General features: G+C 42.0%; 60 protein-coding genes and 2 pseudogenes (2 of these 62 only partly in view). 36 read left to right on the forward strand and 26 right to left on the reverse strand.

Annotated elements, in window-relative coordinates; all coding sequences use genetic code 11:
* A protein-coding gene (locus C7B70_RS07115) for a response regulator transcription factor (protein WP_106368368.1) crosses the window boundary here: on the forward strand, positions 1–279 show its 3' end. It extends 426 nt beyond the left edge of the window; 279 of the gene's 705 nt are visible here — the last part of the coding sequence; its start codon lies beyond the left edge, outside the window; the stop codon is at positions 277–279.
* Positions 280–333: 54 nt separating this feature from the next.
* Here C7B70_RS07115 and C7B70_RS07120 read toward each other — a convergent pair whose 3' ends face one another.
* From C7B70_RS07120 to C7B70_RS07150, 8 genes and pseudogenes are all read right to left on the reverse strand, one after another.
* Positions 334–534 (reverse strand): DUF2811 domain-containing protein, encoded by a 201-nt coding sequence (locus tag C7B70_RS07120; protein ID WP_106368369.1) that lies wholly within the window; start codon positions 532–534, stop codon positions 334–336.
* A 387-nt stretch (positions 535–921) separates the two neighbouring features.
* A complete protein-coding gene (locus C7B70_RS07125; protein WP_106368370.1) occupies positions 922–1,245 on the reverse strand; it encodes a DUF3082 domain-containing protein in 324 nt (107 codons plus the stop codon).
* 11 nt (positions 1,246–1,256) lie between these two features.
* On the reverse strand, positions 1,257–2,213 hold the full coding sequence (gene ispE / locus C7B70_RS07130) for a 4-(cytidine 5'-diphospho)-2-C-methyl-D-erythritol kinase (RefSeq protein ID WP_106368371.1): 957 nt from the start codon (positions 2,211–2,213) through the stop codon (positions 1,257–1,259).
* A gap of 115 nt (positions 2,214–2,328) precedes the next feature.
* Positions 2,329–2,766: a peroxiredoxin gene (locus tag C7B70_RS07135; RefSeq protein WP_106368372.1), complete on the reverse strand. Its 438-nt coding sequence runs from the start codon at positions 2,764–2,766 to the stop codon at positions 2,329–2,331.
* Between the two features lie 90 nt (positions 2,767–2,856).
* Positions 2,857–3,609, reverse strand: a pseudogene (locus tag C7B70_RS07140) (ABC transporter ATP-binding protein).
* 40 nt (positions 3,610–3,649) lie between these two features.
* On the reverse strand, positions 3,650–3,829 hold the full coding sequence (locus C7B70_RS27600) for a hypothetical protein (RefSeq protein WP_233220846.1): 180 nt from the start codon (positions 3,827–3,829) through the stop codon (positions 3,650–3,652).
* A 17-nt stretch (positions 3,830–3,846) separates the two neighbouring features.
* Positions 3,847–4,206, reverse strand: coding sequence for an ABC transporter permease (locus C7B70_RS27605; RefSeq protein ID WP_233220847.1), 360 nt, complete (start codon positions 4,204–4,206; stop codon positions 3,847–3,849).
* Between the two features lie 271 nt (positions 4,207–4,477).
* A pseudogene (locus tag C7B70_RS07150) lies at positions 4,478–5,017 on the reverse strand (arginase family protein); the annotation flags it as partial.
* A gap of 305 nt (positions 5,018–5,322) precedes the next feature.
* Here C7B70_RS07150 and C7B70_RS07155 point away from each other — a divergent pair.
* From C7B70_RS07155 to C7B70_RS07165, 3 genes are all read left to right on the forward strand, one after another.
* Positions 5,323–5,724 (forward strand): Npun_F0494 family protein, encoded by a 402-nt coding sequence (locus C7B70_RS07155; RefSeq protein WP_106368373.1) that lies wholly within the window; start codon positions 5,323–5,325, stop codon positions 5,722–5,724.
* A gap of 95 nt (positions 5,725–5,819) precedes the next feature.
* Positions 5,820–7,298, forward strand: coding sequence for a cobyric acid synthase CobQ (gene cobQ, locus C7B70_RS07160; RefSeq protein ID WP_106368374.1), 1,479 nt, complete (start codon positions 5,820–5,822; stop codon positions 7,296–7,298).
* Positions 7,299–7,300: 2 nt separating this feature from the next.
* Entirely contained in the window at positions 7,301–7,537 is a 237-nt protein-coding gene (locus C7B70_RS07165; RefSeq protein ID WP_199192114.1) for a 2Fe-2S iron-sulfur cluster-binding protein, read from the forward strand.
* A 51-nt stretch (positions 7,538–7,588) separates the two neighbouring features.
* Here C7B70_RS07165 and C7B70_RS07170 read toward each other — a convergent pair whose 3' ends face one another.
* The 4 genes from C7B70_RS07170 to folD form a co-directional block, all read right to left on the reverse strand.
* The gene (locus C7B70_RS07170; protein ID WP_106368376.1) at positions 7,589–8,227 is read right to left on the reverse strand and encodes a peroxiredoxin; all 639 of its coding nucleotides are present in this window, start codon (positions 8,225–8,227) and stop codon (positions 7,589–7,591) included.
* Between the two features lie 96 nt (positions 8,228–8,323).
* Positions 8,324–8,779 carry a divergent PAP2 family protein gene (locus C7B70_RS07175; RefSeq protein WP_106368377.1) on the reverse strand — a complete coding sequence of 152 codons (456 nt, stop codon included), beginning with the start codon at positions 8,777–8,779 and terminating at the stop codon, positions 8,324–8,326.
* Positions 8,780–8,808: 29 nt separating this feature from the next.
* A complete protein-coding gene (gene crtE, locus C7B70_RS07180) occupies positions 8,809–9,735 on the reverse strand; it encodes a geranylgeranyl diphosphate synthase CrtE (protein WP_106368378.1) in 927 nt (308 codons plus the stop codon).
* 63 nt (positions 9,736–9,798) lie between these two features.
* Positions 9,799–10,680: a bifunctional methylenetetrahydrofolate dehydrogenase/methenyltetrahydrofolate cyclohydrolase FolD gene (gene folD / locus C7B70_RS07185; protein ID WP_106368379.1), complete on the reverse strand. Its 882-nt coding sequence runs from the start codon at positions 10,678–10,680 to the stop codon at positions 9,799–9,801.
* A 164-nt stretch (positions 10,681–10,844) separates the two neighbouring features.
* Between folD and C7B70_RS07190 the strand changes: the two genes are divergently transcribed.
* The 15 genes from C7B70_RS07190 to C7B70_RS07260 all read left to right on the forward strand — a co-directional run bounded on the left by C7B70_RS07190 (position 10,845) and on the right by C7B70_RS07260 (position 24,862).
* Positions 10,845–11,255, forward strand: a complete 411-nt coding sequence (locus C7B70_RS07190) for a hypothetical protein (protein ID WP_146134016.1) — start codon at positions 10,845–10,847, stop codon at positions 11,253–11,255.
* On the forward strand, positions 11,252–11,689 hold the full coding sequence (locus C7B70_RS07195; RefSeq protein ID WP_106368381.1) for an NUDIX hydrolase: 438 nt from the start codon (positions 11,252–11,254) through the stop codon (positions 11,687–11,689). Before C7B70_RS07190 ends, C7B70_RS07195 begins: the two co-directional genes overlap by 4 nt.
* Positions 11,682–12,929, forward strand: a complete 1,248-nt coding sequence (locus C7B70_RS07200) for an AAA family ATPase (RefSeq protein WP_106368382.1) — start codon at positions 11,682–11,684, stop codon at positions 12,927–12,929. The genes C7B70_RS07195 and C7B70_RS07200 overlap by 8 nt, the downstream gene beginning before the upstream one ends.
* An 8-nt stretch (positions 12,930–12,937) precedes the next feature.
* A complete protein-coding gene (locus tag C7B70_RS07205) occupies positions 12,938–13,450 on the forward strand; it encodes a hypothetical protein (RefSeq protein ID WP_106368383.1) in 513 nt (170 codons plus the stop codon).
* A 31-nt stretch (positions 13,451–13,481) separates the two neighbouring features.
* Positions 13,482–14,363: an aminotransferase class IV gene (locus C7B70_RS07210; RefSeq protein ID WP_106368384.1), complete on the forward strand. Its 882-nt coding sequence runs from the start codon at positions 13,482–13,484 to the stop codon at positions 14,361–14,363.
* Between the two features lie 95 nt (positions 14,364–14,458).
* Entirely contained in the window at positions 14,459–17,062 is a 2,604-nt protein-coding gene (gene mutS / locus C7B70_RS07215) for a DNA mismatch repair protein MutS (protein WP_106368385.1), read from the forward strand.
* Positions 17,063–17,225: 163 nt separating this feature from the next.
* Positions 17,226–17,426, forward strand: a complete 201-nt coding sequence (locus C7B70_RS07220; RefSeq protein ID WP_106368439.1) for a hypothetical protein — start codon at positions 17,226–17,228, stop codon at positions 17,424–17,426.
* A 154-nt stretch (positions 17,427–17,580) separates the two neighbouring features.
* The gene (locus C7B70_RS07225) at positions 17,581–18,804 is read left to right on the forward strand and encodes a GNAT family N-acetyltransferase (RefSeq protein ID WP_106368386.1); all 1,224 of its coding nucleotides are present in this window, start codon (positions 17,581–17,583) and stop codon (positions 18,802–18,804) included.
* Positions 18,805–18,817: 13 nt separating this feature from the next.
* Complete coding sequence (gene ruvX / locus C7B70_RS07230) at positions 18,818–19,279, forward strand: Holliday junction resolvase RuvX (protein WP_106368387.1); 462 nt, start codon at positions 18,818–18,820, stop codon at positions 19,277–19,279.
* 116 nt (positions 19,280–19,395) lie between these two features.
* Positions 19,396–19,962, forward strand: coding sequence for a DUF3727 domain-containing protein (locus C7B70_RS07235; RefSeq protein WP_106368388.1), 567 nt, complete (start codon positions 19,396–19,398; stop codon positions 19,960–19,962).
* Positions 19,963–20,002: 40 nt separating this feature from the next.
* Positions 20,003–21,049 (forward strand): endolytic transglycosylase MltG, encoded by a 1,047-nt coding sequence (mltG, locus tag C7B70_RS07240; protein ID WP_106368389.1) that lies wholly within the window; start codon positions 20,003–20,005, stop codon positions 21,047–21,049.
* A 19-nt stretch (positions 21,050–21,068) separates the two neighbouring features.
* Positions 21,069–21,602: a YqeG family HAD IIIA-type phosphatase gene (locus tag C7B70_RS07245; protein ID WP_106368390.1), complete on the forward strand. Its 534-nt coding sequence runs from the start codon at positions 21,069–21,071 to the stop codon at positions 21,600–21,602.
* A 187-nt stretch (positions 21,603–21,789) separates the two neighbouring features.
* Entirely contained in the window at positions 21,790–22,893 is a 1,104-nt protein-coding gene (proB, locus tag C7B70_RS07250; protein ID WP_106368391.1) for a glutamate 5-kinase, read from the forward strand.
* A 39-nt stretch (positions 22,894–22,932) separates the two neighbouring features.
* Positions 22,933–23,838: a homoserine kinase gene (gene thrB, locus C7B70_RS07255; protein ID WP_199192109.1), complete on the forward strand. Its 906-nt coding sequence runs from the start codon at positions 22,933–22,935 to the stop codon at positions 23,836–23,838.
* Positions 23,839–24,058: 220 nt separating this feature from the next.
* Positions 24,059–24,862 (forward strand): dienelactone hydrolase family protein, encoded by an 804-nt coding sequence (locus C7B70_RS07260; RefSeq protein WP_106368393.1) that lies wholly within the window; start codon positions 24,059–24,061, stop codon positions 24,860–24,862.
* A 50-nt stretch (positions 24,863–24,912) separates the two neighbouring features.
* Here the strand turns inward: C7B70_RS07260 and C7B70_RS07265 are convergent, their stop codons facing one another.
* Together C7B70_RS07265 and C7B70_RS07270 are read right to left on the reverse strand one after the other, a co-directional pair.
* On the reverse strand, positions 24,913–25,074 hold the full coding sequence (locus C7B70_RS07265) for a YqaE/Pmp3 family membrane protein (protein ID WP_106368394.1): 162 nt from the start codon (positions 25,072–25,074) through the stop codon (positions 24,913–24,915).
* 117 nt (positions 25,075–25,191) lie between these two features.
* Entirely contained in the window at positions 25,192–25,551 is a 360-nt protein-coding gene (locus C7B70_RS07270; RefSeq protein ID WP_106368440.1) for a translation initiation factor, read from the reverse strand.
* A gap of 155 nt (positions 25,552–25,706) precedes the next feature.
* Between C7B70_RS07270 and C7B70_RS07275 the strand changes: the two genes are divergently transcribed.
* The 6 genes from C7B70_RS07275 (at position 25,707) to C7B70_RS07300 (ending at position 33,007) form a co-directional block, all read left to right on the forward strand.
* On the forward strand, positions 25,707–26,219 hold the full coding sequence (locus C7B70_RS07275) for a CAP domain-containing protein (RefSeq protein ID WP_106368395.1): 513 nt from the start codon (positions 25,707–25,709) through the stop codon (positions 26,217–26,219).
* Between the two features lie 4 nt (positions 26,220–26,223).
* A complete protein-coding gene (locus C7B70_RS07280) occupies positions 26,224–26,853 on the forward strand; it encodes a ribonuclease H-like domain-containing protein (RefSeq protein WP_106368441.1) in 630 nt (209 codons plus the stop codon).
* A gap of 159 nt (positions 26,854–27,012) precedes the next feature.
* The gene (locus C7B70_RS07285; RefSeq protein WP_106368396.1) at positions 27,013–27,444 is read left to right on the forward strand and encodes a hypothetical protein; all 432 of its coding nucleotides are present in this window, start codon (positions 27,013–27,015) and stop codon (positions 27,442–27,444) included.
* A gap of 547 nt (positions 27,445–27,991) precedes the next feature.
* The gene (locus tag C7B70_RS07290) at positions 27,992–31,081 is read left to right on the forward strand and encodes a hypothetical protein (protein ID WP_106368397.1); all 3,090 of its coding nucleotides are present in this window, start codon (positions 27,992–27,994) and stop codon (positions 31,079–31,081) included.
* A gap of 145 nt (positions 31,082–31,226) precedes the next feature.
* Positions 31,227–32,567: a 16S rRNA (cytosine(967)-C(5))-methyltransferase gene (locus C7B70_RS07295; RefSeq protein ID WP_106368398.1), complete on the forward strand. Its 1,341-nt coding sequence runs from the start codon at positions 31,227–31,229 to the stop codon at positions 32,565–32,567.
* 26 nt (positions 32,568–32,593) lie between these two features.
* Positions 32,594–33,007 (forward strand): TerB family tellurite resistance protein, encoded by a 414-nt coding sequence (locus C7B70_RS07300; RefSeq protein WP_106368399.1) that lies wholly within the window; start codon positions 32,594–32,596, stop codon positions 33,005–33,007.
* Between the two features lie 16 nt (positions 33,008–33,023).
* Here the strand turns inward: C7B70_RS07300 and psb35 are convergent, their stop codons facing one another.
* Both psb35 and C7B70_RS07310 read right to left on the reverse strand, forming a co-directional pair.
* Positions 33,024–33,254 carry a photosystem II assembly protein Psb35 gene (gene psb35, locus C7B70_RS07305; protein WP_233220848.1) on the reverse strand — a complete coding sequence of 77 codons (231 nt, stop codon included), beginning with the start codon at positions 33,252–33,254 and terminating at the stop codon, positions 33,024–33,026.
* A 103-nt stretch (positions 33,255–33,357) separates the two neighbouring features.
* Positions 33,358–35,775 carry a transglycosylase domain-containing protein gene (locus tag C7B70_RS07310; RefSeq protein ID WP_106368400.1) on the reverse strand — a complete coding sequence of 806 codons (2,418 nt, stop codon included), beginning with the start codon at positions 35,773–35,775 and terminating at the stop codon, positions 33,358–33,360.
* A 164-nt stretch (positions 35,776–35,939) separates the two neighbouring features.
* Here C7B70_RS07310 and folK point away from each other — a divergent pair, with 164 nt between their 5' ends.
* The 7 genes from folK to nblS all read left to right on the forward strand — a co-directional run bounded on the left by folK (position 35,940) and on the right by nblS (position 42,889).
* Positions 35,940–36,428, forward strand: coding sequence for a 2-amino-4-hydroxy-6-hydroxymethyldihydropteridine diphosphokinase (gene folK, locus C7B70_RS07315; RefSeq protein WP_106368401.1), 489 nt, complete (start codon positions 35,940–35,942; stop codon positions 36,426–36,428).
* A 4-nt stretch (positions 36,429–36,432) separates the two neighbouring features.
* Positions 36,433–36,981, forward strand: coding sequence for an NUDIX hydrolase (locus C7B70_RS07320; protein WP_106368402.1), 549 nt, complete (start codon positions 36,433–36,435; stop codon positions 36,979–36,981).
* Positions 36,982–36,983: 2 nt separating this feature from the next.
* On the forward strand, positions 36,984–37,676 hold the full coding sequence (locus C7B70_RS07325) for a Uma2 family endonuclease (protein ID WP_106368403.1): 693 nt from the start codon (positions 36,984–36,986) through the stop codon (positions 37,674–37,676).
* A 33-nt stretch (positions 37,677–37,709) separates the two neighbouring features.
* A complete protein-coding gene (locus C7B70_RS07330) occupies positions 37,710–39,140 on the forward strand; it encodes a deoxyribodipyrimidine photo-lyase (protein WP_106368404.1) in 1,431 nt (476 codons plus the stop codon).
* A gap of 16 nt (positions 39,141–39,156) precedes the next feature.
* The gene (locus tag C7B70_RS07335; protein ID WP_199192110.1) at positions 39,157–39,495 is read left to right on the forward strand and encodes a multidrug efflux SMR transporter; all 339 of its coding nucleotides are present in this window, start codon (positions 39,157–39,159) and stop codon (positions 39,493–39,495) included.
* A gap of 46 nt (positions 39,496–39,541) precedes the next feature.
* Positions 39,542–40,819 carry a phosphoribosylamine--glycine ligase gene (gene purD, locus C7B70_RS07340; protein ID WP_106368406.1) on the forward strand — a complete coding sequence of 426 codons (1,278 nt, stop codon included), beginning with the start codon at positions 39,542–39,544 and terminating at the stop codon, positions 40,817–40,819.
* A gap of 90 nt (positions 40,820–40,909) precedes the next feature.
* Positions 40,910–42,889, forward strand: coding sequence for a two-component system sensor histidine kinase NblS (nblS, locus tag C7B70_RS07345; RefSeq protein ID WP_106368407.1), 1,980 nt, complete (start codon positions 40,910–40,912; stop codon positions 42,887–42,889).
* 38 nt (positions 42,890–42,927) lie between these two features.
* Here nblS and C7B70_RS07350 read toward each other — a convergent pair whose 3' ends face one another.
* Together C7B70_RS07350 and cpdA are read right to left on the reverse strand one after the other, a co-directional pair.
* Positions 42,928–43,248 carry a TIGR03792 family protein gene (locus C7B70_RS07350; RefSeq protein WP_106368408.1) on the reverse strand — a complete coding sequence of 107 codons (321 nt, stop codon included), beginning with the start codon at positions 43,246–43,248 and terminating at the stop codon, positions 42,928–42,930.
* A 14-nt stretch (positions 43,249–43,262) separates the two neighbouring features.
* Positions 43,263–44,018 (reverse strand): 3',5'-cyclic-AMP phosphodiesterase, encoded by a 756-nt coding sequence (gene cpdA / locus C7B70_RS07355; RefSeq protein ID WP_106368409.1) that lies wholly within the window; start codon positions 44,016–44,018, stop codon positions 43,263–43,265.
* A 168-nt stretch (positions 44,019–44,186) separates the two neighbouring features.
* On the opposite strand from cpdA, the gene C7B70_RS07360 reads away from it, so the two are divergent.
* Positions 44,187–44,510, forward strand: a complete 324-nt coding sequence (locus C7B70_RS07360; protein ID WP_106368410.1) for a phasin family protein — start codon at positions 44,187–44,189, stop codon at positions 44,508–44,510.
* An 84-nt stretch (positions 44,511–44,594) separates the two neighbouring features.
* Positions 44,595–45,110 (forward strand): FKBP-type peptidyl-prolyl cis-trans isomerase, encoded by a 516-nt coding sequence (locus C7B70_RS07365; protein ID WP_106368411.1) that lies wholly within the window; start codon positions 44,595–44,597, stop codon positions 45,108–45,110.
* Positions 45,111–45,152: 42 nt separating this feature from the next.
* On the opposite strand, the gene C7B70_RS07370 is transcribed toward C7B70_RS07365, so the two are convergent.
* Positions 45,153–45,554: a biopolymer transporter ExbD gene (locus C7B70_RS07370; RefSeq protein ID WP_106368412.1), complete on the reverse strand. Its 402-nt coding sequence runs from the start codon at positions 45,552–45,554 to the stop codon at positions 45,153–45,155.
* Positions 45,538–46,191, reverse strand: coding sequence for a MotA/TolQ/ExbB proton channel family protein (locus C7B70_RS07375; protein ID WP_106368413.1), 654 nt, complete (start codon positions 46,189–46,191; stop codon positions 45,538–45,540). Before C7B70_RS07375 ends, C7B70_RS07370 begins: the two co-directional genes overlap by 17 nt.
* Before the next feature lie 370 nt (positions 46,192–46,561).
* Here C7B70_RS07375 and C7B70_RS07380 point away from each other — a divergent pair, with 370 nt between their 5' ends.
* A complete protein-coding gene (locus tag C7B70_RS07380; RefSeq protein WP_106368414.1) occupies positions 46,562–48,361 on the forward strand; it encodes an energy transducer TonB in 1,800 nt (599 codons plus the stop codon).
* Here C7B70_RS07380 and C7B70_RS07385 read toward each other — a convergent pair.
* A complete protein-coding gene (locus tag C7B70_RS07385) occupies positions 48,348–49,223 on the reverse strand; it encodes a M56 family metallopeptidase (protein ID WP_106368415.1) in 876 nt (291 codons plus the stop codon). The genes C7B70_RS07380 and C7B70_RS07385 overlap by 14 nt on opposite strands.
* Before the next feature lie 2 nt (positions 49,224–49,225).
* On the reverse strand, positions 49,226–49,642 hold the full coding sequence (locus C7B70_RS07390) for a BlaI/MecI/CopY family transcriptional regulator (RefSeq protein WP_106368416.1): 417 nt from the start codon (positions 49,640–49,642) through the stop codon (positions 49,226–49,228).
* 258 nt (positions 49,643–49,900) lie between these two features.
* On the opposite strand from C7B70_RS07390, the gene C7B70_RS07395 reads away from it, so the two are divergent.
* A complete protein-coding gene (locus C7B70_RS07395; RefSeq protein WP_106368417.1) occupies positions 49,901–52,042 on the forward strand; it encodes a TonB-dependent siderophore receptor in 2,142 nt (713 codons plus the stop codon).
* Positions 52,043–52,047: 5 nt separating this feature from the next.
* On the opposite strand, the gene dnaB is transcribed toward C7B70_RS07395, so the two are convergent.
* From dnaB to C7B70_RS07415, 4 genes are all read right to left on the reverse strand, one after another.
* Positions 52,048–53,391 carry a replicative DNA helicase gene (gene dnaB, locus C7B70_RS07400; protein WP_106368418.1) on the reverse strand — a complete coding sequence of 448 codons (1,344 nt, stop codon included), beginning with the start codon at positions 53,389–53,391 and terminating at the stop codon, positions 52,048–52,050.
* A 129-nt stretch (positions 53,392–53,520) separates the two neighbouring features.
* On the reverse strand, positions 53,521–53,979 hold the full coding sequence (rplI, locus tag C7B70_RS07405; protein ID WP_106368419.1) for a 50S ribosomal protein L9: 459 nt from the start codon (positions 53,977–53,979) through the stop codon (positions 53,521–53,523).
* Between the two features lie 787 nt (positions 53,980–54,766).
* Complete coding sequence (locus tag C7B70_RS07410; protein ID WP_106368420.1) at positions 54,767–56,479, reverse strand: NAD+ synthase; 1,713 nt, start codon at positions 56,477–56,479, stop codon at positions 54,767–54,769.
* A 10-nt stretch (positions 56,480–56,489) separates the two neighbouring features.
* Positions 56,490–56,686, reverse strand: partial view of an NUDIX domain-containing protein gene (locus C7B70_RS07415; RefSeq protein WP_106368421.1) — the 3' end only. It continues 550 nt past the right edge of the window; only the last 197 of its 747 coding nucleotides appear in the window; its start codon lies off the right edge, out of view; its stop codon occupies positions 56,490–56,492.

Below are 56,686 nucleotides of genomic sequence, written 5' to 3' on the forward strand. Positions count from 1 at the left end.
CGACGGGAAGTAACGCTAAACAATCACCTGATTCTTTTAACTGCTTTAGAATTTGACTTGTTACGTTTTCTTGCCAGTCATCCCGGTAGAGTTTGGCGACGAGCGGAACTATTACAAGAAGTTTGGGACTACGATTATGTAGGCGATCAAAGAGTTGTAGACGTTCATATCGGTCAAATTCGCAAGAAAATTGAAATAGATGCAACACAGCCGATCTTAATTCAGACAGTGCGAGGGGTTGGCTATAAGTTTGAGGCTCCTGATCACCCTACACAATAACAGATGAAAGGAAAAACTTAGTAGCCGTCAATGCGGCGAGCGCATTTTTAGTTTCTACGAGCAGTGATGAAAGAGAGTTTCGAGATATACTCTAGCCGCGCGGCGATCGCCATCGCTATTTTGTAGCAAAAACAATGATAAAGCCGCCGCAAAAACTCGGTCTTGATCCCAATCCGGATGATTTTCTAAGTAGCTTTTGAGGGACTGGTGTAGTTCTTCGGGAATTTCCGTCAAGATGCTAAGGGTATTGCTCATTGATTACCTCGCCTTGGGCTTAAATAAAACAATCTTCCCTCTTAGTCACAAACTTAGGCTGTCAATGCTAGTGAAAGTCTAAAGGAACTTTAGAGGCAAGTGCTTTATTGTGCGCTACGAGGGGGTAGAGTTGTCAATGCTACGAAATATTGCAATTGTTTTTGCTCAAGAAAATTAGCTACGAAGTAATAGGACTTTTAGTCTATTTTTGTTACTTAACTTTATACAAACTGCGTACTTGTAGAGTTTTAATGGCAAAATAAATAATCCACAAGGAAGGTATTTGTCTTTAGCTATCGTTAAAACCTGGGGAAAACCTGGGGAAAATCTGAGGAAAAGTAAGCTTAAAAATAAGAATTACAAACTAGGGAAAATCTTTAGCTATTTTCAAGTAGACGGACGTTGTTTAAACTGTTGAACCGCAGCCTGAATAGCCAAAGCGAACAAAGCTACAGCCACAATGGCAAATATAAAAGTGGCTAAGGTACTTAAACCGACAACTAAAGTACGAACAGCAATGCTAATTTTGACAACTAGGGCATTGTCAGAATGTAGAGGTTTTTGGGCAAAACCTTGAGAGATAGCCCCTGTAACGCGATATAAAGCGATCGCCATTCCTGAAGCAATTAGCCCCCCTAGAGAGGAGCGTAGGGGGCTAGGGAGAGGCTTAGAATCGGTTGCTGGCTGTTCGGTGGGAGTGGGATCATTCATGGTTAAAATTACTAATCTTTATTACTAGACATTACTTGAATGCCTGTAGAAGTTAAACGAGCAATAAACAAATCTAAATCGCTTGGTTGTGCAAGCAGTCGTCCTTGCTGATGCACTTTTTGGGCTTGATTTTCGCTATCGCAAAGAGCAAATACCGTAGATCCTGAACCCGACATCATTGCGCCCAAACAGCCAGCATTTTGAAATGTCTCTTTCAACTGCAATATTTGCGGATAAGCTGGGATGACTACGCGCTCTAAGTCGTTGTGTAGCCTTTGACCAATTTGAAATCGATCTTCATGAATAATTGCTTGTACCATTGAGCTAGAATGAACCGCCGCCGCACGAGAAGTAAGATCCTGTTTATTGACAACGTAGGTATTGCCAAAGTTCGCGCGGTAAGTTTGGTAAGCCCAAGCAGTAGCAACATCTAGATGGCGGTATTTACCTAGCACTACATACAAATTATCTACGCTGGGTAAGGGCGAGAGCCTTTCACCTCGTCCTGTAGCGATCGCACTACCGCCAGCAATACAAAAAGGTACATCCGAGCCTAATTGACTGCCTAATTCTTCTAATTCTGACTGAGTTAATCCTAATTGCCAGAGTAGATCTAGCCCTACCAAAACGGCGGCGGCGTTGCTAGAACCTCCAGCTAAACCCGCCGCGATAGGAATACGCTTATCAATAGTAATTTCTACGCCGCCAAACTGGGCGAAAGCGTCAGGAAATTCTGCCGCCATTAATGCCGCCGCTTGATAGGCTAAGTTAGAGCGATTTATTGGTACTTGAGGATGAGAGCAACGAACAGAGATAGTATCGGTACTAAGACTTCGCAAATCAACTTGATCAGCTAAATCAATGCTTTGCAGTACCATTGCTAATTCGTGATAACCATCGGGGCGATCGCCAATTATTTCTAGATATAAATTAATTTTTGCGGGAGCGATTAAAGAATAAGAACGCATTGGGGTTGATAGTTACATTATTTTGTAGAGACGTTGCATTGCAACGTCTAAAATTCTTAGAGACGTTGCAATGCAACGTCTCTACACTAAAATTTATACCCTAGGCACACTGATTCTACAAACCTAATGTTGCCAAAACATCACTAGCATGAGTAGAAGTATTCACGCTGGAATCTACGTGAGTAATTTTGCCACTACTATCAATTACATAAGTAACTCGTTTAGCATAACCACCACCATCGACATCGTAAGCTTTAATTAAAGTTTTCTCAGTATCGGCTAGCAAGGGAAAATTGAGATTATATTTCTCTGTAAACTTTTGATGAGATCCTTCATCATCGGCGCTAACACCTAGAATTACTACATCTTTGCCCTGATACTCGGTACTTGCATCGCGGAAACCACAAGCTTGCTTAGTACAGCCTGGGGTGTCATCTTTGGGGTAGAAATACAAAACTACTGTTTTACCAGCATAGTCAGATAGCGAAACAGTGTTGCCATTGGTGTCTTTGACGGTAAATGCTGGTGCATTTGTGCCAACTGCTAAAGCCATAGTATGCCCTTAATATCAAGTTTTCTAGTCCTCGATATTTATAACAGTTTTCTTTGGTGCAAATACATCTATCTAGGCGGCGATCGCACTCTAGGGGTTTCCGCGTAGCAATTCCATTAATTCATCTCGGTAATCGTGAAATATAGAGTGGCGCTTAACTGTAACGTTGCGATCGGGTAATTTAATTGACATTTCCTTGTTGATCGTACCGGGACGCGCTGTTAAAGCATAGATTCGATTCGAGAGAAATACTGCTTCTTCTACGTTGTGGGTAATCATAAAAATTGTTAAGTTGGTTTTTTCCCAAAGCTCTAACATAAATTGGTGCATGGATTCTTTGGTATGGACATCTAACGCGCCAAAAGGCTCATCCATCAACATTACTTTTGGCTCAGAAGCCAAAGCACGAGCGATCGCGCAGCGTTGTTTCATCCCGCCCGATAGCTCTTTTGGTAAGGGTTTGGCAAAGTTTTCTAACCCCACTACTCTTAAATAATAGCTGGCTTTTTCGCGGCGCTCTTTTTTGGACAATCCTTGTAACTTCAGCCCAAATTCTGTATTTTTTTGGACGCTCATCTAGGGATAAAGCGTGTAATGCTGAAATACCATTCCTCGGTCGGAGCCAAAGCCAGTTACGCGCCTCCCGTCAACTTTAACTTCTCCAGTGGTGGGGCTATCTAATCCGGCAATTTGACGCAATAAGGTAGATTTGCCCGATCCTGATGCTCCTACAGCGCAGATAAATTCACCGCGTGCGATCGTCATATTGATATCCTTCAAAACGGCTGAAGAGCCTTGCTTTGTCTCAAAGTTTTTGTGTAAGCTATTGACTTGTAGATACATGATTTGACCCTGGTTGTTTGGTAGACGATCAACGGTAGATTTATCTTTTTTGACTTGCCCAGCTACATAAAATCCTTAATAAATATTGAACTAGCAAGTCAAAAGTCAGTCCAATCACAATTAACCCCACAAAAATTTCATCAGTTTTCAAAAACCTTCCTGCAACGCTGATTCGCCGCCCTAAGCCTTCATTGGCGGCAATTAATTCCGACACAATCACCCATTGCCAAGCGGCGGCTAAGTTAATCTGACAAGCATCAATAATTCCTGGGATAACGTGGGAAAAATTACCTGCAACAATGTCTGTATCCGATTTCCACCCAAGGTATAGGTTGCCTCAATCAAGTCTTTGGGTACAAATTTGACTGTATCCATGACCATCAAAGAGTTGAAGAAAAATACGCCAATGAAGATTAAAGTAATTTTTGGTTCTTCGCCAATCCCCAAATACAAAATTAGCAACGGAATAAAAGCAGGCGCAGACATATACCGGACTAAACCAAATAAAGGTTCTAGCAAGGCTCTAATACTGGCAAAACTGCCCATCAATACGCCTACATAAATCGAACATACTGCCAGCGAAAACCCTACGCCCACCCGTCACAGACTCGCTACGGTATCTTTCAATAACTCTCCCGTACCCCACAAGCGCCCAAATGCCCCCAATACTTTCGCCGGAGAAGGCAAAAAATTTGGATCTACATTGCTAAAAGTAGTTACTATAGCAATCCTAGATGAGTTGAAGAAAAGTGAGTATTTAACTATTGTGAATAATGAATGTAGCATTTAAGAACTAATTGAACAATGGACGAACTGGTCAAGTTTATTGAGAGTAATCCTGACTCCAGGCAACTCAAACGAGCCTTAGCAATGCAAATGGCAATGCGCCAGAGCTAAAAATGTGAGCAATTCCTTTAAAAATTTGGTCAAAAGATTTTTCATTATTAGCGGGAATTGTAAAAATATTGCCCACATCACATAAGGTAATTTGTTCGCGCAAATATACCCCTAATTCAAAACTATAAGGGGTATAAAGAGCCGAAATGCGCCGGATTCCTTGAGACCCGAAACGAGTACCGGGGCGATAAGTTGTGCCAGAATCATGAGGTACGCCAACAACTGCTACATCAAATTCGCCAACTCTACGGACATCTTCAATATAAAGAGCTTTTAAAAAAGCATTGATTCCCGCATAATGAGGTAATTCACCACGAGAAAAAGTAGGAATAGAGCGATCGCCTATACTTTCTACTCCTTCTAAACCAAATTCTAAGCCCTTAGAGACTTCTTGTTACCAACCCGTTAAAGGTAACTGTCTTTCGCTTTCTAAGGCTCTTTCCGCCTCGCTAGGGGGTTGCTGAGGATGAGATTCTAAACTTTTTTCTAATGGGTGATCGCGTTCGGTCATTTTAACTGCTCCCTGGTATAAAACTGCACTTTGTCAACAAAAAACCCAGGAGTCAACAACAGTTGTATAACTGTTATTGGTTCTCCCGGGTTTTTCTCCCGCCGTGTAACTAATATTCTTATGAATGTTAGTCGCTTCTCTTGTACCTGGCGCTTAAATTTCCTGATGCAAGGGAAAATTTAAAACGGAACCCTAGAAGCCAATTAAGTTTTTTGCTTTTGCTAATAATCTAAACTATTAGTAGTCAGTGCTAATTGACAGTAATACCAATAGTTTCTCGATGTAAATGTATTTATAATTACAAAATGGCAACTATTGAATCTAGAAGTAATAATTCCATAACGTATTCCCCAAAAACGATCGCTAGAGCCAAGCAAAGTTTATTTTGTTCGCCTTTTAAAGAGCATCTGCTAGCAAAGATGCGTCACCAAAGCGTACCGATTAATGCGATCGCTTCTGTTGCGGGAGTGGAAAATGGCTATACTCGACGAGCTATATCAGAACTTGCCGCCGACAATGCCCTAGGATGGTTAATTCAAGTCGGGATACTCCGCCGCGAAGTAGATGGACAAGGAATTACTGATAGTTTTCGCCTTACACCCCTGGGTAGTCAGCTAATCGAGCAATATACAGCTAGTAATTGGCAACCATCCTGGCGCGATCGTTTGTACAATGCGATAAATCAGTGGTTGAGATGGCCGTTTTAAAAATTGGTTGTAGTTAATAGTTAAAACTAAGCAGGAACAGGGAAGAATAAAACAGACGGGGCATTTTTAATTGGTATTTTTCCTAATAACTGCTTATGAAATCCTTAATGGTAGTGGGAACAACCTCCCACGCTGGAAAATCTCTACTAACTACAGCTATATGTCGAATCGCCGCTCGTCGTGGCTGGCGAGTAGCACCTTTTAAGGGGCAAAACATGGCGTTGAATGCCTATGTAACCGCAAGTGGGGGAGAAATTGGTCACGCGCAAGCAGTACAAGCTTGGGCCGCCGGGACGCAGCCAACTATCGATATGAACCCAATTTTGCTTAAACCCCAAGGTGATATGACATCTCAAGTCATCCTTAAAGGTAAAGCAGTAGGTAAAGTGGGAGCGGCGGATTACTACGAGCAGTATTTTGATATAGGCTGGCAAGCAATTCAAGAGTCTTTGCAGCATTTAAGTACAGAATTTGATTTGATTGTGTGTGAAGGTGCGGGGAGTCCAGCAGAAATCAATCTCAAACACCGCGATTTAACTAATATGCGGGTGGCAAAACATCTTAATGCGCCAACGATTTTAGTAGTAGATATCGAGCGCGGTGGGGCTTTTGCTCATGTAGTAGGAACTTTAGCTTTATTAGAACCAGACGAACGCGCTTTAATTCGCGGGATTGTTATTAATAAATTCCGAGGAATGCGCTCGATTTTGCAACCAGGGATTGAATGGTTAGAAAAATATACAGGTATTCCTGTAATTGGGGTGATCCCCTGGCTAGAACAGGTATTTCCCGCCGAAGACTCGTTAGATTTATTTGAGCGCAAAACGTCGGCTTTTCAAGGGGATTTGAATATTAGTGTTCTGCGCCTACCACGAATTGCTAATTTTACTGACTTCGATCCACTAGAATCGGAGCCTACGGTGTCTTTAAAATATATTCATCCCAAACAAGACTTAGGACACCCTGATGCTGTAATTATTCCAGGGACTAAAACTACTATTGCTGACTTGCTATTGCTGCAAAAAAGTGGCATGGCTGAGGCAATTAAAAATTATGCCGCTTCCGGTGGTACAGTTTTGGGTATATGTGGCGGCTATCAAATGATGGGGCAGTACTTAACCGATCCCGATCGCCTAGAAAGCGAATACCTCAAATGCGAGGGTTTAGGATTATTGCCGATTAGAACTATGATTACCGATTACAAAGTTACCAAACAAAGACAAGTAACTTCAAACTTTCCTCAAAGCGGCTTACCTGTCGCTGGCTATGAAATTCATCAAGGGCGATCGCGTTTGGTTGAACCTGATGCCATAACAAGCGATTACAACCCCTTGTTTGACGATCCAAATTTAGGGTTAGTAGATAAAGATCAATTAGTTTGGGGTAGTTATTTGCACGGATTATTTGATAATGGCGCGTGGCGACGGGCTTGGTTAAATCGTCTTCGGCAGCAACGAGGTCTAAAATCCTTACCTACAGGCATTCCCAATTACCGAGAGCAACGAGAAAGTATGCTTGATACCTTGGCAACTAGCATTGAAGCTCATTTGAATTTAAACGATATTTTGAAGTAAAAATCATGGTTTCTGTACAGTTTTTACCAGACAATATCACCACCCAAGCAGAAGTTGGAGAACTGATATTAGATGTCGCCGAGCGGTGTGGAATCACGATCTCTACAGGCTGCATGATGGGTTCTTGCCATGCTTGCGAGGTAGAAATAGATGACGATCCTATTTGTGCTTGTATTACTGCTGTACCGAATGGGCGATCGCATTTAACGATTAATCTATATAGTGATCCTACTTGGTAGATAGGATAAAACCTGACAAGTTTTGATTGTCAGGTTTTATCCTAGTGAAAATTATTTATTTGGTTGGGGAGTCATCCGCAAATAAGGCTTGATTTCTTCGTAACCTTTGGGAAATTTTTGTTTTAACACTTCTGGATCTTTAAGTGATGGCACGATTACACAGTCGCCGCCATCTTCCCAATTAGCCGGAGTTGCTACGCTGTAGTTGTCCGTTAGTTGCAAGGAATCAATCACTCGCAAAATTTCGGCAAAGTTGCGCCCGGTACTAGCCGGATAGGTAAGCGTCAAACGCAGTTTTTTCTGAGGATCGATGATAAACACTGATCGCACAGTTAAAGTATTGTTGGCGTTGGGATGGATCATATCGTACAAGTCAGAAACTTGGCGATCGGGATCGGCTAAAATCGGGAAGTTTAGTTTAGTTCCTTGAGTTTCTTCAATATCTCCTACCCAGCCTTGGTGAGATTCAACATTGTCAACGCTTAGGGCTAAGGCTTTAACATTACGTTTGTCAAGTTCTGGCTTGAGATAAGCGACTTGTCCAAGTTCTGTCGTACAAACTGGGGTAAAGTCCGCCGGGTGAGAAAATAGCACTACCCAACTATCTCCTGCCCATTCGTATAAATCAATATCGCCGTGAGTCGAAGCTTGTTTAAAGTTAGGGACGGTATCGCCTAATCTTAGTGCCATAAATCGTTACCTCTGCTTAAATCCTGTTATTTACTTTAGGATCATGACATAAAAGCCCGGTTTTCCGGTCGGATTGTCGCGGATTTGAATAAAATTTTAATACGCCGGGGCAGCTAACGCCGAAATAGTTACGCCCAAAACAGAGCCGATAATCACCTGAAAAGGTGTATGTCCGAGCAATTCTTTAAGTTTGTCTTCGTTAAATTCGTGGTCTTTGCTAAATAATTCGTCAATCATTTGATTGAGAATCCGGGCTTGCTTTCCGGCGGCTTGACGTACTCCGGCAGCATCATACATGACAATAGCAGCAAAAATAGTAGCGATCGCAAATTCGGGACTTGCCCACCCGGCGGTTTGTCCGACACCTGTAGCTAAAGAAGTTACCAGCGCCGAGTGAGCGCTAGGCATTCCGCCTGTAGTAACTAAAACGCGGACATTAAACTTGCGATTTTTAGCTAAGTCAATAACTAGCTTTGAAGCTTGCGCGATAAGACAAGTTATGACAGCAATGTATAGCACGCTGTTATTTAAAATGTCGCCAAAGTCCTGCATGGTGTTTTAAAAAAGATTGATTTTTAAGGTTAGTGAGTGCGGCTAGTGATATAGTGAGCGATCGCAATTAATGGGATCGCTTTGGCTCCAAATGGCTCTAACTGAGCTATAGCAGCAGTAATTAGCTGTTGTGCTTGATTTTGTGATTCTTCTATACCCCACAAGCTAGGATAAGTTACTTTCTGTGCTTGTAAATCTTTTCCGGCAGTTTTGCCTAATTGTTCTTGCGTCGCCGTGATATCCAAAATATCGTCAATAATTTGAAATGCCAAGCCAATATTTTGCGAGAAGTGAGATAGCCTTTGCAAGTCTGACTCTTGCATTCCTGCCAAAATTCCCCCACAAACAACACTAGATTCTAGTAATACTGCGGTTTTATGGTTGTGGATAAAATTTAAGGTTTCTAAAGAGACATCAGCTTTTCCCTCCGATTCTAAATCTACCACCTGACCTCCCACCAGTCCCGCCGCACTTACCGCCCTTCCTAGCTTTGCTATTACCTGTAAAACTTGCGCTGCTGGGACGTTTTGAGTATTAACGGCAACAAATTCAAAAGCATAAGCTAGTAACCCATCACCAGCTAAGATCGCAATATCTTCGCCATAGACTTTATGATTAGTCAATTTACCCCGGCGATAGTCGTCATTATCCATCGCTGGTAAGTCATCGTGAATCAATGACATGGTATGAATCATCTCTAAAGCACAGGCGGTAGGCATCGCCATCTCTACCGTACCTCCAGCCATTTCACTTGTAGCAAGGCAAAGAATCGGACGCAACCGCTTTCCACCCGCTAGTAAAGAGTAGCGCATTGCCTCGTATATCTTTTCTGGGTAGACAACACAAATACTCTGGTCTAAAGCTGCTTCTACAAGGCTTTGATACTCTTGCAAATAAGCTGATAAATTAAACTGGGTTTTTTGTAAAGTCATTTGCAGATTATCCATTGCTACCATCGGTTGATTCCTCAAGCTGCTGTTATATCCGTAATAATTCTACGGGGATTTGGGCAACATAATTTAGGAAATTTTATGGTATTGGCGATAGCTAAGTACAGTATTTTGCAGCAATATCGCTCTAGTCATCGGGCCAATACCGCCGGGGACTGGGGTAAGGTAGGAAGCGACTTGTTGCACTGAGGCAAAATCTACATCTCCAACTAAACGACTTTTGCCTGTACTTACATCTGTAATACTATTAATACCCACATCAACCACCACCGCCCCCGGCTTCACCATTGAGGAAGTAATTAATCCTGCGTACCCTACGGCGGGGATAAGTATATCAGCTTGCTTAGTAATAGATTCTAGGTCATGGGACTTAGAATGAGCCACTGTGACCGTAGCATCAGCTTCTAATAGCATCAGTGCTAAAGGTTTCCCTACTAAAATACTTCTACCGACAACAACAGCTTTTTTGCCCTTCAGTTCAATATTGTATTCCTGCAACAAGCGCATAACTCCCGCAGGTGTACAACTGCGTAAACCGGGTTCTCCTCTTAGCAATCGTCCTAAATTAAGCGGGTGCAATCCATCAACATCTTTGTTAGGCTCTATTTTGTGTAGTAGGGCAACCGCATCTAAGGGTTCTGGTAAAGGTAACTGTACCAAAATTCCGTCTACTCGTTCATCTTGATTAAGCGCCTGAATTACTCTTTCTAATTCATCTTGGCTAGTATTGGCGGAAAAATGCTGACCAAAGGATGTAATTCCGACGTTTACACAGTCTCGCTCTTTATTTCGCACATAGGCAGCGCTGGCGGGGTTGTCGCCGACCATAATTACAGCTAAACCAGGACTACGCCCTATTTGCGGTGTCAAAGCTTTAATTTGGTCTACTAACTCTGTTTGTAATTTTTGAGCTAAAGCCTTACCGTCTAATAATTTAGCTGTTGTATTCATTAAGATTACACCTGGATTTTTAGATAAAACTATTTAATCAATTAACATCTTTTTTAACCGTTGCAAAGCTATTTTTATTTGAGATTAAAATATATTTATCTATATTTTGGATGTTGACAATAAAAATTTAACGTTGTACTCCTAATTTACTTATATATTTTTATATGAAAACTCAACCTATGAGAATGTTTTATCTACTTACTTTTAATCTTTTTATAGTCGGCGGCTTAATGAGTTGTAGTAGTTTAGGAAAATCTACCTTTAATGGCATCAATCTTGGAAATGTAACTGATATTAGCAATATCAAATCTCCCAACAATCAAGGAACAGTCTATCTCCAAGGACAAGTAATTAATATTGTGCCACTATCAGAACCTTGGCAAGCTTATCAAATGAGAGACTCTAGCGGGACAATTTGGGCGATAACCAGTCAAAAAGGTTTGAAAATCACAGATAAGTTGTTAATTAAAGGTAATCTTCGTTACCAAAGCATTCCGGTAGTAACGGAAGAGTTGGGCGACTTTTACGTTGAGGAACAAGAAAGAATTGAACATACCCCAGCATCACAGTTATGAGCAATTCAATTGTACGAGTAGCGATCGCAATTCTCTACCAAAACGACAAATTTTTGATGCAGTTGCGCGACGATATCCCCAATATAGTTTATCCCGGACACTGGGGTTTATTTGGCGGACACCTAGAACTAGGGGAAAGTCCAGAAGTTGCAGTAAAAAGAGAACTATTAGAAGAAATCGGTTATACGCCACCAAACTTACTAGAATTTGGCTGTTATCCAGACGAAAAAGCTATTCGCCATGTTTATTATGCGCCACTAACTATAAAACTAACTGATTTAGTTTTATTAGAAGGTTGGGACATTGATTTTTTGACAATTGATAATATAAAACAAGGTAGCTATTACTCAAAAAAAGCTAAAGGTGTATATCCGTTAGTTTTTACTGCCCAAAAGATTTTATTAGATTTTATAGATAAAATAAGTAATGCTTAAGAAACTCATACTTAAAAACTGGAAAAGTTATCGTCATGCTGAACTATTCATCGATCCACTAACAGTTTTAATTGGTACAAATGCTAGTGGAAAATCAAACGCTCTTGATGGGTTAGAGTTTCTAAATAGAACTGCATTAGGGAAAGAGATTCAAGCAGCTTTATTAGGTAATGAAATACTTTCTGCTATTCGGGGTGGTGTAGAATGGGCAGCATTTAAACCTGAAAGCCAGTTTACATTAGAAGTATTAGTTCAAGGTAGCAATGAGCGGGTAGACTACTTCTACAGCATTACTGTAGAAACCAAACCTCGCGTTCAACTTTTAGCTGAGTCTCTAGTAAGAATTACAAAAAGACCAAAAACAGACAAAAATCCTCATAAAATTTCCTTGTTTCAAACGGATATATCCTCACCAGATAGTCCTAGTATAGTTGCACGACTTTACAATACGAAGAAGGGTAAGCCTAAAGAGGTAAGAAGATCTAATTCTATACTAAGTCAGCTAACAGGTTTAGCTTCTATTTCTCAAGAAATTACTGAAGGTATCAGTATAGTTTCCCAAGTTTTACAAAACATTTTTATTCTAGATCCTATTCCTTCAAAAATGCGCTCTTATTCACCTTTATCTGACCATATACTTAGCGATGCTTCTAATATTGCTGGTATATTAGCAGCTTTAGAGGAACCAGAAAAAAGCCAAGTAGAAACAGAAATAACTAAATATGTGACAGATTTACCAGAACGAGATATTCAAAAATTATGGGCAGAACCAGTAGGTAAATTTAATAGTGATGCAATGCTGTATTGTCAAGAAATGTGGGTACAAAATCAAAAACCTACACTTATAGATGCGCGAGGGATGTCTGATGGAACGTTGAGATTTTTAGCAATTCTTACCACCCTATTAACACGAACAGAAAATAGTCAAGTAGTAATTGAAGAAGTAGACAATGGGCTTCATCCATCCCGTTCGGAGTTGCTGATAAAGATGCTTCGAGAAATAGGAGAACGCAGGCAAATTGATATATTAATTACAACTCACAATCCAGCTTTATTAGATGCTTTAGGTTCAGAAATAGTACCTTTTGTAGTTGTAGCGCACCGGGATAGTGAAACGGGAGAAAGTAAGTTGACGCTGCTTGAAGATATTGAAAACTTACCTAAGTTAATGGCATCGGGAACCTTGGGTAAAATAACATCCCAAGGTTCTCTAGAAAAAAGCCTTTCTAGTGTTAATTAGCTACAACTATGAAGAAAGTGCTAATTATTGACACTTCTATTCTGTGTGTTTATTTAGAAGTTCCTGGAAAAGACACTTGTGGGTCTGACAAAGACCGATGGAATAAACAGCGCGTTGATGACTTATTAAAAAAAGAAATACAAAAATCAACAATATTTGTGCTTCCCTTAGCTGCAATTATAGAAACTGGCAATCACATCGCCCAATCTGTAACAGAACACCGCTACAAAATAGCTCAAGATTTGGCTGAAATTATCCTCAAAACAGCAAAAGAAGAAACCCCCTGGGCAGCATTTACTGAACAATCAGTTCTTTGGGATATACAAGGACTAAAAAATTTAGCGGTGGAATGGCCCGAACTAGCAGCGCAAAAAATTTCTATCGGCGATGCTACCATCAAATCTGTAGCCGATTACTACGCTAAAACGGGTTTAGAAGTAGAGATACTAACGGGCGATGCGGGACTGAAGGCTTACCAGCCAGTAACTCCAGTTTCAACTCCTCGCCGTCGGAGAAGTTAACACTTGATTTTTCACTAAAACTAACGATTAAATGAATTTTACTCCTGCCGCGATCGCCTGGCACAATGGTAAACTTGTCGAACGCGAACAAGCTGCCCCATCCATCGCCAGCCATTCTCTACATTTAGGTGTTGGCGTGTTTGATGGCATTATGGCTTACTGCAATAGCGATTGTTATTACATCCATCGTCTAGAAGCTCATTTAGACCGTTTGCGTTATGGCTCGTTGCAGATGGGATTAAAATTTGATTGGTCAAATAAGGAGCTAGAATCGGGACTATTGAGTTTATTGGACTCAATACCGCCGAATAATTACTACATCCGCCCAATTGTCTACCGTAGCGGAGCCTATCTCAACTTTAGCGATGATATGCCTGTAGATGTGACTATTTTGGCAGTAACTATCGCCCGTGACGAAGCTACACCCCTTACTTGTCATATTTCAAAATACGAGCGCGTTTCTAGCAAAGCAATTCCGGTAACGTGGAAGATATGCGGAACTTATGTAAATAGCTACCTTAGTCGCCGTGCTGCTCAAAGTGAAGGTTTTAATGATGCCATAATGCTTGATGGGGATGGTTTAATTACTGAAGCCACCGCCGCTAATATTTTTTTCTTGCAATCTAACGCCGTTGTTACACCAGCACTTAATGCTAATATTTTTCCTGGGATTACCCGCGCTACGTTACTAGACATAGCTAAGTCAATAAATATTGAAGTAGTAGAGCGCGATATTTTACCTAATGAATTAGGAAGCTTTGAGGGCGCTTTCTTAGCTGCAACTATGATGGAATTGAAGCCCGTAGCCAGCATTGAAAACCATAAATACAATACCTGTAACCATTCACTGTTTAAGCATTTTTTGCAAGAATTTCGCCAAATTACCCACCAAAAGCCCAAAAATCTTAGTTAACTGTTTAACAAATCCTTTCTTTTCGGTCGCGTAAGCGCCACAGCAATTAAATCCATGCGATAAAGTCAATATTGAGCAAACTGCAACCTCTAGTCATGAACGTTTCCTCCTCTCCATCATCGCCAGACTCTAATCAAGGCGAACATACAATGCCTAACGCCGATTATCGAGAGTTAGAGCGGAAAAAACTCAGCCCGATGATGCAGCATTATGTTGAAATCAAAGAGCAGTATCCTCACGCGCTGCTATTGTACCGAGTTGGTGACTTTTTTGAAGTATTTTTTCAAGATGCTTGCACGGTTTCCGAGCAATTAGAGCTAGTTTTAACTAGCATTCAAGCAGGTAAAGAAATTGGACGAGTACCAATGTCTGGCGTACCTCACCATGCCATAGACCGCTATTGTGCCATGTTAGTTGAAAAAGGATTTGCGATCGCAATTTGTGACCAAGTAGAAGATGCGTCTGTAGCGGCGGCGCAGAATCGCCAGGTAAAGCGCGAAGTAACAAAAGTCATAACTCCTGGTACATTATTAGACGAAGGAATGCTCAATGCTCGGCGCAACAACTTTCTCGCCGCCGTTGTCATTGCTGGAGAACATTGGGGTTTAGCTTACGCAGATATCTCTACGGGGGAATTTCTCACTACTCAATCGAGTGGATTAGAGCATTTAAACCAAGAATTGATGCGTTTGCAGCCGTCAGAAGTCTTATTTCCCACCAATGCCCCCGATTTGGGTAGTTTATTACGTCCAGGTGAGAAGTCCGCACACTTGCCTAGCTGCTTGCCTAGCTGCTTTTGCTATGCCATGCGTAGTCAAACCCCTTTTACACAAGCCGAAGCTCGAAGTCGGCTATTGCAGCGCTTTAAAATGCGTAGTTTAGAAGGAATTGGCGCTGAACAATTGCCCCTAGCAGTACGGGCGGCGGGGGGATTGCTGGAATACCTAGAAGCTACCCAAAAAGAAAACCCTGTAGCACTCCAATTATTGCGGACTTATACAATTACAGACTTTTTGATTGTTGATAGCCAAAGTCGTCGCAATTTAGAAATTACTCAAACTGTCCGCGATGGGATTTTACATGGTTCTTTGCTGTGGGCAATTGATAAAACCAGTACAGCAATGGGTGGTAGAGCTTTGCGGCGTTGGTTTTTGCAACCATTGCTAGATATTAAAGGAATTAAAGCGCGCCAAGATACCATTCAAGAATTAGTTGAAGATACGGCGCTGCGTCACGATTTAAGGCAACTATTGCGGCAAATTTATGACTTAGAAAGGTTAACCGGACGCGCGAGTTCGGGAAGTGCCAACGCGCGAGACTTGGTTTCTTTAGCCGATTCTTTATTAAAACTACCGGAAATAGCTCGGTTAGTAGAAAATGCTAAATCGCCTTATCTGAAAGCTTTGCAAAAAGTACCGCCAATATTAGAGCAGTTGGGGCATCAAATCCACGCTCACTTAGTAGAGTCTCCCCCTTTGTATCTTACTGACGGTGGTTTGATTCGCAGTGGCATCAATTCTCAGCTTGACGAGTTGCGCCTAACTGTCGAACAAGACAAACTATGGATTGCGAACTTAGAAGTTGACGAAAAAGCAAGTACGGGAATCCCTACACTTAAGGTCGGATTTAACAAAACCTTTGGTTACTACATTAGCATCTCGCGATCGCGCGCTGACCAAGTTCCGGCTCATTATATTCGCAAGCAAACTCTTACCAATGAGGAGCGGTATATTACGCCAGATTTGAAAGAAAAAGAAGCACGAATTTTGACGGCAAAAGATGACCTCAATCGCCTAGAATACGAAGTTTTTTCCCTTTTACGTCAAGAAGTTGGGGAAAGTGCGGAGATTATTCGCCATACTTCTCGCGCGGTGGCGGCGGCGGATGTATTGTGTGGTTTTGCTGAAGTAGCGGTTTATCAAAGCTACTGTCGTCCGCAAATGGTAGAAGGGCGAGAAATTAGCATTATTGATGGTCGTCATCCTGTAGTTGAGCAATCAATCCCATCAGGGTTTTTTGTGCCAAATTCAACAATGCTAGGATGGGAAGCAAATAGCCAAGAAGTTCTAGAAAAGCCGGATTTGGTGATTTTAACTGGACCAAATGCCAGTGGCAAAAGCTGTTATTTACGGCAACTAGGATTAATTCAGTTAATGGCTCAAGTAGGTTGCTTTGTTCCGGCAAAACAGGCAATACTCGGAATATGCGATCGCATTTTTACTCGTGTAGGCGCAGTAGATGATTTAGCTACCGGGCAATCTACTTTTATGGTAGAAATGAACGAAACCGCTAATATCCTCAATCATGCTACGTCTAAGTCGCTGGTACTATTAGATGAAATTGGGCGCGGTACGGCAACCTTTGACGGACTTTCGATTGCTTGGGCAGTGGCGGAGTATTTAGCCCAAGAAATTAAATCAAGAACTATTTTTGCTACTCATTACCACGAAATGAATGAATTAGCCTCAATGCTGCCAAATGTCGCTAATTATCAAGTGACAGTAAAAGAATTACCCGACCAGATTATATTTTTGCACCAAGTTCAACCCGGTGGCGCAGATAAGTCTTATGGCATAGAAGCGGGAAGGTTAGCGGGTTTACCGCCAACAGTGATTATCCGCGCCAAGGAAGTAATGGGACAAATTGAAAAGCATAGTAAAATTGCTATCGGACTAAGAACACAAATTAACGAGTTGTAAAGAAGTGGCAGAGGTGGCGATCGCCTAGTTAAGATGGCATAAGTCAAAAGAAATAGTCACCTTTGTTACACTTGATTACAGATTAGGTAATACGCAAAAGCAACGTGATAATTTCTAATCTGGTAAAAAATTAACCATTTTGAGGAGAACATCGCTCGTGGCAATTCAACACCAAACACTACCATCTAACGATTTAACTCGTGAAGATTTCAGCGAATATGTTGCTCATCTGCAATTGCATATGGCTTTGCAAGCGCGAAACCTAGTCCCCACCTTCAACAAAACTGCGGGAGATAGCCGCGAACAATTGCTACATCAAACCCAAGCAAATTTTGAAAAATTAGTGTCCCGTCAAGCACGTTAAGTAATGTATTTAGACCTGGCAACTCCTGTCAGTTCCTTTTGTCAGGTCTAATCTTAAAATCGCTCTTTAGATTAGCGGCATAAATACAGAAAGTCGTTAAAATATGGGTGCAGCATATTAACTAACTTTAGGCTGGATTGCAACCAGACGAATCATGACTTCCGTACTTCCTCAAAATCTAAACGTTGTTATTCGCACGGTTCAACGCCGGGATATAGAAGGAATTGAGCGTCTCTGTACCGAATCCTTCGTTTCAGATAAGCCAATAGCAGCTACACAGAATCAATTAAAATTACTGCGTCGCTGGTACGGCTTGCTAAAGTTTTTAAATTTGTTTCCCAACCCCCTGCAATACCACTTTTGTATTTATGTCGCCGAGCAAGCCAAGCGCGTCCAAGGGACAATTCAAATTTCGCCTTGCAACCGCACTCGCAGCACTTGGCGGGTAGAAAGATTATTAGTAGATGCTCAATCGGGCGCTCAAGGTGTTGGTTCAGCGCTACTACGCCACTGTTTTGAAATGGTGGGCGAAGCTAGAACTTGGTTATTGGAAGTTGATATTAATGATAAAGATTCCTTAGCTGTTTATCGTCAAAATGGCTTTCAAACTTTAGCTCAACAAACTTACTGGGAAATTACCCCTAGTTTGTTGCAAGAATTGGCGTTGCGCGAACCCGATTTGCCGAATCTTTTGCCTGTAAGCAATGCCGATGCTCAATTACTATATCAACTAGATACCGCCTCAATGCCGCCTTTGGTGCGTCAAGTATTTGACCGTAATGCGGACGACTTTAAAACTAGCTTGCTAGGTGGCATTGTTCAAGCCTACCAACAGTGGTTAAATAAGCTTGAAGTAGTTAGTGGCTACGTTTTTGAACCCCAACGCAAAGCCGCCATTGGCTACTTTCAAATTCGGATGTGTCGCCAAGGTACGCAGCCTCACGTAGCTACTCTCACTGTTCATCCCGCCTATACTTGGCTGTACCCAGAGTTATTGTCGCAACTTGCTCGAATTGCTCAAGATTTGCCACCTCAATCTTTGCAATTAGCCTCGGCGGACTACCAACAAGAAAGAGAAGATTATTTAGAGCAAATTGGCGCGAAAAGAGTAGAACATACTTTGATGATGTCGCGCTCGGTATACCACAAGCTGCGCGAGTCTAAATTTGCCTCTTTAGAGGGATTGCAATGGTCAGAAATGTTGCAAGGATTTCAACCAGCCCGTAAACCAGTAGCCGGGGGAATGTCTTGGATTGGACAATCCAAACAGCAATTGTCGCCAATAGAAGTAACTAGCGAAGCTGCTAACTTAACATCCGAATCTAGCAGTTACTCGAATATAGAATCGTTGCCACCGTCAGAATTAGGCAACCAGTAACCACTTTATACCCATGTTACCGAGGATTTCTGCCCTGGGCTTAGATATTGGCAAAAAGCGCATTGGCGTAGCTGGTTGCGACGGTACGGGCTTAATTGCTACAGGCTTAACTACTATTGAGCGGCAAACTTTTACTCTAGATGTAGCTCAGTTTCAAAAACTGGTGCAAGAGCGCAATGCTCAAATTTTGGTAGTTGGTTTACCTTATACAATGAAGGGTGAACTAGGTTATCAGGCTAAACAAGTACAAAAACTAGCATCAAAACTTGCCCAGGTTTTAAACCTGCCAATGGAATACATAGATGAGCGCCTGACTTCGGTGGAAGCCGAGCAATTAATTAATTTAGAAAAAAAATCTACCCAGTTTATCGCCAAAGGGCTAATTGATCGCAAAGCTGCCGCAATTATCTTACAACGCTGGCTAGACTTAAGACGCAGTAGTAAACCTTTACAGGTGGAGACTCCCCTTAGTTAACTTAATTGCCGTTAAGTTCGCATCCCGTGATATCCTGAAAGCTGACAAATAGTACCTAAGAAACGCGCAAGTAATTTAGGTACTGTTAATAACAAATTGACAGTCCCCCATCGTCTATGTTTCCATCCTCTGAAGAAAACGATCCAGCCCCAACAGCTTCCATCACCCTTACTGATGAAACTGGGCGAAGTCTTCCCTGTTATATCGAGCGATCGCTATTTGTTGGGGATATAGAATATGTATTGCTACTCCCGGAAGACTCAGCCATCGAAATTTTTGCTTGGCAGGGTGAAGGAGATGAGGAAGAAGCCGTACCAATCGAAGATGACGAAACTATTGACCAAATCTTTGCTACCGCCGAAGCTGTACTAGCTGAACAAAACTTGATCCTCCGGCGCACGGCTTTCGCGCTTACTGTCGCTGGCGAACTTCCCCCAGTGGAAGATGCGGAGCTATTTACGTTAGAAAGTGAAGAAGAAGGCTCAGAATTAGAACCTGAACAGTTGCAATTGCTATCAAACTTTTATCATCAAGAGCAAGAATACTCAATTTATACCCCTCTTGACCCCTTACTTTTCTTCGCCAAAATGACCCCCACCGGAAAGCCAGAGCTACTTTCTCAAGAAGAATTTAATAAAATTCAGCCGCTACTAGAGGAGCAGCTATTTGACGAGATGGATTAATCGAGCTTGCAAATGTCGTTACTTAGGCAGTTAAATAAAAATGAAAGTAATGCAAAAAGCTTTCAAGTGGTTCATAGTGTTACTCGTCCCAGCCTTGGGAATCGGTACTTGGCTGGGGTGGAATTGGTGGAATGGGGCAATTTCCCCTACCAAACATGATCAAGTAACTTCTATTCAAGTTAAACCAGGAACTGCGGCGCAACAAATTGGTCAACAGTTGCAAGAAGCGGGAATAATTCGTTCTAGCCAAGCTTGGAGTTTGTGGGCGCGGTATTTGCAAAAACAAGAACCGAATGGAGGCTTTAAAGCTGGGAATTATGTCATAGTTCCCAATCAGTCTTTACCCGTTGTTGCCGCGCAAATCTGGAGGGGTGAAGTTGTGGAACTAAGTTTTACAATTCCTGAAGGTTGGTCTTTGCAGCAAATGGGAGCATACTTTGAAAAACAAGGCTTTTTTTCTGCTCAAGAGTTTTTGAGTGAAACAAGAAAAATTCCTAAAAGCGAATACCCCTGGCTACCTGCTAACTTGCCTCACTTGGAAGGGTTTTTGTATCCCGATACTTACAAATTAAATGGCGATAGCGTTACTCCCGATATTGTTGTTAGGCAGATGCTCAACCAATTTCAAGTTGTAGCTTTGCCAGTTTACGAACAAGGTAAAAGTAAAACAAATTTAAACTTATTAGAGTGGGTAACTTTGGGAAGTATTGTCGAAAAAGAATCTGTAATTCCCCAGGAGCGATCGCGCATTGCGGGAGTATTTGCCTCTAGGTTGCGTAAAGGTATGCTATTGCAAACCGATCCGACGGTAGAATACGCGCTTAATATTCGCCAAACTAAAGAAAAACCATTGACTTTTGCTCAAATCAAAGTAGCAAGTCCTTACAATACCTACGTTAATCCCGGATTACCGCCTACCCCTATAGCAAGTCCTGGTATTGCTAGTTTGAAAGCCGCACTTAACCCCGATAAGACTCCTTATCTTTACTTTGTTGCCCGTTACGATGGTACTCATGTATTTAGCAGAACTTTGAGCGAACATACCGCCGCGCAAGTAGCTATTCGCAGACAAGTTTCAGCCCAATAAACTCTATTTAAAACCAACTATGGCATGGAACGAATACTTACAGCCAGACTTGAATCTGCAAAGCTCGATTTTAAGTTTGACTCCCGATATCATCAAGCAACATCAACTGAAAGGGTTGGTTTTAGATGTAGATGAAACTCTTGTCCCCACAAAAACAACCTCCGCCTCCCCAGAATTAAGAGAGTGGGTAAAAAGTATTAGCGACACAACTAAGCTGTGGCTAGTAAGTAACAACCTTAGCGATGTGCGGATTGGTGGCATTGCCCGTTCTTTGGATCTGCCTTATATTTTAGGTGCGGTCAAGCCTTCGGTGCGTAAGTTGCGACAAGCGGTGACGGCAATGGATTTACCTGTAGCCCAAATTGCTATGGTAGGCGATCGCCTATTTACCGACGTTATCGCCGGGAATCGGTTGGGAATGTTCACAATTTTAGTCGATCCTATGCTTGATCCGGGCGAGGCGGTGCGCTCTTATCCCGTGCGTAATTTTGAAGTATTAGTGTCTAAATTTTTGGGCGCGACCATTGTAGCGAAACAAAAAGCAACAAAATAGGATAGAAATTAGCAAATCTAAAGAAAATATTACAAGTATCTCATTTTCGAGAAATATCTGTAATGATAGATACAGTTGAAATAGAGTCAGCCTTATAAAGACTCTAACCATAAATAATACTAAATATCTTCGTAAAGCGTCAGCCTCACTATAGAGGAACTGGCGCTTTACAATTTTTCTATAGAAAATGTCTCAAACCATAGTTATAAAAATTGGCACTTCTAGCCTGACTCAACCGCAAACTGGACAGCTTGCTCTATCTACAATCGCCACATTGGTAGAAGTTTTAAGTCAGTTGCGGCAACAAGGTCATAGAGTAATTTTGGTATCTTCAGGAGCCGTGGGGGTGGGCTGTGCGCGGTTAGGATTAACGGAAAGACCAAAAGAAGTTGCCCTTAAGCAAGCGGTAGCCGCCGTAGGTCAAGGACGATTGATGCGCGTGTACGACGATTTATTTAACACCCTCGGTCAGCCCATTGCTCAAGTGCTTTTAACTCGCGGCGACTTAGTAGCACGAAGTCGTTATATGAATATCTACCGTACCTTTGCAGAGTTACTCAAATTAGGTGTAATTCCGGTAGTTAATGAAAATGACACCGTAGCAATAGAGGAATTGAAGTTTGGCGATAATGATACATTGTCTGCTCTAGTTGCAAGTTTAGTGGAAGCAGACTGGCTATTTTTGTTAACCGATGTCGATCGCCTTTATTCTGCCGATCCGCGCTCTTTTCCTGACGCTCAACCAATTTCTTTAGTTAAAAACATCAACGAATTAGCTGAGCAAGTACAAAAGAGCGATCGCCCATCAAAATGGGGTACGGGGGGAATGACCACAAAAATTGCCGCCGCCCGGATTGCTACCACAGCCGGGGTGCGGACAGTAATTACTCAAGGCAATCCGCACAACATTCAAAGAATTTTGTTGGGAGAAGCTTTAGGGACAGAGTTTGAACCCCAAAAAGAACCTAATAAGGCGCGTAAACGTTGGATTGCTTACGGTTTAGTACCAATGGGAAAATTAACCTTAGATCCAGGCGCAGTTAAAGCCATTGCTCAAGAAAGAAAGTCTTTACTGGCGGCGGGAATTACTGCTATTGCTGGAGAATTTGAAAGTCAAGAAGCGGTAGAATTGTGTGATCTAAATGGTTTAGCGATCGCACGAGGAATTGTTAATTACAACCGCAGCGAACTGCAACAGATTTTAGGGAGACATTCAAGCGAAATATCGACAATTTTAGGCTATGCGGCGGCGGAAACTGTGGTTCACCGCGATAACTTGGTGCTAACTTAAGATGGCTAAAGAGAGCTAACAAAATTAGGAATTATTCAAATGACGGCTATTAATATTACTGTTCCCGCCACTACTGCAAACTTAGGGGCGGGTTTTGATTGTATCGGCGCTGCTTTAACTCTGTACAACCAATTCAAATTTACTCCTATTGATTCGGGCTTTAGCATCTCTGTTAGTGGTTTAGAAGCGCAAAAAGTCAGCACTGATGACAGCAATCTAGCCTATCAATCTTTTGTCAAATTTTATCAACATAGAGGCGAAAAGACTCCCCCCGTAAATATTGAAATTAAGCTAGATGTACCTCTGGCGAGGGGTTTGGGTAGTTCGGCAACGGCAATTGTCGGGGGGTTAATGGGGGCAAATCACTTAGCGGGGTTGCCTTTGAGTCAAGAAGAAATTATCGAGATGGCGATCGCTATTGAAGGTCATCCAGATAATGTAGTTCCCGCCTTACTAGGTGGCTGTCGGTTAGCAGCTAGTGGAGATAATTGGGCAATTTGCGATGTACCTTGGCATGAATCTATTATTCCTGTAGTTGCTATCCCAGATTTTGAGCTTTCCACCGCAGAAGCACGGCGAGTTTTACCAACTCAAGTTAGCCGCGCTGATGCGATTTTTAATACGGCGCATTTGGGTTTATTAATTCGCGCTTTGCAAACTGGGCGCGCTGATTGGCTCAAGGTGGCATTGCAAGACAGGTTACATCAACCTTATCGTCAAGGATTGATTCATGGCTTTGAAGCAGTACAAACCGCCGCTCTAGAGGCGGGTGCGTTGGGTTTGGTCATTAGTGGTGCAGGCCCCACTCTACTCGCTTTGGTGGATAAAATTCAGGCGGCGAATGTAGAAAGGGCGATCTCCTTGGCTTGGCAATCTGCGGGGGTAACGGTGGATGTGCGATCGCTCAATCTCGATTCTCAAGGCGCTAGGGCTGATGTTATCTAAGTTTCAATTTAAAGACAGCAGCTAATTAACGGCTGTCCTTAACTCTACATTTAGTTACAAAAATCACCCCTTATCATTAACCAAGTATTTGTACTTATGACTTAAATAAGTCCGCCTACAGCGGACTTTAGTATTTGTAGCCCTACTTAGGCAAGATGTTTAAGTTTAATTAATCGCGCTAAGATAATTTTCCAGTTATCTACTTTTCTTTTTCGATCAAATGAAAGTTTTATCTTCTTTAGCGATCGCATCCATTGTAACTATGGTCTGTTCAACCTCAGCTTTTGCCAAAGTGCAAACCCAAGTTGTTGAATACAAGCACGGAAACACCGTACTACAAGGCTATTTAGCCTACGATGACGCAATCAAAGGGCAACGTCCGGGAGTGATGGTTGTGCATGAATGGACGGGCTTAGGCTCTTATGTTAAGAAGCGCTCTGAGCAATTAGCAAGCCTTGGCTACGTTGCTTTTGCTGTTGATATGTATGGTAAAGGTATTAGACCAACTAATCCCAAGGATGCTGCTACCCAAGCTACTATATACAAGTCTAACCGCCAATTGATGCGCGATCGCGCGGCGGCAGGATTGAAAGTATTACAAGACAACAAACTTACCGACAAAAACCGCATTGCTGCTATTGGTTACTGTTTTGGTGGCACTACAGTTTTAGAAGTCGCGCGAAGCGGTGCAAATGTTGCAGGTGTAGTTAGCTTTCATGGCAACTTAGACACGCCCAACCTCAAAGATGCTACAAAGATCAAAAGTAAAGTTTTAGTTTTACACGGTGCGGACGATCCTTTAGTGCCTAAAGCTCAAGTTGATACTTTTGAAAACGAGATGCGTCAAGCAAAAGTAGATTGGCAATTAACAAAGTATGGAGGAACAGTACATAGTTTTACTAATCCTGAAGCTGGTAACGATGTCTCAAAAGGTGTAGCTTACAACGCTACCGCCGATAGACGCTCTTTTGCAGATATGCAGCAGTTTTTTGCAGAACTGTTTGCAGTTAAGAAACCTAAGTAAATAATATTAAGGGCGATCGCTTACATTTAAAATAGCGATCGCTTTATCCTTTACTTTTTGGACAAAATTATCCACACCGCATGAATAATTCCAGGTATATAGCCAAAAAGTGTCAAAACAATATTTATCCAAAAATCCTTTCCTATCCCTACTTGTAGGAAAACACCTAGAGGAGGTAAGAAAATTGCAGCTATTAAGCGAATAATATCCATAGTAGTCTCCTTTGTAGCCTACCATGCCATCAGGCGATCGCAGCTACTATATTACTTTTTCAATATGTCACAAATTGGCAAAGGCGACATCTTTATGGAGATAGATTGAATAAGCTTTCAACCGCCACTAATTTTAGCCTTATAACCCAACTGCGTCAAAATCTGTAAAAGCTTTTGGGTATGTTCTCCCTGAATTTCAATTTCATTTTCTTTGACTGTTCCCCCCGTGCCGCACTGGCTTTTCAGCTTTTTCACAAGTTCAACCAAAGTTTCATTTTTAGCTTTAAAACCAGTAATTACAGTAACAGTTTTGCCTTTACGTCCTTTGCGGGAAGCTTGGATTCTGACATCTTGCTCTGAAGCGGGTAAATCGGGAACACCTCTTGCTAAAGCTGGATTATTATCGCCAAACTCTTGATAAACAAAACGGGTTTGACTAGATTTAGTCGAGTCAGAATTGCGATTAGGTGATGCCATAAAAATAATTAAGCCGATTAGCCTATCTATCCTAACTTGTGCAAGCTCCATTGCCGCCAGAATGCCACAGCAGCGCTACCATTTATAATTAAAACTATACCCAAACTTCTAATACTTATTTTTACTGTTGCTCAAGGTTCCGAAACTAATTAATAATGCGAAAACTTTTGCCAGGAATGTTATTTACTGTACTTACTCTCTCTAGCTGCGATATTCCTTTAAATGCAGACATTGGCTTACCACCACCGGAAACTATCGCCGCTTCTCCAGTAAAACCCCCTTCAGCTATGGAAAAATCTATTCATCAACAAATTAATCAATATCGTCAGTCGCGTAAATTGCCGCCTTTAACTCTTGATTCTCGCATTAGCGCCCAAGCAAAAATTCATAGTCAAAATATGGCAAGTGGTAAAGTACCTTTTAGCCATGATGGATTTGAGCAACGCGTCTCTATTATCCGTCGCCAAATTCCCTACCAAGCGGTGGCGGAAAATGTTGCTTTCAACCAAGGTTATTCTAACCCCGCCGAGCAAGCTGTTGAGGGTTGGATTAAAAGTGATGGTCATAGAGTCAATATTGAAGGTCAATATAACTTAACGGGTATCGGCATTGTCAAAAATGCCAAGAATGAATACTATTTTACTCAGCTATTTATTAACCGCCGCTAATATAATGCAACTACCAGATTTTCAAGTATGCGATCGCGATCTTAGCGACAACACACTATCGCAGTATTTAACCTCTGAAGCTGTTGCCATAGATACCGAAACTATGGGATTATTGCCCACGCGCGATCGCCTATGTTTAGTACAAATATGCGATGCTCAAGGTATAGTAACGGTAGTCCGCATTGCCAAAAATCAAGCCGATGCCCCCAATTTAAAACAATTATTAGAAAATATTAATGTTGTTAAAGTCTTTCATTTTGCCCGGTTTGATTTAGCAACTTTACGCCAATATTTGCATATTCTAGTAACGCCTGTATTTTGTACAAAAATTGCTAGTAAATTAGCTAGAACTTACACTAATCGACACGGCTTGAAAGATTTAATTCAAGAATTAGAAAACGTAGAATTAGATAAAAGCGCTCAAAGTTCTGATTGGGGAAATGCAGCAAACTTATCAGATAAGCAATTAAATTATGCGTCTAATGATGTGCGTTATCTCCTAAGTGCTAGACAAAAATTAATCGCCATGCTAGAACGCGAAGAAAGATTAGAGCTTGCCAATAAATGCTTTGAAGCTCTGCCAACTATGGTGAGTTTAGACTTATTACAATTCAAAGACTTATTTGAGCATTAATAAATTACTAACAATAAAATTTGTTAATTTAAACTAATTATATATCGTTAGACTGATGCGAAGAATAGCCGAACATTAAAGAATATGAGGCAATGATTGCAGCGTTTAATCTGCGATCAAACTTGTTCAATCGATTAAAGCATGGTAGGAGTATTTAATATGAAGCGTGTAACTTCTTGGCTGCAAAGCATTAAAATAAAGCAGATTATAACAGTGTTTCTGGTAGGGTTAACTTTTTTAGTTGGTAGTGCCTTTGACATTCACGGCAATCAACTACAAGCTCAAGCAGAAGCCATAACACCCGAAGCAACTCAGTACAAAGTAGAGGGTAGAAGTGAGGGAGAAGTTAAAGTAGATAGAATCAAAGATAACGCCGAAAAATCTGCAAAACTGCTCCAAGACGAAGGACTAAACATTAAAAATAGAGCCGCCGAAGGTAAAGGCAAAAATATATTTGAAAATATAAAAGAGAAACTCAATCTTGACGAACCAATCGATCCAGGCACAAAAAAAGCTGGAGAGCAATTGATAGAAGCAGCAGAAGATGTAGTTAAAGCTCCTCAAAAAGCCTTAAATGATATTAGCAAGTAAGCTAAAATAGAATTTTTAAAAGCAATCCCTCCTAAACTTAGAAGGGATTGTTTTATGGAATCTCTTAGACTTATTAAATTATCGAAATCAGTTTTTTATCCCACTTAATGGAAATTGAAGCTATAAAGCTTGCTAAAAGTCTCAAACGTCAATAGGTAAATACACTTTTAAGTGCAAAAGCGGTGGTTGTACTTACTTTCAAAACAAACTTGCTCAAATTAAGCTTACAACGCTGAGTTTCTAGGAAAATTTAGCGATCGCCTCTGTTGCTTGCTTGCTTGCTTCAGACAATTGCCTTCCTAAATTATAACCTATCAAACATTTTTTGATTTACAAAATTATATAAACAAACTTCCTTTGTTCCGACTTTAGAGGGAGTTAGGGTAATGAGCCAGCGATACATATAGGAGATGGAGCTACAAATAAGTAGCCAAACAGTAGTTAGCAATTGACGTTTATAAAACTATTTTATAAATGCCGAACGCGTAGTACGCAAATCGTTGTGTAAAAAGAACTAATTACTTTAAGTTAGCAAAGAAGGAAAGATATGGATTTGAGTACAATTACTCCGTTATATAGCCAATACTTGGGAGTAACGAAAGTTGTGGAAACCCAAGTAAGCGCTATACCCCAGACTGTAGCTTTATTTTCAGCACCGCAATTTTTAGTAGCATTGATTGCGGGTGTCTTGATGGCTTTTGCTTTTCAATTACTATTAACAAACTTCTCCGTTGCCTTCGGTATTTCGGCTTTGGGAGGTTCGTCTAATTCTGATGAATCGGAAAGTTTAGGCAGCACTATTCGCAAAATAGAAACGGCGGTTGGTCTTTGGACTTTAATCACCGTTAGTATTGCTTTATTTATCGCTTGTTTTTTAGCAGTAAAACTGAGCTTAGTTAGTAGTGCAGTTTTAGGCGCAATTACAGCTATTGTTATTTGGTCTACTTACTTTTCGTTGCTAGTTTGGGTAGGTTCAACTACCGTAGGTTCGTTAATTGGATCAGTTGTAACTACTGCTACATCAGGCTTTCAAGGATTGATGGGAACTGCCGCTACCGCTATGGGTGCAAGCGCCGCTTCATCGCAATTAGTTTCAACAGCCGAATCTATTACCGCCGCAGTGCGCCGCGAATTGACTTCGGGAATTGACCCCAATAGTATCCGCGATACTTTGCAAAGTTCTTTAAGCAATCTGCAATTACCTAAGCTAGATGTAGAGGAAATTCGCAGCCAGTTTGAGAAAATACTTAGCACCTCAGATTTGCAAAGCCTAGCAGGAAATGAAGGCTTAAATATTGATCGTCAAACGCTAGTAGATTTAGTTAGCAGTCGTACCGACTTTTCTAAGCAAGATATTAGTAAAGTTGTCGATCAACTAGAAGGTGCTTGGAAAAATGTAGTTGGTCAGCCACAACAAGATCCGCAAACCCAGATTCAGAAATTTTTACAGTCTGCGACTCCCGAAGAATTGACTTCCTCTGATTTAGCCGCACAACTCCAAAAGTTGGTTACAGGCGCTCAAAGTAACGGACAAAAAAGCGGCGGAATGATGAGCCAAGCCTTGCAACTAGGAGCAAGTTCATTGCTGGGAACAGTTCTAAAAAGAACAGATTTGTCCGATTTGGATATAGAAAAAATTTCCGGTCAATTAAAGCAGTTGACAGGTAAAGCAACGGAACAAGTTAGTAAAGTTGGTACTGCGGTAGCTGAAAAAGCACCTAAACTAGGTTTCAACACTATCAAAGCCGATGTAGATCATTACTTGCAAGATTCTTATGCTTGGCATTTAAACCGCGAGACAATTAAAAGTGAGTTTAAAGATGTCATCTACGACCCAGAAGCCGACCCAGCAACCGTTAAAAGACATTTAGAGCAAATAGATAAAGAGTATTTTACTCAACAATTAACCTCTCGTGGCGACTTGTTACCAGCCAAAATTACCGAAGTCGCCGAACAACTAGAGAGTATTCGCACTGAAGTTTTAGGTAGTTTGCAAGATGCACCCCAGGGAGAAACAAAAGATATCCGCGCTTCGGTGGAAGAATATCTGAGTAAGACAGGCAAAGAAGAACTAAATCCTGAAGGAATTAAACAAAACTTCCAGAAATTATTAGAAGACCCACAAGCAGGATTTGAGGCGCTGCGCGATCGCCTGAGTCAATTTGACCGCGATACCTTTGTCCAACTCCTCAGCCAGCGTCAAGACATCAGCAGCGAGGAAGCACAGGGGATAGTTAGCCAGTTAGAAACCTCCCGCGATGGTGTTGTTAATAAAGCTAAAGAAGTTCAAGAACAAGCTAAAGCTAAAGCTACTGAGGTACGGACTAAAGTTGAAGAATATCTCCGCAATACTAATAAGGAAGAATTAAACCCTGAAGGTATTAGGCGCGATTTTCAAACCCTTTTTGCCGATCCACAAGCTGGACTTAGCGTACTTGGGGAAAGATTGAGCCAGTTTGACCGCGATACATTGGTACAACTGCTCAGTCAGCGTCAAGATTTGAGCGAGGAGCAAATTAACCAAACCCTCGATCAAATAGAATCAGTACGCAGTAACATTTTACAAGCGCCGCAGAAACTAGCCGGAATTGCTCAAGAACAATACGAGCAAACTACAACAAAAATTGCTGAATACCTCCGCAATACCAACTTAGAAGAACTCGATCCTGAAGGAATCAAGCGCGATTTAACTAAATTGCTCGAAGATCCAAAACAAGGTGCTTCCGCATTGCGGGAAAGATTGTCGCAAGTAGATCGGGAAACCTTAGTAAAACTCCTCAGCCAACGCCAAGACTTGAGCGAGGAGCAAGTTAACAAAACAATTGACCAATTGCAATCGGGAATTAGCAGCATTGTTAAAGCACCCCGTCGGTTAGCAACTCGCGCTACACAGCAAGTTGTTGATTTTGAAGCTAATCTCGAAAGCTATTTGCGAAATACTAATAAAGACGAACTAAACCCAGACGACATTAAACGCGATTTGCAACTACTACTCAACGATCCGCGCTCTGGTTTGGGAAGCATAGGCGATCGCTTATCTAAGTTTGATCGTTCTACTCTAGTATCGCTATTATCCCAACGGGAAGATATTAGCGAAGAAGAAGCAAACCGGATCGCCGACCAAGTAGAATCAGTCCGCAACTCAATTGTGGAACAAGCGCAAAAAATCCAGCAAACTGTCACCTCAGCCGTTGAGGGAGTATTGGGTAATGTCCGTAATTACCTAAATGGTTTAGAACGTCCTGAGTTAAATTACGAGGGTTTGCAGCAAGACTTCAGCAAGGTATTTGACGATCCCCAAGCCGGATTTAGCGCCTTGCGCGAAAGATTGTCGCAATTTGACCGCGAAACCTTAGTAGCTGTCCTTAGTTCCCGCGAAGACATTTCCGAAGCCGATGCTAACCGGATTATTGCTCAAATTGAAGGAACTAGAGACAAAGTATTGCAACAAGGTGAGCGCATTCAAAAAGAAACCCAAAGACGCTTAGATGCAATCAAACAGCAAGCGCTTAAGCAAGCAGACGAAACTAAAAAAGCCGCCTCTGGTGCAGCTTGGTGGTTATTTAGTACAGCACTGACATCATTGGTTGTAAGTGCGATCGCCGGAATCTTAGCCGTAAGAAATCTAGTTGGCTAAAACCTCTATGATTTAAAAACTTTAAAGCCTCCCTAACCGGAGGCTTTTTTTATAGTTCAAAACCGAGTAATGAGTAATAAGTGATAAGTAATTAAGCAGCTTCCAATTACCAATTCCCAATTACCAATTCCCAATTCCCAAAACTATGGAAGATTCTCGCCAAGATGCTCTAATTGCTCTAAGTGCCGTTCACAAAGGAGCCTATGCTGATGTCGCTTTAGAGCGAGTATTAAGTAAAAATGACCTAGATCCAAGAAGTCGCGGTTTAGTAACCGAGCTTGTTTACGGTAGCGTTCGGAGAATGCGATCGCTTGATACTCTAATTGACCAATTAGCTAGTAAAAAAGCCGATAAACAACCCCCACTTTTGCGGTCAATTCTGCATTTAGGCTTGTATCAACTGCGATACTTAAGCCATATCCCTCCATCGGCGGCGGTTAATACTACTGTCGAACTTGCTAAAAAAAACGGACTGTCAGGACTTACAGGATTTGTAAATGGTGTGTTGCGCCAATATCTCCGCATCGTTGATACCGGAATCGATCCGCTTAAGTTACCAGAAAACCCCGTTGAAAACTTAGGCATTCTGCACAGTTACCCAGATTGGATAATTGAAGTTTGGTTAGAACAATTTGGCTTTACAGCTACAGAACAACTTTGCCAGTGGCTAAACCAACCACCTAAGCTCGATTTACGAGTAAATCCGCTCCTTAGTTCAATTGAAAAGGTCGAAACCGCCTTACAATTGGCGAGTATAGATGTAAGTCGCGTCCCTTATTTGCCTCAAGCTTTAAGGATAAATGGGAGTACAGGAGCAATTCAAAACTTACCGGGTTTTAACGATGGCTGGTGGACGGTGCAAGACAGTAGCGCTCAATTGGTTAGCCATTTACTTGCTCCTCAAGCTGGAGAATTTATCATCGATGCGTGTGCAGCACCGGGGGGAAAAACTACCCATATTGCCGAATTAATGGGAGACAAAGGGACAATTTGGGCGTGCGACCGCACTTCTTCTAGGTTGCGTAAACTCCAACAAAATACTAAACGCTTGCAACTAAAATCAATTCAAATTCAAGTAGGAGATAGTCGCCATTTTGAGCAGTTTATAGATAAATGCGATCGCCTGTTACTTGACGTTCCTTGCTCTGGTTTGGGAACATTAAACCGTCATGCTGATGCGCGTTGGCGACAAACTCTCGCAACTATCCAAGAACTTTCATTACTACAAACAGAGTTAATTTCTCAAGGGGCGTTATTTGTCAAACCGGGCGGCGTAATGGTTTATTCTACCTGCACTTTGCACCCCCAAGAAAATGAAAGCATAGTTGAGAATTTTTTAGAGCGAAATCCCCATTGGCAAATTGAACCACCAGAAACCGATTCGCCTTGTTTTCCCTTTGCAAAATCCCCTAGTTGGATTAAAGTTTTACCATATCAAGATTTGATGGACGGCTTTTTTATGGTGCGACTAAAAAAAAGCCTGTAAATTCCTACAACTATCAGAGAAAAAAAATGTTAAATAATGTCAAATTAGTCAAAATTTTAATTGGATCTGCTTGGCTGGACGGCAAAATTCAGCCCGAAGAACGCACCTATTTGAACCGAATAGCCCAAGAAAAAGGCGTAGCCCAAGACCCGGAAATCTATCCTTTACTGCAAGACTTGCGTCAAGTAGAGACAGCAGAATGTTACCAATGGGTGCAGGAGTATTTAGGCAACTCTCCCAGTACCGCAGACTATCGAAACCTACTTGAAGCTATTAGCGGTTTAATTTATAGCGATAGCGATGTAGATACCGAAGAAGCAAAATTGTTGACTCAATTACAATTATTAAATCCAGTAACTCATGAACCTCAACCCGCTTATAACGCAGTAATGAAAGAAATTCAAAAGCTTTACCGCCGTTGGGTTGAGGGTCAAAAATAGCAATTAAGTAGCTTTTTTAAACTTTTGGTTCGCCAATACCAGGAGTTTCTTCTTTTTTGACTTCTGGGACAACATCAGGACGCTCTTTATCTTCCCAACCTACAGGACGTTTAGAGTTATACCAAGCAACAGAACCAATAGATACTGCTGCAATGAATCCAACTACATATACTAAAGTGAAAGACAAGGGAAAATGAGGGCCGTTTTCTGGTGCTTGGGCGGCGGTTTGCATTAATAAATTGATCATTTTATGCTCCTAATATTAGGCAATTACTGATCTTAAGAGCATACAAAAATATGTGCTATTTTGCTATCTCCCCCAAGGATGAAGGGAATAGCTAAAACCAATTTTAACCATCGCTACCGAAGCCGGGAGTAGGGTTTGTTTGGGGTGCCGCCGCCGGGGGGTTGTTAAGCGGACGTTCTACAGGTTTAAGCCGCTCTCGCCAAGATTTTGTTGGTATACGTTGGGGCGTAAGCGTAGACCTAGGGGGTGTATTTTGGGGAGTAGACCTAGACCTAACTTTAGGTTGCGATCGCTCCCTTGGTGGTGCGACCGATTCTTGATTCTTCCGCAGTCGCCTGGGGGAGGAATTATTAGTTGGGCGATCGCCTCTATAGCGACGATTACGCCGCACTGTAGTTTCTGGTTTTTGCTCATCATAACGCCTTGTACCTCCCCGTCTTCGTTGGCGATTAGATTCAGGAATTGCTTGTATATTTTGTTCTCCTTGCCCAGTGAGACGTTTGGGACGAATACGCCCTAAAATAACTCGTTTGGGTTTGAGTTTTTGCGCCTTAATACTACCGATGCGCCCTTCTAACTTTGGTCTTGAGGGAAATGCTACTACAGGCATTTTTTGCACCGCCTGCGCCATAAATTGATGCCAAGTGGAAGCCGCCGTACTGCTGCTACCCCAGGTAGGATCGTTATTATCATTACCCAACCACACCCCCGTTACAACTTGGGGAATATAGCCAATAAACCACAAGTCGCGCGCCTCGTCGGAAGTACCAGTTTTTCCAGCCACCGGGCGATTTAACTGCGCGGCGCGACCTGTACCCGACTGGACGACACTTTTGAGCATCCACGTCATAATTGCTGCACTATCAGGGTCTAGCACCCGTTTAGACTGGTATTTTGAGCGATAAATGACCTCGCCACCACGATTTAAAATCCGGCGAATCCCGTGAGTTTCAATGTGCGTCCCTTGAGTTGCCAAAGTCCCGTAGGCGCTAGTTAGTTCGAGTAAATTTACTTCGTTAGAACCTAAAGCTAGAGAATAAGTAGGCTTAAGTTCTGATTTGATGCCCATATTGCGAGCAAGTTTAATAGTTGGTTCAAAGCCGACATCAATTAAAACCTTGACAGCGATTGTATTAATTGAGGAAATTAGCGCGCTACTTGCAGTCATCCAACCTCGGTGACTGCGATCGTAATTTAAGGGTTCGTAGCCTTCCACGATAAAAGGTGCGTCGATGTAAGATTTGTTAGGAGACATCCCAGAGGCGATCGCCGCAGCGTATACAAAGCCCTTAAAAGTAGATCCGGGCTGGCGTTGGGCTTGAGTGACGCGATTAAACTGATTGACCTGAAAATTTTTGCCTCCTACCATTGCCTTAATTTCGCCACTGCGGGGGTCAATACTAACTAAGGAAGCTTCCTCAAAGTGCTGCCAACGTCCATTCTGAGCTACCGTGTTTTTTACCGCCGTTTCTGCGGCTTTTTGCCATTGGGGGTTTAAGGTAGTTTCAACGGTTAAACCTCCAGCTTCTATCCGTTCTGGGGAAATATATTTAAGTAACTCTTGCTGAATATAGGTAGTAAAGTAAGGTGCTTCTACTTGGAGTCGTTTGGGCAAACTTGGTTTAAGTGTTGTGAGCGTACTTAGGGCAGTTTTGGCAGTTTGAGGCGTAATTACCCCATCTTCCTGCATTCTCTGCAATACTAAATCGCGCCGCCGTCTAGCCGCCGTTGGGTTCACAACTGGAGAATAAAGGCTAGGTGCGGGGGCGAGTCCAGCAATAGTTGCCATTTCTGCTAGGTTTAATTTATCTACAGGTTTGCTGAAATACACCCAAGAAGCATCGGCGACACCGTAAGCACCTGATCCCAAATACACCAAATTTAAGTAACGTTCTAAAATTTGCTCTTTAGTTAATTTCTGCTCGATTTTTTGGGATAAACTGATTTCTCTAAACTTGCGCCCAAAGGTGCGTTCTTGATTTAAAAACAAAATTCGCGCTAATTGCTGGGTAATTGTGCTTCCACCTTCGCCCAAATTACGCGATCGCATATTATTTACAAACGCCCTGACAATGCCTTGATAATCTACACCGTGATGATTGTAAAATCGGCGATCTTCCGACGCAATAAAAGCTTGTACCAGTGGCTTAGGTATTTGACTAAGTTTTAACTGTTCTCTAGTCGCCGGCCCTTGTTGTTGCAAAATACTATTATCGCCAGCAGTAATAGTTAGGGTATCATCGCGGATAAAAGTGTAAAGTTCTGTCGCTTCGGGTAAACTGCGTTCAATACTCGACCAAAACACCATCCAAGCAACGCTTCCTCCACTAGCTACAACTAGCAGCCAAAACCAATAGTAACGATACAAAGGTTTGCCAGTGGGAATTTTGGCATAAGCTATTAGTGGTAAATTTTTGATCTTCTCTACCAAAGTTAGTCTTTTAGGGCGTACTTTTTCCCCTAGCGCAGAATCACTAATTTTAGGTGTTCGCTCTTTAAGCCAGGGGATTAATTTGGACACTTCTATCTAGTTCCTCAATAAACTACAGCTTAAACAATTGTTTTGTTTATTCTACTTGGTTGGGATCGCTCTTTTAGAAAGAAGAACTATAAATTTGTTAGCCGAAATTACCAGCAAATTATAAGATAATAGTTTTTGAATGGAGCCATGACAAAGCTTTGCAGATGAGTGAAACCAAACAATGCGCGATCGCCCTTGGTAGTAATTTAGGTGATTCTCAAGATATTTTAACCGCCGCCTTGCAAGTATTAGCCGCCACTCCAGGTATTGCAGTACAAAAAGTTTCTAGTTGGTACAGAACAAAACCTGTAGGCGGAATACCTCAGCCAGATTACCTAAATAGTTGCGCCTTGCTACAAGTACAAATATTACCCCAGCAATTACTCAAAACCTTACTAGCAGTAGAAGCCAAGTTTGGGCGAGTGCGAAAGGAAAGATGGGGCGCAAGATCCATCGATCTTGATTTATTGCTCTACGAGGATTTAATTTTAGATATTCCCCAATTACAATTACCTCATCCGCACATGAACGAACGTGCTTTTGTTCTTGTACCTTTAGCTGAAATTGCTCCTAATTGGATTGAACCAGTCTCAGGACTTGCGATCGCGCAATTGGTGCAAGCGGTAAACTGTTCAGGAGTTATAAAAATTTAACCATATGGCAATAGGTAGAGAACCCCCCCAATTATTAAAGCAACGCCTGCAATACCGAGGGCGCAAATTTGATTTTGAAGTCAATCGTCTACGTTTACCAAACAAAGCAGAAGGTGAATGGGAATGTATCAGACATCCAGGGGGCGCTTTAGCCGTGCCAGTAACTCCTGAAGGTAAACTTGTTTTAGTCAAGCAGTATCGTTTTGCAGTTCAAGGTAGATTATTAGAGTTTCCGGCAGGTACAGTAGAACTTAATGAATCACCCGCCGAAACCATCCGCCGCGAAATAGAAGAAGAAACAGGCTATCGCGCTCATAAGTGGCAAAAACTCGGTGAATTTTTCTTAGCGCCGGGTTACTCCGATGAAATTATTTATGCCTTTCTCGCTCAAGAATTGGAAATTTTAGACAAACCGCCAGTCCAAGATGACGATGAAGACATTGAAACAGTTTTGCTCACTCCCCAAGAATTAGAACAAGCTATTTTAGAAGGTGAGCCTGTAGATGCCAAATCGATTTCTAGCTTTTTCCTTGCTCGTCCTTTCCTCAATTAGTTATGACTTCCTTAAAAGTACAAGCTATTACTACTCAAATCTTACCTCTAGAAAATGGCGATCGCTTGACACGACTTCAATTTGAGCGCCGATATACAGCAATGCCACAGTTAAAGAAAGCTGAACTAATTGAGGGAATAGTATACATGGCATCACCATTACGTCATCGAAGTCACGGTGAGCCTCATGCGGCAATTATGGCACTGTTGACAGCTTATTGGGTTGCAACGCCAGGAGTAAATCTTGGGGACAATAGCACCGTGCGCCTAGATTTAGATAACGAACCTCAACCCGATGCTTTACTAAGAATAGAGTCCGGCGGACGCAGTATTGTTAGTAACGATGACTATGTAGAAGGAGCGCCAGAATTAATTGTAGAAATTGCCGCAAGTAGCGCCGCTTACGATCTGCACGACAAAAAGCAAGTATATCGCCGTAATGGAGTACAAGAGTACATTGTCTGGCAGGTTTTTGAAAATAAGCTTGATTGGTTTAGCCTTCAATCCGGTGAGTATGTGCCACTACAGCCCGATGATAATGGAGTAGTGCGAAGTCTGGTTTTTCCGGGTTTGTGGTTATTTGTCCCTTCATTACTGGCGGGAGAAATGCCAAAGGCGATCGCACTGTTACAGTTAGGATTAAATTCCCCCGAACACGCTCAATTTATCGAGCTTTTGGCTAATAAATCGTCTTAAAATATTAGTACACTCGTACTAAAGTAGTATTAAATGTCTGACTTAATTTTATTTTGGCATCGTCGCGACTTGCGCCTCTCTGACAATACCGGACTTAAACTTGCGCGATCGCATAGTCAAAAGGTAGTAGGGGTATTTTGCCTCGATCCCAATATCTTAGAACGCGATGATGTTGCCCCTGTGCGCGTTACTTATATGATGGGGTGTCTGCAACACTTACAACAACGTTACGCCCAAATAGGTAGCGAGTTACTAATTATTAAAGGCGATCCAACTCAAGCAATCCCTAATTTAGCGGAGGCTTTAAATGCTCGTGGGGTGTTTTGGAACTGGGATATTGAACCTTATTCACAGGTACGAGATCGCGCGGTAATGGATGCCCTCCAAGAAAAAGGCATTGAGTTTAAAGAGAAAAACTGGGATCAATTGCTCCACGCTCCCGAAGATATCCGCACAGGTTCTAATGCGCCCTACACCGTCTACAGCCCTTTTTGGCGAAATTGGATAGTTAAACCCAAAGCCGAACCTGTAGCCACCTTGCAAGACGTTACAGGGCTAACAGCAGAAGAAAAAAACCTTGCTGCTACGGCAGGAGTTATAGCTTTACCTACCGCTAAAGATTTAGGGTTCAATTGGGACAATGAATTAGTAATTGCTCCAGGAGAAGCCGCCGCCACCCAAAAGCTAGAAGAATTTACTTATGCGGCAATTAACCAATACAAAGAACAGCGTAATTTTCCCGCCGTTAACGGTACATCTCAACTAAGCGCGGCGCTAAAGTTTGGAGTTATTGGTATTCGCACCGTATGGGCTGCAACCAAAGAAGCCTTAGAGAATAGCCGCAGTGATGAAGTAAACACTAGCGTTATCGGTTGGCAACAAGAACTTGCTTGGCGAGAATTTTATCAACACGCCCTGTATAATTTCCCAGCACTAGAAACTGGGGCGTATCGAGAAGTTTTTAAAAATTTTCCTTACAACAATAACGAAACACATTTTCAAGCTTGGTGTGAAGGCAAAACGGGCTATCCGATTGTAGATGCGGCTATGCGGCAAATGAACGAACTAGGATGGATGCACAATCGCTGTCGCATGATTGTAGCTAGTTTCTTAACTAAAGACTTGATAATTAATCCGCAATTAGGCGAAAAATATTTCTATCAGCGTCTCATAGATGGGGATCTGGCGGCAAATAATGGCGGCTGGCAATGGAGCGCTTCTAGTGGTATGGATCCTAAACCTGTAAGAATTTTTAACCCGGCAAGTCAAGCCCAAAAATTTGACCCAGAAGGCGAATATATTAGAGAATGGCTACCAGAATTAAGGTCTGTAGATACAGAATTTTTGATTAGCGGGAATATTCCAACCGAAGAACGCGACGCGCTGGGCTATCCATTGCCAATTGTCGATCATAAGATTCAGCAGCGTTTATTTAAAGAGCGCTACCAACAGCAAAAAGGCTAAAGCTAGAGGTTTAATTATGATGAATTCTCCCTTAGTTGGCTTGCTGATTTTGGTTACAGTAGCTTTGAGTGCGATCGCCCAAACTTTACTAAAATTAGGGGCTGATGGACAATCCTTAAACATCTATTTACTTGGTGGGGTTTGTCTTTACGGCTTAAGTGCGATTTTTTATATAGTTGTACTAGGAAAGCTTAATTTATCGGTAGCCTATCCCTTGGTAATTGGGTTAACGATGATCGCCACTACAATTAGTAGCGCCATAATTTTAAAAGAAAAAATCCCCCTGTCGCAATGGCTGGCTATTGGATTAATTTTAAGTGGAGTAAGTGTGATCGCCTTTACAAAATCCGCCTAAGTTTCTGCTCTGCTAATATGCGTCTAAAGTAATTGGGAGGCAAAAAGTGAAAGTTTTAGTTGTCGGTAATGGCGGTAGAGAACACGCGATCGCATTCAAACTACTACAATCGAGCAAAGTTGAACAAGTTTTTTGCGCTCCCGGTAATGGCGGTACAGCAACACTAGCACGCTGTCAGAACTTAGCTTTGGGGGTAAACGACTTTACAGCAATTGGACAATTTGCTCAAGATAACAACATTGATTTAATTGTGATTGGGCCAGAAATACCTTTAGCTTTAGGCATTACTGACTACTTGCAAAATAGAGGAATTAAAGTGTTTGGGCCATCGCGCGCGGGAGCGCAAATTGAGGCAAGCAAGGCATGGGCAAAAGCATTAATGGCTGATGGGGGGATTCCCACAGCCAAAGCTGCCGTATTCACCGATGCAGCCGCAGCTAGAGGCTATGTAGAAGCGGGATCTGTACCCATTGTGATTAAAGCCGATGGGTTGGCGGCGGGTAAGGGAGTGATCGTGGCATCCACTGTTGAGGAAGCCCATAGAGCAATTAATAGTATATTTCAAGGGCAATTTGGCAGTGCGGGTAAGTTTGTCTTGGTAGAAGAATGTTTAATAGGGCAAGAAGTCTCTGTAATCGCCTTGACTGACGGGATCTCAATTCGCCCTTTATTACCCGCCCAAGATCATAAACGCATCGGTGACGGCGATACAGGAGATAATACAGGCGGAATGGGCGCTTATGCCCCAGCACCATTAATTACCCCCGAATTAATGGCAAAAATAGAAGTAGAAGTATTGCAAAAGGCGATCGCTACTTTACGCGATCGCAACATAGACTACCGAGGTGTACTTTATGCAGGCTTAATGGTATCACCCAAGGGCGAATTTAAAGTTTTGGAATTTAACTGTCGCTTTGGCGATCCTGAAACCCAAGCAATTTTACCTTTACTGGAAACACCTTTGGAAGACTTGTTACTAGCTTGCGTTGAAAAGAGATTAGGTGAAATGCCTGCTATTGCTTGGAAATCGGGCGCAGCTTGTTGTGTTGTCGCCTCGGCTAATGGTTATCCGGGAGAATATAGCAAAGGTGAAGCAATTTCTGGAATTACTAGCGCTGAAGGTTTAACAGATACTTATATATTTCAAGCTGGCACAAAGCAGTTAGAGGGGCAAATAGTCACTGATGGCGGCCGGGTATTAGGGGTGACAGGAATAGGATCGAATTTTGTCCAAGCCATTGATTGTGCTTACGCGGCGATTAACTGCATCCATTTTCAGGGGATGTACTATCGCCGAGATATTGGCTACCGGGTAAAAAAATAAATTTTGAGTCTTATTACCTACCTATTTACCAATTAACTGTTAGTTTTTAATTGTAAGGATTTATTACAAAAGTTAATATAAATTTAAAAAATGGTTAATTGGTTCAAAACACTTGCAAAAGCGATCGCCCATTGGTGGGCAGATTTTACGCTGCAAACAAAGCTATTGGCGGCGGCGACTTTGGTTGTCTCCTTAATTATGAGTGGGCTTACCTTTTGGGCCGTTAATACGATTCAACAAGATGCGCGCACAAATGATACTCGTTTTGGGAGCGATTTGGGACTGCTACTGGCTTCCAACGTTGCGCCGCTAGTTGCCGAAAATAATCTTACAGAAGTTGCCCAGTTTTCTCAACGCTTTTATAGCAACACTTCTAGCGTCCGTTATATGCTTTACGCCGACGAAGCGGGACAAATATTTTTTGGGATTCCTTTTTGGCAACCAGAAGTTCAAACGTCTTTAAGTATCGCCAGACGCATTAATTTACCCGAAAATTATGCTGCCAATTCGGAAATTCCGATGGTACGTCAGCACGTCTCCCCCGATGGAGAAGTTACAGACGTATTTATTCCTTTACTGTACGAAGGAAGATACTTAGGGGTTTTGGCGATCGGTACTAATCCTAATCCTACCGTTGTTGCTTCTTCAAATCTAACGCGGGATGTAACGATCGCAGTTTTTGTATCTATTTGGGTAATGGTGATACTAGGGGCGGTTTCTAACGCTTTGATGATCACTCAGCCAATTAAAGAGCTATCAACGGGGGTAAAAAATATTGCGGCGGGAAACTTTAAGCAACGTATCGATTTACCGCTTAGTGGCGAATTGGGAGAATTGATTTTTAGCTTTAATGAAATGGCGGAAAAGCTAGAAAGCTACGACGAGCAAAATATTGACGAATTGACGGCGGAAAAAGCCAAGCTTGAAACTTTAGTTTCAACCATCGCCGATGGTGCGGTGCTATTAGATGCCGATTTGCAGGTAATTTTAGTTAATCCTACCGCCCGACGGATTTTTGGCTGGGAAGGGGTGGAAGTAGTGGGTATAAATATACTTAATCAGTTACCAATGGCGGTGAAAGTAGAGCTATCGCGCCCCTTGTATCAAATCGCGTCAGGAGAGCGCGATAGTGCTGAGTTTAGGCTTACTCTTTCTGAGCCAAGCGATCGCACAGTACGCATTCTTTTAACTACCGTAGTCAATCAGCAACGCGAAAGTATCAAAGGTATTGCGATTACTATCCAAGATATTACCCGCGAAGTAGAGCTAAATGAAGCCAAAAGTCAGTTTATTAGTAACGTTTCCCACGAGTTGAGAACGCCCTTATTTAACATCAAAACTCACATTGAAACTTTACACGATTACGGGGAAGAATTAACTGAAACCGAGCGCCGGGAGTTTTTGGAAACCGCCAACAACGAAACCGATAGACTTGCACGTTTAGTAAATGATGTTTTGGACTTGTCGCGGCTAGAATCTTGCCGAATCTATCATTTTGATAGCGTAGACTTATCGCAAGCAGTAGAGCAAACTTTACGCACCTATCAATTAAATGCTAGAGATAAAGGTATTGAGCTAGTACAAGAAATCTCCCGTGATTTGCCCTCAGTATTAGGCAATTACGATTTGCTCTTACAAGTTTTTACAAATTTGGTAGGTAATGCGCTTAAATTTACTCAGCCAGGGGGAATGGTAGCAATTCGCGCTTATTTATTGCCAACAACAGCTATAAACGAGCATTTACATGCTTCTGCTAATCAAATCCGCATCGAAGTTTCTGATACCGGAATTGGCATTGACACAGAAGATCAACAAGCCATCTTCGATCGCTTTTTCCGGGTAGAAAACCGCGTTCATACTCTAGAAGGTACAGGCTTAGGACTATCAATTGTCCGCAATATTGTTGACAAACATCATAGCTTCGTCCATTTAGTCAGCGAGGTTGGTGTCGGTACAACTTTTTGGTTTGATTTAGCCGTGTTCGTTGAAAAACCATCAGTGACAGATAATTTGTCGCTCATGGATGCAATTAGCAAGTCTAAAACCTTTGTCAAGCGATCGCCAAGCTAGTTAATCATAAACCGTCAGTCTTTAAGATTCAGCTAAAGTTATTTAGTTGGAAATTCGGCGGCGATTATTACCTGATACTCAATCGCTTCAACGATCTTATGAGGAATATTGCCCATTTTTAAAACAAACTGGCGTTCAACTTCTTCTAATAGCTCTACCGAGATTGCTTTCCACTCCTGACGAGTGCGCCAACGAATAATTAAAATAACTTCTGTAGGTGTGTGAGGATTTCGCCAAACTTCTTTATTTATAAACCCAGGAAACTGCGCGATCGCCTTTGTCCAAATTTCCCGATCTAATTGCAGATATTTTTCCTGATATTGGGACGCAACTTCAACTTTGAGTAACTCAATGACCACAATTATTTAACGCTTTACGCCCGGACGATTTCTGTATTGTAAGTTCCATCAGCAAAGAGATTTATCAATCTAAATCCTGGTTGAGCTTGCTTGTCAATCGCAAACTCTTTGCTTTGGGGTTGAAACTGAACGCAGGTAGAAGGGGAACCTAAATAACGCACATTACCGCGCCTAGTGTCAAACTCTTGATGAATATGACCAAATATAACCAATTTTATCTGTGGATAGCGATCGCAAACTGCCAAAAACTCCTCATAGTTGCGTAAATTAATCTTATCCATCCACTCAGAATTAATCGAGCAAGGTGGATGATGCAACGCGACTAAGGTAGGATTAGGATTTTGCTCTAGTTGAAGTTCTAACCACTCCAAACTTTGCTTAGAAATCTCTCCATGTACGCAACCTGGAATTAAAGAGCTTAAAAGTATAAAATTCCAGCCGCCAGCATGAAAAGACTTAGTTGCATTAATTGGAGATTGTAATACTTGCTCCATAACTTGTAAATTGTCGTGATTGCCTGGAAGCCAGTAAGCAGGAATATTTAACGGTGCAACAAGGCTAGTTAGGCGATCGTAAGATTGGCTGCTTTCGTCTTGAGAAAGATCCCCGGTTAATAACAAAATATCTGGTTGCGGCTGCAATGTACTTAATTTTTCGACCACAGCAAGCAATGATTTGTAAGTTGTTACCCCAAAGACACTTGGCTCAACCTCTGCAAATAAATGAGTATCAGTAATTTGAGCAATTAGCATTGATGGAGTGGTATTCATGGCAAAAAGTTTAGTTTTTAAATTAATTGGTGCAAGTAGGTATTTCTAGCAAAATTTTGGGGAGTAATGCACATTTTTAAAACTTTCCGATTGATAGAATTGTAGCAAGGCGCGATCGTGCTGCACTGTAATAATTTAATTGCAAGGAATAATAAAAAAGGTACATTCATGGAAAATAATAACTGGCTTCAGCAACTCGTAATGCTTGGTGTAGGGACAACATCGTTAGTTGCGGAAAAATTACGCGATGCAAGCGACGACTTAGTTAAAGATGGCAAGCTAAACCCTGAGCAAGCTAAGGTTTTCGTCGATGATATGATGCAGCAATTAAAGTCGGAACAGGGAAACTGGGAAACCCAAATACAAAAGCAAATTAAGAACGTGATGCAAGATTTGGGTGTACCTCGTCAATCAGAAACCGATGAATTGCGGGGAAGGATTGATCGCCTAGAGCGTCAAGTACGAGATTTGGAAAATAAACTTTGGCGTTAATTTGCATTCTTCCCAGCAAGTGAACTAAAATTTGTTGTGTTTGTAACACTTTCTACTATTCCTTAATTTTAAGGAGGAAGAATTTTGAGAGAAATTATCGTCAGTTTTGGTGTCATAGTAGTCTGTGTTGTCGTTTTGGTTGTGAGTCAATTTACAAATCAGCCCAACGCTAGTGCAGATAGACTTACCCAAAACCAACCCCAAATCGCTCAAGTAACAGAAAAACCAACCAGTAATATTATGTCTGATGACGATAACAAAGCTGTAACAACCGCTTCTGGATTGAAGTACGTTGTCATAAATGAAGGTACGGGTGCGGCTCCTAAAACTGGTCAAACCGTTGTAGTTCATTACACCGGAACTTTAGAAGATGGCACAAAATTTGATAGTTCCCGCGATCGCGGTCAGCCTTTTTCGTTTAAATTAGGTGTAGGACAAGTTATTAAAGGCTGGGATGAAGGACTTAGCACTATGAAAGTAGGCGATCGCCGTCAGCTTACTATTCCCCCAGAATTAGGCTATGGCGCACGCGGTGCAGGTGGCACAATTCCCCCCAATGCGACGCTTATTTTTGATGTAGAATTGCTAAAAATTAGCTAACAATTGCGATCGGGGCGTAGCTAAATGTGCGCCCCGATTTATTTAAGGCTGTTTAGTTGCGATCGCGAGTTTTGCCCCTTCAACTCGGCGCACTCTGTCCATTACAGCGATTACTTGCCCGTGATTTACTTGCTCGTCAGCATTTAAAATTACTACTACTTCTTTACCACTAGGAATCAACGCTTCAATTTGCGATTCTAAAGCTTCCAACTTAGTAGATTTGCGATTTAGAGCCAAATTTCCTTTTTCATCAATAGTAATTGCGATCGGCGTAGAGTTTTGGCTTTGGGCTGTTCCGGCTTTGGGCAAATTGACAGGTAAACCCTGTGAACGAGTCAAGTACAGTGTAGAAATAATGAAAAATGTCAATATGGCAAAGATGACATCGATCATCGGTACGATGTTTATTTGCGATGGCATTTCTGGTTCATCGGGTAGACGCATAAGATACCCCCTGACGCTCGTAATGGCGACGATACAGCAATTCTAACTGTCCGCCATATTCTTGAATCCGCGCCGTTTGCCGCAAGTACAAACCTCGAAAGGTATTGGCAAATAACAGTGTAAAAATAGCAACTATTAACCCCGATGCGGTAGAAACTAACGCCTCGCTAATTCCTCCTGTCACGTTTGCTGTGCGGCTACCTCCAACTTCACCAATATTTAGTGAAGCAAACGAAGTAATCAATCCCAAAATAGTACCGAGAAGACCTAAAAGGGGTGACAGGCTAATAATGGTGTCAAATATATTGCTAAACCTTTTAAGTAAAGGTAACTCCGCCTGTGCCTCGCTTTCTAAGGCTAGACGAAATTCCTCTGGGGTTGGTTGTTCTAGTTCTAAAGCAGCCAGAAAAATCCGCGACATCGGCAAATCGGCATTTTGTTTCAGCTTATCCACAGCGCCAACAATATTTTCATGGCGGTAAAGGTTTAATACGTCGCGTACAACTCGATTTTGGCGCTTGTTTATCCGCACCCAAAAAACTACACGCTCAATAATTAAAGCGGCAGCCACAACTGAAAAGCCCAGTAGCGGGAACATTACCACGCCACCAGCAGCAAACAGATTTTGTATTTCCATCTAAGTATTTATAGAGTCAATTGAGCTTATGCCCGCTATTTTATTACAATAATTGACATTTATTACTAACAAGCTCTTACAAAAAGTTTTTCTTGTTTATAACAATTATCGCTTAAGAAACAAATTCGATTATGATTGAGTTTTTATAAAAAATATATAATAACCAACATTTAAAGTCAAACGACAAGCTGTCAAACTCCATAAACTTAGAGTCAGCAAGGTTTATAGGGCAAAAAAATAAATGATTTCTAGTATTTTGCCTAAATATCAGAGATAATTCTTCGGAAAAATATCTAGATATTTTTCTTGAAATTTGCTAGTTGCACGTATTAAGCTGAGAAGGTTAATAAGAATAGATATTAATAAGTTTATGAGCTTGTTACGCATAGCTGTCGAGCAGAGAGAAAAAGAAGCACAAGCCCTCAATTCTTTTCTGGCGTTTAGTCTGATTGGCTCCCTAGCTTTGCATATTGGGGTGCTAAGTTTAGGCGGCAATTTTTTGGGTAAAGCACCGGAAGTAGAAAATGAGCCGATTGAAGTTGCGATCGTGGAATTGCCAAATCCGCCAAAGTTAGAATTAAAGCAAGAAACTAAAGCAAGCGGCTCCGTAGCAGGGAATAATCAAGCTATACTCAGCAATGCTGGAGGTAGCGAAGGATTCGGCGTAGCTGGTGGTGGCGGTGCATCTCAAGAAAAATCGCCCTCACCTAAAAAAATCACCTCCTCAAATTCATCAGAAGTTTTAAAGGTTCAACCAGCACCACCACAGAAGTTACTGCAAAGCAGTTCTAAAGTAATCTCTACACCACAGCAAAATCAAAGAACAAACCTAGAAAAAGTACCAGCAAAAATTGTTGCTCAACCAAAACCTGTAGTTACACCTCCCCAAGAACTATCAGAAATTGTTACTCAACCAAAACCTGTAGCAACTCCTGCACCGATTCCGGTAGCTAGTGCAACTGTAGCAAAGACATCTAATCCCATAGCAGTTGATCGCTCATCGCAAATTCAGCAGCAAAATAATCAAAGATTAAACAGCCTGCTGGTAAATGCTAAAAACGCTAGAGAGCAAGCCTCAAGCGATCGCCAAGGTAAGATTGCTGCTAATTTGAGAAACCAAGCCGGAAGCGGCGTTACCAATAGCAATAGTTTAGGTAATAGCGCTAGTAATGAATTGAGAAACGGAACAGGTACAGGTACTGGCGGTACGGGTACTGGTAGAGGTACTGGAAACGGTACAGGTACGGGTACTGGAAACGGTACAGGTACGGGAAATGGCGGTACTGGTAGAGGTATAGGTACAGGAGGCGGTATAGGTACGGGTAGTGGTAGAGGTACTGGAAACGGTACAGGTACGGGTACTGGCGGTACTGGTAGAGGTAATAATGTGCAAAACGGTTCAACTGTAGCGACAGGAGCGCGAAATATAGAGCGCAGAACTTCACCAGCAGATAATACTAATGATACAAATCCAGGAGCGTCGGGTCGTTTAGGTTGTCGCACCTGTAGTAAGCCCAAGTACCCAGAAAGTGCTAGAAAGAGAAGATTAGAAGGCAAAGCAGAAATTAGTGTTGATGTTGATAAAAAAGGTAATGTTACAAATGTGAGACTTGCCCAAACTAGCGGTCACGCGGAGCTAGACAAAGCCGCCGTTGAGCAAGCCAGAAACTGGAAATTTAACGCCCCCAATGGTGCAGCGCAAGGAGTCACCGCCAAAGTTGATTTTGCAATAGAAGGCTCAAAGAAGTCGCGCCAAATTCGCGAACGTCGCCGCCAAAGAGCCATTACACGCAAACGACCTGTTGCTAGTAGTCAAAATACCCAGACAACGCCTGTAGTTAGAACACCAGCAAGGCAAAATACTAATACTGCCTTAAATCGCTCGCTGCGCCGTCAATCAACTACAGTCAGACGGCGGCGCGTAGATACCTTGCCACCTCGTCAAGCGTTTGACGCACCCCAACGCCAGCAAAGGCGACAATCTGCGCCAAGTCAAACAAGACTACGAGAATCTTTAAGGCGATCACCACGAGCAACATCACCCAATCAAACTAGAAGAAGGCGACAGCAGCCACAAACAACATCGCCCAATCAAACTAAGCTCAGACAATCTTTGCGTCTTCATAAACAATCGCCATCAACGCCTAGTAACAATTCTAATGAGCCGTAGAAGTCAAATGAGAGCAAGTGTGGAATGGTACAGCTACCAACGGCAGAAACGCCAAAACCAACCAACTCCAAAACCACAAATTAGTTGCCGAAGCGACCGATTCTGGGGCTAAGAGGGCATCTATTCTTATAGACGTGCGATCGCGTACCGCCGCACAGCTAAAAGCCGCACAGCAGCTATCAGGAGGCACAGACACCGTACTTACTACTTGCAACAGCGATTCTGCCAAAAGTAGAGGATCGACTTGCTGTGCTGCCCAGAAATCGGCTCTAATTTCTCGTAACAATAATAATTCTTGCCACAATTGCTCAGTATGAGGTAGCCAAGCTGTGTAAGAGCGCGCCCAACCGAGCCAGAAAAACCAAAATGTATCACGGTAATAATAATGACCTTGCTCGTGATGCAAAACCGCCTCTAGATGCTCATTATCCAAGGTAGTCAATAAACCTTCAGTCACAATCAATTCTGGCTGCCAAAAGCCAACTAAAGCACTAAAAGGCAGAGGATTCGCCACAACACGACTGCGCTTGCCTAGCAAGGTAATTTGAGGACAGGTGCGGACGATTTGCTGCGTCTGCCAACTTTGATAAGCTAACTTTAACAAGCTGATTGCCGCAAATCCCAACATACCTGAGACAATTAAGTAACTAAATCGTCCTTGCCACTGCCATAACATCGGCTCTTCATCGGCTCCCATGTACAGCACCGCAACCCCCGTCATTGTTAGTAATAAGGGTGGTAAAGCAAATAACGATAGCACCTGATGCCAACGCTGATTCCAACTGCCTTGAGAGTAAAAAGGATATTTGTATCTCCATAACCCAGCTACACCTAAAGCGGTCAGAATCATAATTAAGTGCATCGCTATTGCTCCCTAGCTTTACGGGCATCATCAATTCGACGGGCAACGTCTTTCAACTGGTCTACACTTGCTCTATCAAAATTATCGGCAAAGGCTGCCACAATTTCTGGGCTACCTACAGCCAAAAATCGGTGTAAATGTTCTTGGGCTTCTATTGCCTGCGCTTGCTGCTTAGTAACCATTGGTCGATAGTAAAAGGCTCTACCTTGACGATCGCATACTAACCAGCCTTTTTTTGTCAAGCGATTTAGCACCGTTGTTACAGAAGTATAAGCCAATTCTCGGTCTGGATCGGACAAAATGTGATCGTGTATGTCCTTGACGGTCGCACAACCAAATTGCCAGACTATATCTAAAATTTCTGCCTCCAAGGGGCCAAGGGATAGTTGTTTGGGGCGGTAATTGGGTATAGCAGTCACAAAAATTTAAACCTTACCATAATGTGATTTTTTAGATACTAATAATTGAACTCATTGGTAGACAAGCTGTTAAACCTCTAGTTTGACAGCCCGTCTTTTGACACCAACAGCTACTTTATTTAATTTAATACAAGTACCGATAAATTAAATAAAAAATTAGAGATTTGTGGCTAGAAAGCTTGCCTAGTGCTACTCAAAGCCATCTTTCAGCTTTGCTATGTTCAAAATTATTTAAGCTCTAGTAACTATCTATTAAACATGAAATTATATTTTCTCTTCCCTAGTATTGCTTTATTGAATTTGAGTTTAATGTCCTTTGCTGTTGCTCAAACCGCCCCCGTAGATGTTGAGAGCGATCGCAAATCACTAATTCAAAAACTAAAATCTGCCACCAACCCACCAGAACAAAAAATTGTCGAGCTAAGTGAACTTACTTTTCCCTCTACTAATGCCGAATTATTAGTACAGCAACCCGATCTTGCCGACGAACTAAAAACTGAGGAAACGGCAGATCCTACTGACGTAGAAACCGATGAAGCAGAAGATCCTAACGAAATTCTCGTAGAAGTAGAAGGACAACAAGATACATTTACGCCAACTTCCTCGCCAGTTTACCAAATCACCGAAGAAGAGCTTATTCAGCAAAACCCCAATAGTTTATCGGAAGCTTTACGAGGATTGCCCGGATTTGCAATTAATGACTTTGGTTTTGGCGCAGATATCCATACAGGTACATATTTTCGCGGTAACTCAATTAATCAAACAGTGTATCTGCTCAATGGTAGACCCATCAACACCAATATCAATACTTATCACGGGGCGACAGACTTAAATAGCATTCCCGTAGGTGCAATTGAAAAAGTGGAATTGTCTAGCGGTACGAGTTCTACTTTGTACGGTTCCGAAGCCTTTGGGGGAGTAATTAATATTATTACAAAACAAGGTCAACAAACGCCTACTTTCAACGGTTCCGCAGAGTTTGGTGAGTTTGAGCAACAGCAATATCGCGCTAGTTATGGTGGCTCATTGGGTTCGGTAAGGTTCAACGTTGGCTACGAAGAATACTCCGCCGAAAACCGCTACCGAGTCCCGGAAGGTTCAGTAAATCGTGATGCTGAAGGATTTTTATTTAATGGCGATACGGCAACTAGCAACTATTTCGGCAACATAGGAGTAGATATAAATTCGCGCAATGCTCTAAGCTTGGATGCTTACAAAATTAGCAGCCGTAGAGGTTTGCTTTATTTTGGTTTTCCATTGCAAAGAGACAGACTTGATCATGATGTATTTAATGTCGGTTTATCGTGGAAAACTTTGCTTGGCAATAGCGACGACTCGGTTTTAAATACCACTGTTTCCTACAACCAAGATTACTTTAATACCTACGGCCCAACTCAAAACACGTTTTTCCGCACAGGTACGCTTAATTCGCAAGCCGTCAGCGCTAGAGTAGACCATGATTGGCAGCTAACTTCAACTAATACCTTGCGCTGGGGAATAGATTTACAATCGAGCAATCTAAATGGTGATGTCTTAAGCACCGCGCCTAATCGCACGGTTTTAAATGAATCAGAAACTAGAGACAGGTTTCATACAGCGTTATTTGCTTTAAATACTTGGAGAATTACCGATACATTTGGAGCCGATTTTGGACTAAGACAGAACTTTAGTAGTGAGTTTGGCAGCTACTTAAACCCTAGCGTTGGATTACGGTGGGCAGCTAATCGCAATATTGCTTTGCGTGGTAGTTGGGTAGGAGTACAGCGCAATCCTGGCTTAGATCAGTTGTATGTGTATGATACCGTCCACAACTGGCTACCCAACCCAGATTTAGATCCAGAAACCGGATCTTCTTGGACTGCGGGGGTAGATGTGCAGCTTTCTCGCAGTTTAACAGGGCAGTTTACGTACTTTGGTAGTAGTTTAAGCGATCGCTTAGGTATTCAAAACGGTCAATGGGCAAATATTGGACTTGTCAAAACTAATGGTTTAGAAGCAGCGCTAAAGTGGCAAGTTAATCCCCGGTGGTCAACGTTTCTTAACTACACCTATACCGACGCGAAGATAAAATCTGGCGCGGAAGAAGGTTTGCAATTAGGCTTACTTCCCTACTCTGTAGCACAATTAGGCGTTGGTTATGGTTCGGGAGATTGGCAAGTTAATTTGTATGCTAGTTACTTTGGCGGCGCAAGGCGAGCTTTCTTTAATAACCCTGGCGAAAGTAGTACAGATTTTTCGCCTTCTTTCCTCAATTTAGACTTAGCAGCGCGAGTACCTGTGTACAAAAGTATTGCTCTAACACTTTATTTAGAAAACTTGGCTGATGTGCAGTACGAAAAATCTAATCGCATCTATCATCCTGGTCTAACTTATCGCGTTGGGGTTTCTGCCACTTTTTAAGCAAATTACCTCTTAAAGTTCAAAAACTGGGTGTATTGCGGGTTAAAGAGCAGTTTTACTGTACCTGTAGGGCCATTTCGATGCTTGGCGGCAATAATTTCAGTCACTCCGCGATCAGGAGAATCGGCATTGTAGTAGTCATCCCGATAAATCATTAATACTAAGTCCGAATCTTGTTCTAAAGAGCCAGATTCTCTTAAATCTGAAAGCAGGGGGCGCTTGTTAGTTCTAGCTTCCACTCCTCTACTCAACTGAGATAGCGCAATAATTGGCACTTTCAATTCACGAGCTAAACCTTTGAGACTGCGGGTGATTTTTGATAGTTCTTGCACCCGATTATCGCTGCTACTACTTTCCATTAGCTGCAAGTAATCGATCACAATTAAAGAGAGTTCGCTATTTTTCTCTGCTTGCAAACGCCGTGCTTGGCTACGCATTTCCATTACCGTCATGTTCGCCGTATCGTCTATATATATGGGCAACTGAGCTAAGTTACCAAAGGCTCGGCTTAGTTGTTCCCACTCATTTTGACTAATTCTCCCGCTCCGCATTCTTTGGCTTTCAATTCCTGCCTCACTAGCTAATAAACGCTGTACCAACTGCTCTTTAGACATTTCCAAGCTAAAAACAGCTACAGGCATTTTTTTGTAGCGAGTGGCAACATTACGAGCAATGTTTAAGCATAAAGCCGTTTTGCCCATTGCTGGACGGGCGGCGACAATAATTAAGTCCGAGCGCTGGAAGCCACTTGTTAGCGCATCCAAATCGTAAAAATCAGACAATATACCCGGTAAAGCTTGTTCGCGATCGCGGTTTTCTAAGTCTTGAAAGGTATCGGTTAAAGTATGCTCAATCGCAATCAATCCTTGCTGAGGTCTGTCTTGAGTAATATTAAAAACTTTTTGTTCGGCTCTATCTAAAACTATTGGCAGTTCTGTTTCTGTTTGATACCCAAGTTGAACAATGTCATTACCTGCTTGAATCAGCTTGCGGCGTAAGTATTTGTCCATGACAAGAGTTGCCAAGGAGTCAATATTAATCGCCGATACAGTGCGATCTACTAATTGAACTAACTTGCTTTTTCCGCCAACTTTTGCCAACAATTCGTGGTCAGTTAACCAAGAACTAATACTAAGTAAATCTGTGGGTTTACCTTGGCTTTGGAGTTTTAAAGCCGCCTCATAAATTTGTTTATGAGCGCTAATATAGAAGGCTTCTGCTAATAGGCGATCGCTTACACGGCTAATTGCTTCAGGATCTAGTAAAATACCTCCTAAAACCGCTTCTTCTGCCTCAATATTTTGCGGTGGGAGTGCGCCCAAGCCTTGAAAGTTGAGTTGTTCCACTATAAATTTAACACAGCAAAAATTTGGTGAAGTTTCCCTCTCTAAGCTTTTGACAGGCTAAAATATTTCGCCTACTAGCCATGATACATCGCTAATCAAGAGAGCTTTCAAAGAGAGGGGATCGATAAAGTTTTATTCTGCTACTACTTGAATCCTTACAGTGGCGGTGACTTCTGGATGTAGCTTAACTTCGGCACTGTAAGTACCAGTTTTGCTAATATCGGGTAGAGTAATACCCCGACGATCTACTTCTTGATCGATGGCTCCTTGGATTAGGGTGGCAATTTCTCTGTCTGTCACCGTACCAAAGATCGAATCGCCTTCACCGACTTGTTTAGCGATCGTAAAGCCGCCAACTTTTTCTAAAGTTGCTTTTAACCCTTGAGCTACTTGCTTAAGTTCTTCTTGACGGAGACGTTCTTTTTCTTTGCGGCGTTCAGCTTGCTTGAGAAGACCAGGAGTAGCCTGGACAGCCATTTTTTGCGGAAGCAAGTAGTTACGAGCATAACCAGGAGCTACTTCGACGAGATCGCCTAGTTTGCCTAACTTGTTAACATCTTTATTTAAAACTAACTGTACGCGCTTTGCCATAATTTTACCTGTAAAGTCTAAATTATCTATTGGTCGAATCTATGATTTTACCTAACTGTGGGATGCGATCGCAACTAAAACTATCTTTTGGCAGCATCAGTATTATGAAAGAACAGGAAATATTTTTATTTTGGCAGGACAAGAAGAATTACTAGAATTTGAAATCAACTCCCAAGGAATGTTAACTGATGAGCTTTGAGTCAATGTCTGATCAAGAATTAAAACAATACTTTTTTCAGCATCAGGACGAAGATTCGTTTCACGCCTACATAGATCGGAGGTCTTTGCGAAAAGAGTTCTCATGGAAGCCGGGGAGTTAGATTATTTATCATTTGGTGAGCAAGTCAAAGTTGTCGAAAAAAGGATGCGATCGCATCTGGGGACAAAATGACCTAGTAGCAAGAATACCTAAAACTACTATTTTTTGAGCGTTCACCAAATAGAAATATCAGGAATATTTAGAATTTGGTGGACGTAAAGTTTTGTGATGCTGATTTATAAATTGGCGATCATAATCCATCAACCAAATGGAAAAATGATGGATTGATAAATTCAAGAAACGTGCATCAAATTTAGATATCAAGAATTATATAAATATTTAGAATTTGGTGGACGCGACAGGAAACCATTAACAACCCAATGTAGACAGTTTGTAAACTAACTATTTTCTGTACACAACTTGCTTACAATAGACCTCTAGCATGAATCCATCTTTATAGGTAAGTTTCCATTCAGGAATCTTATCTAACAACTATGAAACGCCCGCAGGTGCAGGCTTTTTTTACTTTTATAAATTGCTGTGCAGAGGTGGAGATAATTTTAGCTGATGCGTACTTGCATCTATCCACTTATTAGCGATTGGCATTCGCCAGCCAGTACCAAAGGCGCGATCAGTAATCTTTAAGCCTGGCGGTGCTTGGCGGCGTTTAAACTCTGATCGCGCTACCAATGCCAAAATCCGCGTTACGGTGGCTTTATCGTGTCCCGCGCCTACAATTTGCCCCGCAGATTGATAGTTATGAATCGAGCGCTGCAAAATATCGTCCAAAATATCGTAAGGTGGCAAAGAATCAGCGTCAACTTGTCCGGGCTTGAGTTCTGCACTAGGAGGCTTAGTTAAAATGTTTGTGGGGATAATTTCAGTAGTGCGATTTAGCCAGTTACAGATAGAGTATACGCGAGTTTTGGGAACATCAGCGATCGCAGCCAAACCGCCATTCATATCGCCATACAAAGTACAGTAACCTACAGCCATTTCTGACTTATTACCTGTAGACAGTAGCAGATAACCGAATTTATTTGCGATCGCCATTAATAAGTTACCCCGAATCCGCGATTGAATATTCTCCTCCGCTAATCCAAAGCTTGTATTGGCAAATAAAGGCTCTAAAGCTGTATCGTAACCTGCCATTAAGTCGCCAATCGGTAGAGTTTGGGTTTGAATACCTAAGTTTTTAGCTAAAAGTAGCGCATCATGGACGGAATGATCGGAACTATAAGGAGAAGGCATTAATACTGCTAAAACGTTCTCTTTTCCTAAAGCTGAAGCAGCAATTTGAGCGACTAACGCCGAATCAACCCCACCGCTTAAACCGAGAACTACTTTAGTAAAACCACACTTGCGGCTATAGTCCCGAACACCTAATACTAATGCTTTCCAGATTTCCTCCTCGTCATTTTCTGGCATTGGCGCGATTACGCTTGGTTTTAAATCTGGCAATTGTTCGTCAAAGTCTACTACCAATAAATCGGTTTCAAAAGCCTTAGCACGACCAACTACTTCACCTTTGCGGTTAAAACCTACACTACAACCATCAAAAATTAAGTCATCATTTGCGCCTACTTGATTGGCGTAAATAATCGGTTTTTGATAGCGAATAGCAGCGTGTTTCAGCATTGTTTCTCTTAGGTGTGGTTTAGCCGCACTATAAGGAGACGCTGACAGATTAACGATCAAATCTACATTCAAAGCCGCCAAGTCTGCAATCGGATTAGTTGCATAACTGCGCTTTCCCCAGAAGTCTTCGTCATTCCAGAAGTCTTCGCAGATAGTGACACCAATTTTAATAGAGGAGAAACTAAAGGAATTAATTTGCAAACCTGGCTCAAAATAACGGTGTTCGTCAAAAACATCGTAGTTAGGTAAAAGCCGTTTGTGAAAAACTTGCTCGACTTTGCCTTGGTGTAGCAACGCCGCACTATTAAACAACGGTTTACCACCGGATTGATGATATTGAGCGTTTGGTTGCACGCAGCCAACTAATACAGCCATAGAATGCGGCAAATCGTGCGCTAATTGCTCTAAAGTCGCCGCCATATCGTTGATAAAACTACTATTGAGTAACAAATCCTTGGGTGGATAGCCGCATAAAGATAGTTCTGGCGTTAGTAGTAAAGAGACATTTTGCTGTTCTGCTTGTAATGCAAATTGGAAAATTTGACTAGCATTAGCAGCTATTTCGCCGATAGTGGGGTTAATTTGGGCGATCGCAATTTTCATAAGTTTAAGGTTAAATAAATACCAAAGGCTGATCTTTAAACGGTGCAAAAGCATCCGCATCAAACCGATACAATGTAGCTGGACGACCTGCACCCCTTGAGACTTTAACTTTGGTATCTGCTAGAAAACCTAATTTTAATAACCGCGCTCGGAAGTTAGAATAATCAGAGAAGTTATCGCCCAAAACTGTAGAGTAAAGCTGATACA

The sequence above is a fragment of the Chlorogloea sp. CCALA 695 genome (genome assembly GCF_003003885.1).
Classification (GTDB): domain Bacteria; phylum Cyanobacteriota; class Cyanobacteriia; order Cyanobacteriales; family Chroococcidiopsidaceae; genus Aliterella.

What these genes read in the sequence shown, in the direction of transcription:
- C7B70_RS07195 (WP_106368381.1), top strand. Translation starts at nt 11,252, where the DNA reads ATGAGCAATTCAATTGTACGAGTAGCGATCGCAATTCTCTACCAAAAC.
- mutS (WP_106368385.1), top strand. Translation starts at nt 14,459, where the DNA reads ATGAACGTTTCCTCCTCTCCATCATCGCCAGACTCTAATCAAGGCGAA.
- C7B70_RS07375 (WP_106368413.1), bottom strand. Translation starts at nt 46,191, where the DNA reads ATGGAAATACAAAATCTGTTTGCTGCTGGTGGCGTGGTAATGTTCCCG.
- C7B70_RS07135 (WP_106368372.1), bottom strand. Translation starts at nt 2,766, where the DNA reads ATGGCTTTAGCAGTTGGCACAAATGCACCAGCATTTACCGTCAAAGAC.
- C7B70_RS07395 (WP_106368417.1), top strand. Translation starts at nt 49,901, where the DNA reads ATGAAATTATATTTTCTCTTCCCTAGTATTGCTTTATTGAATTTGAGT.
- C7B70_RS07260 (WP_106368393.1), top strand. Translation starts at nt 24,059, where the DNA reads ATGAAAGTTTTATCTTCTTTAGCGATCGCATCCATTGTAACTATGGTC.
- C7B70_RS07225 (WP_106368386.1), top strand. Translation starts at nt 17,581, where the DNA reads ATGACTTCCGTACTTCCTCAAAATCTAAACGTTGTTATTCGCACGGTT.
- cobQ (WP_106368374.1), top strand. Translation starts at nt 5,820, where the DNA reads ATGAAATCCTTAATGGTAGTGGGAACAACCTCCCACGCTGGAAAATCT.
- thrB (WP_199192109.1), top strand. Translation starts at nt 22,933, where the DNA reads ATGACGGCTATTAATATTACTGTTCCCGCCACTACTGCAAACTTAGGG.
- rplI (WP_106368419.1), bottom strand. Translation starts at nt 53,979, where the DNA reads ATGGCAAAGCGCGTACAGTTAGTTTTAAATAAAGATGTTAACAAGTTA.
- C7B70_RS07190 (WP_146134016.1), top strand. Translation starts at nt 10,845, where the DNA reads ATGAAAACTCAACCTATGAGAATGTTTTATCTACTTACTTTTAATCTT.
- C7B70_RS07280 (WP_106368441.1), top strand. Translation starts at nt 26,224, where the DNA reads ATGCAACTACCAGATTTTCAAGTATGCGATCGCGATCTTAGCGACAAC.
- C7B70_RS07380 (WP_106368414.1), top strand. Translation starts at nt 46,562, where the DNA reads ATGAGCTTGTTACGCATAGCTGTCGAGCAGAGAGAAAAAGAAGCACAA.
- C7B70_RS07270 (WP_106368440.1), bottom strand. Translation starts at nt 25,551, where the DNA reads ATGGCATCACCTAATCGCAATTCTGACTCGACTAAATCTAGTCAAACC.
- C7B70_RS07120 (WP_106368369.1), bottom strand. Translation starts at nt 534, where the DNA reads ATGAGCAATACCCTTAGCATCTTGACGGAAATTCCCGAAGAACTACAC.
- C7B70_RS07360 (WP_106368410.1), top strand. Translation starts at nt 44,187, where the DNA reads ATGGAAAATAATAACTGGCTTCAGCAACTCGTAATGCTTGGTGTAGGG.
- C7B70_RS07295 (WP_106368398.1), top strand. Translation starts at nt 31,227, where the DNA reads ATGGAAGATTCTCGCCAAGATGCTCTAATTGCTCTAAGTGCCGTTCAC.
- mltG (WP_106368389.1), top strand. Translation starts at nt 20,003, where the DNA reads ATGAAAGTAATGCAAAAAGCTTTCAAGTGGTTCATAGTGTTACTCGTC.
- C7B70_RS07245 (WP_106368390.1), top strand. Translation starts at nt 21,069, where the DNA reads ATGGCATGGAACGAATACTTACAGCCAGACTTGAATCTGCAAAGCTCG.
- C7B70_RS07265 (WP_106368394.1), bottom strand. Translation starts at nt 25,074, where the DNA reads ATGGATATTATTCGCTTAATAGCTGCAATTTTCTTACCTCCTCTAGGT.
- nblS (WP_106368407.1), top strand. Translation starts at nt 40,910, where the DNA reads ATGGTTAATTGGTTCAAAACACTTGCAAAAGCGATCGCCCATTGGTGG.
- C7B70_RS07235 (WP_106368388.1), top strand. Translation starts at nt 19,396, where the DNA reads ATGTTTCCATCCTCTGAAGAAAACGATCCAGCCCCAACAGCTTCCATC.
- crtE (WP_106368378.1), bottom strand. Translation starts at nt 9,735, where the DNA reads ATGGTAGCAATGGATAATCTGCAAATGACTTTACAAAAAACCCAGTTT.
- folK (WP_106368401.1), top strand. Translation starts at nt 35,940, where the DNA reads ATGAGTGAAACCAAACAATGCGCGATCGCCCTTGGTAGTAATTTAGGT.
- C7B70_RS07385 (WP_106368415.1), bottom strand. Translation starts at nt 49,223, where the DNA reads ATGCACTTAATTATGATTCTGACCGCTTTAGGTGTAGCTGGGTTATGG.
- C7B70_RS07290 (WP_106368397.1), top strand. Translation starts at nt 27,992, where the DNA reads ATGGATTTGAGTACAATTACTCCGTTATATAGCCAATACTTGGGAGTA.
- ruvX (WP_106368387.1), top strand. Translation starts at nt 18,818, where the DNA reads ATGTTACCGAGGATTTCTGCCCTGGGCTTAGATATTGGCAAAAAGCGC.
- C7B70_RS07170 (WP_106368376.1), bottom strand. Translation starts at nt 8,227, where the DNA reads ATGGCACTAAGATTAGGCGATACCGTCCCTAACTTTAAACAAGCTTCG.
- C7B70_RS07275 (WP_106368395.1), top strand. Translation starts at nt 25,707, where the DNA reads ATGCGAAAACTTTTGCCAGGAATGTTATTTACTGTACTTACTCTCTCT.
- C7B70_RS07210 (WP_106368384.1), top strand. Translation starts at nt 13,482, where the DNA reads ATGAATTTTACTCCTGCCGCGATCGCCTGGCACAATGGTAAACTTGTC.
- folD (WP_106368379.1), bottom strand. Translation starts at nt 10,680, where the DNA reads ATGAATACAACAGCTAAATTATTAGACGGTAAGGCTTTAGCTCAAAAA.
- C7B70_RS07320 (WP_106368402.1), top strand. Translation starts at nt 36,433, where the DNA reads ATGGCAATAGGTAGAGAACCCCCCCAATTATTAAAGCAACGCCTGCAA.
- C7B70_RS07175 (WP_106368377.1), bottom strand. Translation starts at nt 8,779, where the DNA reads ATGCAGGACTTTGGCGACATTTTAAATAACAGCGTGCTATACATTGCT.
- cpdA (WP_106368409.1), bottom strand. Translation starts at nt 44,018, where the DNA reads ATGAATACCACTCCATCAATGCTAATTGCTCAAATTACTGATACTCAT.
- proB (WP_106368391.1), top strand. Translation starts at nt 21,790, where the DNA reads ATGTCTCAAACCATAGTTATAAAAATTGGCACTTCTAGCCTGACTCAA.
- C7B70_RS07410 (WP_106368420.1), bottom strand. Translation starts at nt 56,479, where the DNA reads ATGAAAATTGCGATCGCCCAAATTAACCCCACTATCGGCGAAATAGCT.
- psb35 (WP_233220848.1), bottom strand. Translation starts at nt 33,254, where the DNA reads ATGATCAATTTATTAATGCAAACCGCCGCCCAAGCACCAGAAAACGGC.
- C7B70_RS07200 (WP_106368382.1), top strand. Translation starts at nt 11,682, where the DNA reads ATGCTTAAGAAACTCATACTTAAAAACTGGAAAAGTTATCGTCATGCT.
- C7B70_RS07205 (WP_106368383.1), top strand. Translation starts at nt 12,938, where the DNA reads ATGAAGAAAGTGCTAATTATTGACACTTCTATTCTGTGTGTTTATTTA.
- C7B70_RS07285 (WP_106368396.1), top strand. Translation starts at nt 27,013, where the DNA reads ATGAAGCGTGTAACTTCTTGGCTGCAAAGCATTAAAATAAAGCAGATT.
- C7B70_RS07155 (WP_106368373.1), top strand. Translation starts at nt 5,323, where the DNA reads ATGGCAACTATTGAATCTAGAAGTAATAATTCCATAACGTATTCCCCA.
- C7B70_RS07325 (WP_106368403.1), top strand. Translation starts at nt 36,984, where the DNA reads ATGACTTCCTTAAAAGTACAAGCTATTACTACTCAAATCTTACCTCTA.
- C7B70_RS07370 (WP_106368412.1), bottom strand. Translation starts at nt 45,554, where the DNA reads ATGCGTCTACCCGATGAACCAGAAATGCCATCGCAAATAAACATCGTA.
- C7B70_RS07125 (WP_106368370.1), bottom strand. Translation starts at nt 1,245, where the DNA reads ATGAATGATCCCACTCCCACCGAACAGCCAGCAACCGATTCTAAGCCT.
- ispE (WP_106368371.1), bottom strand. Translation starts at nt 2,213, where the DNA reads ATGCGTTCTTATTCTTTAATCGCTCCCGCAAAAATTAATTTATATCTA.
- C7B70_RS07330 (WP_106368404.1), top strand. Translation starts at nt 37,710, where the DNA reads ATGTCTGACTTAATTTTATTTTGGCATCGTCGCGACTTGCGCCTCTCT.
- C7B70_RS07300 (WP_106368399.1), top strand. Translation starts at nt 32,594, where the DNA reads ATGTTAAATAATGTCAAATTAGTCAAAATTTTAATTGGATCTGCTTGG.
- C7B70_RS07335 (WP_199192110.1), top strand. Translation starts at nt 39,157, where the DNA reads ATGATGAATTCTCCCTTAGTTGGCTTGCTGATTTTGGTTACAGTAGCT.